Below are 57,671 nucleotides of genomic sequence, written 5' to 3' on the forward strand. Positions count from 1 at the left end.
TATGAAGCCTATCAAGAGGACCCTCAGTCAGTATCAGACGACTGGCGAGCGGTGTTTGATAACCTCCCATATGCCAACGGTGCAACAGCAGATGTGCCCGAAGCTGCCCACTCTAAAGTACGTGAATATTTCCGTAGTTTGGCGCTAGACGGTCGTCACAAGAGCGCTGCTCGTGTGACAGATCCCGAAGTCGATGCCAAACAGGTTAAAGTTCTTCAGTTGATCAACGCCTACCGTTTCCGCGGCCACCAGAATGCGAATCTGGATCCCCTCGGGCTATGGAAGCGCGATACCGTCTCTGAATTGGACCCGGCCTTCCACGGCCTAACCAGCGAAGATATGGAGCGTGAATTCAACACAGGTTCATTTGCTCACGGTGGTGACACCATGAAGCTAGGTGACCTGGTTAAAGCACTGAAAGCGACCTATGGTGGTGCTATCGGTGCTGAATACATGCACATCACAGATACCGATGAGAAGCGTTGGATCCAACAACGCTTGGAGCCATCATTAGGTAGAGCGAATTACGATAATAACACCAAGACTCGTATCCTCGAGGGCCTCAACGCCGCCGAAGGTATGGAGAAGTATCTCGGCGCCAAGTTCCCCGGCGCAAAACGTTTCTCACTGGAAGGTGGTGACGCGCTCGTCCCTATGATGCGTGAAATCATCTACCGTGGTGGTGAAGCCGGTACCAAAGAGATCGTCGTGGGCATGGCTCACCGTGGTCGTCTTAACCTGCTGGTTAACATCTTAGGTAAGAAGCCATCTGAGCTGTTTGACGAGTTCGCCGGTAAGCACAGCGATGAGCTCAACGGCTCGGGTGACGTTAAGTATCACCAAGGTTTCTCATCAGATTTCGAAACACCGGGCGGCAACGTGCACCTGGCACTGGCCTTTAACCCATCGCACCTTGAGATCGTTAACCCTGTGGTCATGGGCTCGGTAAGAGCACGTCTGGACCGCCGCGGTTGTAAGACGGGCCTTCAGGTCATGCCGATCACCATTCATGGTGACAGCGCCATCGCAGGTCAGGGCATAGTACAAGAGACATTCAACATGTCTCAGACCCGTGCCTTCAAGGTAGGCGGCAGTATCCGTATCGTGGTCAACAACCAAGTAGGCTTTACTACCAACCTGACCGAAGATACCCGTTCTACAGAATACTGTACCGATATTGCTAAGATGGTACAGGCACCTATCTTCCACGTGAATGCAGACGATCCTGAGTCGGTCGCCTTCGTTGCTCAGTTGGCGGTTGATTACCGTAACGAGTTTAAGCGTGACGTAGTGATCGATCTGGTATGTTATCGTCGTCACGGCCACAACGAGGCCGACGAGCCGAGTGCAACTCAGCCGCTGATGTATGCCAAGATCAAGAAGCATCCAACGCCACGTAAGATCTATGCCGACCGTCTGATCGAAGAGAAGGCGCTAGGTGCCGATGACGTGACAGCGATGATCAACGACTACCGTGACGCCTTGGATAAAGGCGATTGCGTGGTGAAAGAGTGGCGCCCAATGACGCTGCATACCGTTGACTGGACTCCTTATCTCAACCGAGAGTGGGACGAGGCTTATCCTGCCGAGCTACCGCTAGCGCGTGTGAAGGCGTTGGCTGAGAAGATCAGCTATGTGCCTGAGAGTCATAAGCTACAGTCGCGCGTTGCTAAGATCTACAAAGACCGTGTGGCCATGGCCGCCGGTGATAAGCTAGTGGACTGGGGCTTTGCCGAGACCTTGGCTTATGCCTCTATTTTGGATGACAACAAGCGCGTGCGTATCACGGGTCAAGACTCTGGCCGTGGTACCTTCTTCCACCGTCACGCCGTGTTGCACAACCAAAATGACGCCACCGCTTATCTGCCGCTGCGTCACCTGTCTGACATGCAAGGTCCTATCGATATCTCTGACTCGGTATTGTCTGAAGCCTCAGTATTGGCGTTCGAATACGGCTATGCGACGGCTGAGCCGGGTGGCCTGACCATTTGGGAAGCTCAGTTCGGTGACTTCGCTAACTGTGCCCAGGTGGTGATCGACCAGTTCCTCTCATCTGGCGAGCAGAAGTGGGGCCGTCTGTGTGGCTTGACTATGCTACTGCCACATGGCTATGAAGGTCAGGGCCCAGAGCACTCGAGTGCACGTCTGGAGCGTTTCCTGCAGCTATGTGCTAACCACAACATGCAGGTGTGTGTCCCATCGACGCCGGCGCAGGTTTACCACATGCTACGCCGTCAGGTGGTGCGTCCTATGCGTCGTCCTCTGGTGGTGATGTCACCTAAGTCATTGCTGCGTCATCCGCTGGCGGTGTCTAGCCTGGATGAGCTTGCCGAAGGCACCTTCCAAAACGTGATTGGTGAAATCGATGAACTCGATAGCAGCAAGGTAGATCGCGTAGTCTTCTGTAGTGGTAAGGTTTACTTCGAACTGCTCGAGAAGCGTCGTAAAGAGAAGCTGGATAATGTTGCTCTGATCCGTGTCGAACAACTGTACCCGTTCCCACACGAAGATATGGCAAAAATCCTCGCCCAGTATCAGCACGTTAAAGATTTCGTTTGGTGTCAGGAAGAGCCTCAGAACCAGGGCGCTTGGTATTGCAGCCAGCACCACTTCTGGGCAGCCATTCCTGCCGGTGCTCAATTAACCTATGCGGGTCGTGAAGCCTCGGCCGCGCCAGCATGTGGTTATCCGGCCCTGCACGCCCAGCAGCAAGAATCTTTAATCAATAGCGCATTAAAACTGTAGTAATAGACAATTTATAAAAAGGATAGCTTTCCATGAGTATCGAAATTAAGGTACCCGTACTGCCAGAATCCGTTGCTGATGCAACCATCGCCACATGGCATGTTAAAGCTGGCGAGCAAGTGTCTCGTGATCAAAACCTGGTCGATATCGAAACCGACAAGGTCGTTTTAGAAGTGGTTGCGCCAGAAGATGGTTCAATCGTTGAGTTCCTGGCGGAAGAAGGCGACACAGTGTTGGCCGAAGCCGTTATCGCGAAGTTTGTTGCTGGTGCGGTTGCCGGTCAGGAAGTCTCTAAGGAACAAGCCGAAGCGGCAGCGCCTCAGGCAGCTGAGAGCGAAGAGACTAACGATGCCCTAAGCCCATCTGTTCGTCGTCTGATTGCCGAGCACAACCTGGACGCCGCTAAGATCAAGGGCACAGGTGTTGGCGGTCGTATCACTAAAGAAGATGTGGAAGCCTTCATCAAGTCGGCACCTGCGGCTAAGCCTGCTGACGCGCCAGCCGTTGTTGCGCCGCTAGGTGAGCGTAGCCAGAAGCGTGTACCTATGACGCGTCTGCGTAAGACCATCGCTAACCGTCTGCTGGAAGCGAAGAACTCAACGGCTATGTTGACGACCTTCAACGAAGTGAACATGAAGCCTATCATGGACATTCGTAAGCAGTATCAAGAGCTGTTCGAGAAGAAGCACGGCATTCGCCTTGGTTTCATGTCTTTCTACGTGAAAGCCGTGACCGAAGCCCTGAAGCGTTTCCCTGAAGTGAACGCCTCTATCGACGGTGATGATATCGTTTACCACAACTACTTCGACGTAAGCATCGCGGTATCGACTCCTCGCGGCCTGGTAACCCCAGTACTGCGTGACACAGATACCATGAGCCTGGCCGACATCGAGCGTAACGTACGCGAGCTGGCTATCAAGGGCCGCGATGGTAAGCTGACCGTTGACGACATGACCGGTGGTAACTTCACCGTGACTAACGGCGGTGTATTTGGATCGCTGATGTCTACCCCTATCCTTAACCTGCCACAAAGCGCTATCTTGGGCATGCATGCCATCAAAGATCGCCCAATGGCGGTTAATGGTCAGGTAGAAATTCTACCTATGATGTACCTAGCACTCTCTTATGACCACCGTATCATCGATGGTCGTGAGTCTGTTGGCTTCCTGGTTGCCATTAAGGACTTCCTGGAAGACCCAACTCGTCTACTATTAGACCTGTAAGACGATGTTGTTTCGATGCCTGTCGGCAACGGTAGGCATCACCCCTCGCTACCGGCTCTATTGAGCCGGTTGGATTAGATTAGAAGTATACGGATAGATCATCATGAATTTGCATGAGTATCAGGCAAAAGCCCTATTTGCCGAATATGGTTTACCAGTGTCAGAAGGTTATGCTTGTGATACCCCTCAAGAGGCGGTAGAAGCGGCTGGCCATATTGGCGGAGATATGTGGGTTGTTAAGTGTCAAGTACACGCAGGCGGCCGTGGTAAAGCAGGTGGCGTTAAAGTTACCGGCGATAAAGAAGAGATCAGAGCATTTGCTGAGCATTGGTTAGGTAAGAACCTGGTAACTTATCAGACTGACGAAAAAGGTCAGCCAGTTGCTAAGATCCTAGTCGAAAGCTGCACTGATATCGCAAACGAACTGTACCTTGGTGCCGTTGTTGACCGCGCGACCCGTCGCGTTGTCTTCATGGCGTCTACCGAAGGTGGCGTTGAGATTGAAACTGTTGCCGAAGAGACACCTGAGCTGATCCACAAGGCGATTATCGATCCTTTGACTGGTCCTCAGCCATACCAGGCACGTGATCTTGGCTTCAAGTTGGGTCTAAATCCAACTCAGATGAAGCAGTTCACTAAAGTCTTCATGGGTCTGGCGACTATGTTCACCGACCATGATTTCGCACTGCTTGAGATCAACCCTCTGGTTATCACTACCGAAGGTAACATCCACTGTCTAGACGGTAAGATTGGTATCGATGGCAACGCACTGTTCCGTCAACCAAAGATCCGTGACATGCACGATCCTTCACAGGATGACGCTCGTGAAGCACACGCAGCGAAATTCGAGCTGAACTATGTTGCCCTAGACGGTAACGTAGGTTGCATGGTAAACGGTGCCGGCCTAGCAATGGGTACTATGGACATCGTTAACTTGCACGGTGGCAAGCCAGCTAACTTCCTAGACGTTGGTGGCGGCGCGACTAAAGAGCGTGTTGCTGAAGCATTCAAGATCATCTTGTCTGACGCTAACGTGAAAGCAGTGCTAGTAAACATCTTCGGTGGTATCGTACGTTGTGACATGATCGCAGAAGGTATCATTGGTGCCGTTAAAGAAGTCGGTGTTGAAGTGCCAGTTGTTGTTCGTCTAGAAGGTACTAACGCAGATCTCGGTCGCGAAGTATTGGCTAACTCTGGTCTTGACATTATTGCAGCCGAGTCGCTAACTGACGCTGCTGTTAAAGTTGTTGCTGCTGCGGAGGGCAAATAATGTCTGTATTAATTAACAAAGATACCAAGGTTATCTGTCAGGGTTTCACTGGCGGTCAAGGTACTTTCCACTCTGAGCAAGCTATCGCTTACGGTACGCAAATGGTTGGCGGTGTTTCGCCAGGCAAGGGCGGTCAGGTTCACTTGGGTCTGCCAGTATTCAACACAGTAAAAGATGCTGTGGCTGAAACCGGTGCAACTGCTACCGTTATTTATGTACCTGCGCCTTTCTGTAAAGACGCAATCCTAGAAGCTATCGACGGCGGCATCGAGCTAATCGTTTGTATTACTGAAGGTATTCCTACTCTGGATATGCTGGAAGTTAAGGTTAAGCTGGAAGAGACTGGCGTTCGCATGATCGGTCCAAACTGCCCTGGTGTTATCACTCCGGGCGAATGTAAGATCGGTATCATGCCAGGTCACATCCACAAGCCAGGTAAAGTGGGCATCGTGTCTCGCTCTGGTACTCTGACCTATGAAGCGGTTAAGCAAACTACTGACGAAGGTTTCGGCCAATCAACTTGTGTTGGTATCGGTGGTGACCCAATTCCAGGTACTAACTTCATCGACGTATTGGAAATGTTCCAAAACGATCCACAGACCGAAGCTATCGTGATGATCGGCGAGATCGGTGGTACTGCTGAAGAAGAAGCTGCTGCTTACATCAAGGCTAACGTGACTAAGCCTGTTGTTTCTTACATTGCCGGTGTTACTGCACCTGCTGGTAAGCGTATGGGCCACGCTGGCGCAATCATCGCTGGCGGTAAAGGTACGGCTGAAGACAAGTTTGCTGCACTAGAAGCGGCAGGCGTGACTACCGTACGTTCACTTGCCGACATCGGCAGTGCACTGCGTGCTAAGACCGGTTGGTAATCAAGCGAGTCGGTAAGCATTAAAAAAGGCGCCCTAGGGCGCCTTTTTTGATCTCTGTAAAATATCTCTCAAGCGCTATCTTTTTGGGCGTTGTCTCTGCGGCGAGAGAGGCCAAACTCGGCCGGGGTCAGGATATAGGTGTCCTCGCAGTAGAAGTCTTCGGCGGTGCACTGCTGCCACCATGACGCCCAGGCGGTGCCTTGCAGCTTTTCTTCTATGATGGCGTTGTGGGTGAGGGGAGCCACCAGGCTGCCGGTGGAGATGAGCAGTCCATAGGGAGAGCGGCGTTTGATCATCCTCGGCTTTAGCTTGTTGGGGTTATCCAGTCCCATGCTGCCCACCAATTCATAGAAGGCTTTTAGCGTGTTGTGGTGGAAGTTCTTTACCCGCTCACTCTTCACCTCGACATCCAGTGCCTTGGAGCGGGCCGGATCTTGGGTGGCTATGCCCGTGGGGCACATGTTGGTATTGCAATGTCTCGACTGAATACAACCCAGAGACAGCATCATGGTGCGGGCGGCGTTGACTAAGTCTGCGCCCATGGCAATCTTGGTCAGCAGATCGAAGCTTGAGGCCGTCTTGCCCGAGGCGATAAGGGCTATCTTGTGTCTCAGCCCTACGCCAACCAGGGCATTATTGGCAAAGTAGACCCCTTCGAGACACATCATGCCCAGACGGTTGCTGAACTCTACCGGCGCAGCCCCGGTGCCACCCTCGGCGCCATCTATGGTGATGAAATCTGGCGTGATGCCTGTCTTTAGCATCGCCTTACAGATGGCGAGAAACTCTGCCGGATTACCGATACAGAGCTTAAAGCCCACTGGCTTGCCGCCACTGAGCTCCCGCAGGCGTTTGACGAAGTTAAGCAGGGCGATGGGCGTGGTGCACTCAGGGTTAACCGCGGGGGAGACACAGTCTCTGTCCATGGGGATATGGCGGATCATGGCGATCTCTGGGGTGATCTTCGCCTTGGGTAGCACGCCGCCATGGCCGGGTTTAGCGCCCTGGCTGAGTTTTATCTCTATCATCTTGACCTGTGGACGCTTGGCCATCTTCTCGAAGCTGTCCGGATTAAAGTTACCCTCATCATCACGACAGCCAAACAGGCCAGAGCCTATCTGCCATACCAGATCGCCGCCATGTTTGAGGTGATAGGGGCTGGCCCCGCCTTCGCCCGTGTTGTGATAGCAACCCGCCTTCTTGGCGCCCAGGTTGAGGGCCTCGATGGCATTGGCGCTGAGGGAGCCGAAACTCATGGCCGAGATATTAAAATAGGAGGCGTCATAGGGCTGGGCGCAGTCAGGTCCGCCGATGCGCACCCGTTTGGCTTGCTCATCGATATGCTTCGGTGACAGCGAGTGCCACAGGCTCAGATAGTTCTCCTCTAACAGATCGCGCTGGGTACCGAAGGCGATGGTATCGCGGACATTCTTGGCCCTTTGATAAACGAGTGATCGCTGCTCGCGGTTAAAGGGGGCTTCCTCCGTATCGCTGGCGATAAAATACTGCTGTATCTCAACCCTGTAAGATTCTAGAAAGTAGCGCAGATAGGCAACCACAGGGTAGAGGCGGTTAAGCGTGTGCGAGCTAAATTGCAGATCATAGGCGCCGACTAAGGTGTAGAGCAGGGTAAAGCCCAGAAAAATGGCCGCGCTCATGCCGCCGTCATTGAGATAGAAATAGAGCCCGGCGCCATTGCCTAGGGTGGCGATAAGCCAAAAGACCTTTTGCATGATTGTCATAACGCATTCCTGTATTGCAGACACTTATCATTTATCCATCTATTGAACGTTATTGCGGCGGCTTTGGCAATCGGCCATGACGTCGGTGATTGATGAATTTTGCTTATTTTAAGCGGGCTTAGTGTAAAGCAGTGTCGACAAAAGCTTAGATTAATACTTTCTAATCTACCCTGTAGTGGGTATATTGGTGAGCTGGATGGGAGAAAAAAGGAGTAAGTTGTGTTCATCGCGGAAACAGAGAGGCTGATATTACGTCGATTCGAGGCCAAGGATGTGGAGAGCCTATTCCTGCTCAATAGCATTCCTGAGGTGCTGACCTATATTCCTGGCGCGCCCATGACCTGTCGCTCACAGGCAGAGGATATTCTTGAAAACGTGTTGCTCAAAAACTATCGCGAGCGTGGCTTTGGCCGCTGGGCGGTGGAGCATAAGGCCGATAACAAGGTAATAGGTTTCTGTGGCCCGACTTATATTAAAGAATTTGATGAGGTGGAGCTGGGTTATCGTTACTTGCCTGAATATTGGGGCAAGGGGATAGGTAGCGAGGCCGGGCAGGCGGCGCTGTCACGTTTTAAGGATCACGGCATCGATGAGGCGATAGCGCTTATTCTACTTGGCAACAAAGGCTCCGAAGGGGTGGCGCGAAAGTTGGGTATGACTGAGCGTGAACGCAGCAAGTTCATGGGCCACAAGGTGAACGTGTTTCATAAGGTGTTGTGATGAAGGCATTAACTCTCTTGAGGAATAAACCTTAGATATAAAAAAACCAGCATGATGCTGGTTTTTCTTTATCGGCTGTTTGCCTGCGGATTATTCGTCGCCGTGGTCGCACTCATCGTTGGTGCAGACACCGTAGAGGTACAGGCTGTGATTGGTCAGCTTGATGTTATGCTTCATGGCGATCTCGTCTTGGCGTCTCTCGATCACTTCATCAGAAAACTCAATTACTTTACCACAAGAGAGGCACACCAGATGATCATGATGATGGGTAGAGGAGAGTTCAAACACCGCCTTGCCGCTTTCGAAGTGGTGACGAGTAACGATACCCGCGTCGTCGAACTGGTTAAGTACACGGTAAACCGTTGCCAGTCCTATCTCTTCGCCAATATCGAGCAGTTTCTTATATAGTTCTTCTGCACTGATATGCTGGTTTTCGGGCTCCTGCATCAGCTCGAGGATCTTGACTCGTGGTAAGGTGACCTTTAATCCCGCTTTCTTTAGCGCTTGATTTCCATCTGTCATCATTAATCTCTGGATTGAAGAACCATTAGCAATGCCAATAGTGGTTCAGTAGTTGATGTTGAGAACCATTATAGGGGGTGAAATTGAAAACTTAAACCTTTGATCTTGCATATTGTTCGCATCGGCAGAAATTTGTTCTAAATTGGCCCTACCTGTGTGATTTAGGCTGAATTTAACGCGTACTTTTTGTAATGTTATTGAGACTAATGCCTAATAGCCCAACGGCGACTTATCAGGCAGGATGAAATCTGGTTAACCTGTATCCTGTGGGTGCCAGCCGCCCGCAAAAGCATAAAAATAAGGAAGAGGGATGTATCGGCAGATCGTAGTGTTAACTGGGGCAGGGATCTCAGCTGAATCTGGCTTGAGAACCTTTAGGGATCAAGATGGGCTCTGGGAAGAGCATAAAATTGAAGACGTGGCGACGCCTGAAGGCTATGCCCGCGATCCCGAAATGGTGGAGCGTTTCTATAACGAGCGCTGGCAGCAGCTCCATAACGGTGAAATTGAACCCAACGCCGCCCATAAGGCGCTGGCGAGGCTAGAGCAGGAGTTCGACGGTCAGCTGTTGGTGGTGACGCAAAATATCGACGATCTCCATGAGCGCGCCGGCTCGCGTCGCCTGCTGCACATGCATGGTGAGCTGACTAAGGGTCGTTGCCCACGTTCTCATCAAACCTTTCTGTTGACCGATCACTTCGGCGTCAACCATACCTGTACCTGTTGTATTCCCGCCCAGCGCCTGCGTCCCCACGTGGTCTGGTTTGGCGAGATGCCTATCGGCCTAGATCGCATACAGCATGCGCTGGATACCTGCGATCTCTTTATCGCCATCGGCACCTCGGGCACCGTCTATCCCGCCGCCGGCTTTGTCGATACCGCCAATCATCATGGCGCCCAGACGGTTGAGGTTAACCTGATGCCAGCCGACCGCCACAGCCAGTTTCAGTATCATCTGCAGGGTAAGGCCAGCGAGATAGTGCCACAACTGGTGGAGCAGATCCTCGCAGGTGAGGTGATAAGCGACCAGCCCTTACCGGGCGTCTCCAAGGCGTGAGTCATCGCGTGATCACTGAGGCGATCCCAGCAGGGGAGTTGTCGCAGATAGAAGCTGCGCAAACACCTGAAGAGAAGGCACCAGAAGCGCAAACACAAGAAGTGATAAGGGGCGAAGACAGTCCTAACTGTCCACTGGCCATCATCATGCGGGGGCTGCCGGGTAGCGGCAAGAGCAATTGGGTCAACGCCTTCCTTGCCAACCATAGCGATGGCGAGGCGATTCGCCGTCGCGGCTACTTCTCTACCGACGATCGTTTTATCTGCGAGGGTGAGTACCGTTTCGACGCCAGTAAGCTGTCTGAATATCATCAGCTTAATCTCACCGGATTCATTCAGGCATTGTCTCGCCATGAACCTGTGGTGATCTGCGATAACACCAACATGGCTCATTGGGAGTTTATGGCCTACGATGCCGCCGCCAAGGCGATGGGTTACCAGGTGCGCATCTTGTTGATTGGTGATCCTCTCGATAAGGCTCATCAAGCACTATGCGCCGAGCGTAATCAACATGGCCTGGGGCTCAGGCAGATCCAGGCCATGGCGAGTCAATTCCAGCAGCTGTAATGGCTGCAATCTTTTATTTTTAATCCATTGAGGGAGCAAGATGTTTGCCGTGATATTTCGGGCCAAGGTGGCCAAGTTAGATGCCAGATACTCAGAGATGGCTGCCAAGATGCGTCAGGTGGCGATGGATAAATATCATTGCGTCGATTTTGTCGCCGTGACCGAAGGGGAGCAGGAGATTGCCATCTCCTATTGGCAAAGTGAGGCCGACATTTTGGCCTGGAAACAAGACAGCGAACATCAAATCGCCCAACAACTCGGCCGCAGCACCTGGTATGAGCGTTATCAGGTCGAGGTGGTCGAGATAAAGCGTCAATATCAGGGTTAACCTAGAAGTCGTGCTGGGAAGGCAAACAACTTACAAGGAGAAGTCAGGTGACACTGGTATTGATCAGCGATCTTAGCGGCGCAGCAAGTCAAGCTGCGATAACAGAAGTGCTCGGTGAAGGCGCCAGCCTGGGCTATTTGGCCTCAGGCCATGAACCAGAGTTAAGTTACTACGGTGCGACTCAGAAACAATATGCCGAATGGGGGGTGAGCCTGTGTCACTATCTGGATCTCGAGCAGGGCTATACGCTGGCGGGGCTGAATACACTGTTGAGTTGCCAGGCTATCCACCTCGCCGGTGGCGATACCTTTCAATTTTTAGCTCAGCTGCAGGCGCGCGGCCTGATGGAGTCGTTTAAGGCCTATCTTAATCGCGGCGGGATCCTAATTGGTCTTAGCGCCGGGGCCATGCTGATGACGCCGACCATCGCCAGTGCGTCCCTGTGCGGTGATGTGAATCATCTGGGACAGAGCGACTTAGGGGCTTTAGCCTTGCTTCCTTATCAATTCCTGCCCCATAGCGATCTCAGCGATGGCGGGGTAGCGCTTAGCGTGCAGGCCGCCAGCCTACTGGAGGCATCGACGCTGGCCGAGTATCCCTTGATTCTGTGTAGCGATGAGGACGCCGTCATCGCCACCAAGACAGGGCTGCGCGGTTTCGGGCAGCCACTGCTGTTCGATGGTGTGGGCTTAATGGCACTGGCCTAGAACAAAGCTAGGTTATCGGCGGATAGGCACGCTACTGCAGCTCCCAAAGTTCCCAGGTGTTGAGGCGATACTCCTCGGCGAGTGCTAAGGCTTTGTCCTGATGGCGCTTGGCATTCGCCTCGTCCCCCATGCCTTGATAGTAGAGGCTCATCTCTCTGTGCCAGTAGGGCGAGGCCTCTCCCTGTTTGGCCACGCTATCGAGCATGGCCTTGGCCTTTTCGGCTTGCCCCTTGATGTTAAAGCCCTTGGCCACCTGAACCGTCACTATGGTGAGCGAGTCGGGAAACTCGGCTTTTACCGCCTGTAAAACCTCATCGAGTCTATCGAGCTGCTTGGACCAGAACAGATACTTGGCAAATTGGTAGGCTTGTAGCCATTCGATATGAAAGCCGGCCCAGTTAGCCTTGCGCTTGGCAAAATAATCCAGCACTGCGCGGTAGTCGCCAAGGGCCAGCATCTCGCCGCCATCCAGGCCATAGTCGGGGGATAAGAATAGCAGGCCGTCATTGAGTGCCGGCAGGGCGGTGGTGAAGTGGTTCTCGTCGGGGTAGTGCTTAAATTGCCAGTGGATCTTTTGCTCGTCATAGCCTTTGAGTGCGCTTACTAGTTCATTCACGCCCATCTCTTGCTCGTTGGCCAAGGTCAGAAAGAGTGGCGCTTTTATCGCACCTTGCTTGAGCCGCTCATCGAGTCGCTCGATATAACTCATCTTGTCATACCAAACGCTCGGGCTCATGGCCAGATAGGCATCGAAGGGGCTGTTTGCTTGTGTCATGGCATAGAGAGTAAATAGGCCGCCCATGGAGTAGCCCGCCAGCGCCTTATGGGGGTTGGTGCGAAACTGACGGTCTATAGTGGGTACTAGCTCCTTGGTCAGATAGCGATAGAAGGTGTCTGCGCCGCCAAAGGCCTCGCCCTCGTCGCTCTTCCAGGTGGTGGTGTAGAGATAATCGCTCTGGCCTTGATTGGCGATGCCCACCACTATCATGGGCGCTATCTTGCCCATGCGCGCCAGATGCAGTGCCAGGGCCGATACATGTTGAAATTGAAAGTCGGCATCCACCACATAGAGCACGGGGTAGTGCCGCGTGTTGCCATAGTAGCCTTCGGGCAGGGAGACCATGTAGCGCCTTGGCGCCTTAAACTCGCGCGAGTCATGGCTGAACTCATGTCCCGCGATGATGGCATTGCCACTTGCTGTGATGTCTACATTAGCTGGCGACTCGGCCCATGCCTGGGTGAGGGTCAGGGTCAATAGTAGGCAGACGCAGAGGGAAAGGCATTTTCCCAGGGCTGTAGGGGTATTTGTTCTTATTGGTTCTGGTGTTGTAGGTACTGATGTCTTAGGTACTGATGTCGTAGGTACTGATGTCGTAGGTACTGATGTCGTAGGTACTGATGCCGTAGGTATTGGTGTCATAATTCGTCCCGTCCATGTGAAACTAGTAGGCCGATAGCCTTATATTTTTAACCTTATTTTTACCAGTAAATAGTCGCATATGTCTTGCCAAAAAACGCTGCACCTTGCCTTTGCTATTCATTAGTCATTGTTTTTAACAGCTTTACTCTTGTTTTGCAGCAGCATGCTAGCCTATTCCCCTTGTTGCGCATACCACCAAAAACAGTATCTTGTCTCCACGCTGTAAATGCAGCCTGACAAGACATTAGACTAAAGTTAGTGAAATTCGACCAGTTAATGCTTGCTTTACGTTCGCGTAAACGTCAGAGTGATATTATTTGAACATGATCACGCTTCCCAGAGGGAGTCGTGTGATGTGAGCGCATAAGTACCTTGAATGGAGCGGAAGATGAGTACAGAGCAAACTACCCAAGAAATCGTGATTGTCGCGGCAAAACGCACCCCTATGGGCGGATTCCAAGGAGCCCTTTCCAGCGTGCCGTCACCGACACTCGCCGCCACGGCGATCAAGGGACTCATGGACGCCGCCGGCGTTCAGGGCGATGAGGTTAACGAAGTCTTGATGGGCTGCGTATTACCGGCAGGCCTGGGTCAGGCGCCGGCGCGTCAGGCAACCTTAGGTGCGGATCTTCCCCTGTCTGTGGGCGCGACAACGGTCAACAAGGTGTGCGGTTCAGGCATGAAGACCGTCATGATGGCCCATGATTTGATTAAGGCAGGCAGCGCCGATGTCGTGATCGCCGGTGGCATGGAGAGCATGAGCCAGGCACCTTACCTGCTGGATAAGGCTCGTGGTGGCATGCGTATGGGTCACGGCAAGGTGCTGGATCACATGTTCTTAGATGGCCTCGAAGATGCCTACACGGGCGGCGCCATGGGCACCTTCGCCCAGAAGACCGCCGATGATTTCGGTATTACCCGAGAGGCGATGGATAACTTCGCCCTGAGTTCGCTACAAAAAGCTAACGCTGCAATCGAGTCTGGCGCCTTTAAGGACGAGATAGTGCCTGTTACCGTGGCAAGCCGCAAAGGCGATCTCGTGGTCGATACCGACGAACAGCCTGGCAACGCCAGACCCGAGAAGATCCCAAGCCTGCGTCCTGCTTTCGCTAAAGAGGGGACTATCACGGCTGCAAACTCTAGCTCTATCTCAGATGGCGCAGCTGTGTTGATGCTGATGAGTGCCGATGAGGCGAGCAAGCGCGGCCTGGAGGTGCTGGCCACCATCAAGGGGCACACCACACATTCACAAGAACCTTCGATGTTCACCACAGCCCCGGTCGGCGCTATGAACAAGCTACTGGATAAGGTGAACTGGTCGAAAGACGAGGTGGACCTGTTTGAGATCAACGAAGCCTTCGCCATGGTCACCATGCTGGCTATCTCTGAGCTGGGCCTAGACGAGGCCAAGGTCAACGTCAACGGCGGCGCCTGCGCCCTGGGTCACCCCATCGGCTGCTCTGGTGCCCGCGTGCTGGTCACCCTCATCCATGCCCTGAAGGCCAGAGGCCTTAAACGCGGCGTGGGCTCGCTCTGTATCGGTGGCGGCGAAGCCACTGCCATGGCTATCGAAGTTTAATCCCATTATTTGGGCTCGCTACCGCGAGCCCATGCATTCACCCATGATTATGTGAGTTTTTTGCTGTCACTTACATAGCAGATCATCAGGCAGCGGCATTCGCCCAGGCCTGTTAGACGTATTTAGGAAAGCGATATGACAACTCAAGTAAAACATTACATCGACGGTCAGTTTATCTTAGGTAGCGGCCAGCAACAGATCTCTGTCACCAACCCGGCGAACAACGAGGTGATTGCCACCATCAACGCCGCCACGGTCGAAGAGGTTGAAACCGCCATCGCCAGCGCCAAGCAAGCCTTTGCTACCTGGAAAGAGGTGCCTGTGTCTGAGCGTGCGCGTGTGATGTTCCGCTACCAGCACCTGCTCAAGGCGCATCATGATGAGATCGCCACCATCCTGGCTCAGGAAACCGGTAAGACGTTCGAAGATGCCAAGGGCGATGTATGGCGCGGTATCGAGGTGGCCGAGCATGCCTGTAATATCGCCAGCCTGATCATGGGTGAAACCGTAGAAAACGTTGCCCGCAGCATAGATACCTATAGCTACACTCAACCCCTGGGTGTGTGCGCCGGTATAACTCCTTTTAACTTCCCTGCGATGATCCCGCTGTGGATGTTCCCGCTGGCTATCGCCTGTGGTAACACCTTCGTGCTTAAGCCGTCGGAGCAAGATCCTATGACGCCGCAGCGTCTGGTTGAGCTGTTCGAAGAGGCTGGCGCGCCTAAGGGCGTGTTGCAGCTGGTGCATGGTGACAAGACGGCCGTAGACGTGCTGCTGAGCCATCAGGATATCAAGGCGATCTCTTTCGTCGGCTCTGTGGGTGTGGGTCAGTACATCTATAAGACAGGTACCGATAACCTCAAGCGCGTACAAGCCTTCGCCGGTGCCAAGAACCACTGCGTTATCATGCCAGATGCCAACAAGCAGCAGGTGATCAACAACCTGGTAGGCGCCTCTGTGGGTGCGGCCGGTCAGCGCTGTATGGCGCTGTCGGTAGCGGTATTTGTCGGCGAAGCCAAGAAATGGATCCCAGAGCTGCGTGACGCCATCGCCAAGGTTAGACCCGGCGTGTGGGACGATAAAGATGCGGCCTATGGCCCGGTGATCAGCCCGGCGGCCAAGGAGCGCGTGCTTAAGCTGATCGCACAGGGTAAGGAAGAGGGCGCCGAGTGTTTGCTGGACGGTAGCGATTTTACCGTCGAAGGCTACGAAAACGGCAACTGGGTTGGCCCAACCATGTTTACCAATGTGACCACCGACATGAGCATCTACAGGGAAGAGATCTTCGGCCCCGTACTGTGCTGTATGGAAGCCGAGACGCTTGAGGAGGCTATCGAGGTCGTCAATGCCAGCCCATACGGTAACGGCACCTCAATCTTTACCGCTTGCGGCGCCGCGGCCCGTAAGTACCAACACAACATCGAAGTGGGTCAGGTGGGGATCAACGTGCCTATTCCTGTGCCACTGCCTTTCTTCTCGTTCACCGGTTGGAAGGGCAGCTTCTACGGCGATCAACACGCCTACGGTAAGCAGGCAGTGCGTTTCTATACAGAAACCAAGACGATCACCGCTCGTTGGTTCGAGACTGATATCGTCGAGGCTGAGCATCATGCGCCTAACATGACCATTGCCCTGAAATAAGGGATAGCAAGAGACCTTGCAAGGTAAAAGCGATAAGGCCGGAGGCCGAATCGCTTTTATCATTACTAGCCTACAACAAGTTAACGCGCCGCCATAAATAAGCCGACTAAGGCAAATACAAAGGCGCGAAAGGAGAGATCAGATGGATTTTAATCTGAATGACGACCAACGTCAGTTTGCCGAACTGGCTACCCAATTTGCCCAGGAAGAGCTGGCACCCTTTGCCGCCAAGTGGGACGAAGAACATCATTTTCCCAAAGACGTGATTCAAAAGGCCGGTGAGCTGGGCTTCTGCTCACTCTACTCGCCCGAGTCGGAAGGGGGCATGGGCCTGTCACGTCTGGATTCATCCATTATTTTCGAGCAGCTCGCCATGGGCTGTACCGCCACCACCGCCATGCTGACCATTCACAACATGGCCACCTGGATGGTGACCAGCTTTGGCTCTCAGACCCTGCGTGATGAGTGGTCTGAGGCGCTGACCACAGGTAACAAGCTGGCCTCATACTGCTTGACCGAGGCGGGGGCGGGCAGCGATGCGGCATCACTCAAGACCAAGGCGGTACGCGAAGGCGACGAGTATGTGATCTCAGGCGCCAAGATGTTTATTTCGGGTGCAGGCTCTACCGAGCTATTGGTCGTCATGTGCCGCACAGGCGACGCTGGCCCTAAGGGGATCTCGGCGATTGCTATTCCAGCCGATGCCGCGGGCATCAGCTACGGCAAGGCGGAAGACAAGATGGGCTGGAACGCCCAGCCGACCCGCGAGATCACCTTCGACAAGGTGCGCGTGCCAGTGACTAACCTACTGGGTGAAGAGGGCCAGGGCTTTACCTTCGCCATGAAGGGCCTGGACGGTGGTCGTATCAACATCGCCACCTGCTCGGTCGGTACCGCCCAAGCGGCGCTGGAGCGAGCCCAGCAATATATGAACGAGCGTCAGCAGTTTGGTAAACCGATCGCCGCCTTCCAGGCGCTGCAATTTAAGCTGGCCGACATGGCGACAGAATTGGTCGCTGCCCGTCAGATGGTGCGCCTAGCTGCCTTTAAACTCGATAGTGGCGATCCAGAGGCGACCGCCTACTGCGCCATGGCCAAACGCTTTGCCACCGACGTGGGCTTCAAGGTGTGTGACAGCGCGCTGCAGCTACACGGCGGCTATGGCTATATCCGCGAATACCCGCTTGAGCGTCACTTCCGCGACGTGCGCGTCCACCAGATCCTAGAGGGCACCAATGAGATCATGCGTCTCATCATCGCCCGCCGTCTACTCGACGAAAACGCCAGCCCAATCTTATAGTCAGGGAGAACAAAGATGACAGCGATAGTTGAACAGATCATCGGCCATACCGCCGTACTGACCATGAACAACCCACCGGCCAATACTTGGACGGCCGATAGCCTGGCGCTACTCAAGCAGAAGGTGACCGAGCTTAACGCCAACAAGGAGATCTATGCTCTGGTGTTGACAGGGGAAGGCGAGAAGTTTTTTAGCGCCGGCGCCGATCTCAAGCTGTTTGCCGACGGTGATAAGGGTAACGCGGCTACCATGGCAAAACATTTTGGTGAGGCCTTCGAGGCGCTGAGCGCATTTCGCGGCGTCTCTATCGCGGCTATCAATGGTTATGCCATGGGCGGCGGCCTGGAAGTTGCCCTGGCCTGTGATATCCGTATCGCCGAGGCCCAGGCCGTGATGGCACTGCCAGAAGCCACAGTTGGGCTGCTGCCATGTGCAGGCGGCACCCAGAACCTAACGGCTCTGGTGGGCGAAGGTTGGGCCAAGCGCATGATCCTCTGCGGCGAGCGTGTTAACGCCGACAAGGCGCTGAGTATTGGTCTTATCGAAGAGGTGATCGACAAGGGAGCAGCCCTTGATGCCGCCATGGCGTTGGCCGAAAAGGTGGCGAACCAGAGCCCAAGCAGCGTGACAGTATGTAAGCAGCTGATCCAATCTGGTCGCGCCATGCCGCGTACACAAGCATTGCCGCTAGAGCGTGAGCTGTTCGTTGGCCTATTCGATACCGAAGATCAGGCCGAAGGGGTTAATGCCTTCCTGGAGAAGCGCAAAGCAAACTGGAAGAATCGCTAATGACTGAACAGACAAATTGTGTGGTCTTTCAGACCTTAGGCACCCTCTCGGGCAAGCTGGTGGGCGTTGCTACTCTCAACATGGAGAAGGCGCTCAACGCCCTCAACATGGAGATGGTGCGTGCGCTGACTACTCAGCTGACCGCCTGGGCCGACGATGATGCCATCGCCATGGTGGTGCTGGACGGTGCGGGCGAGAAGGCATTCTGCGCCGGCGGTGACGTGCGCGCCCTCTATCAGGCGGCTCGTGAGTTGCCGGGCGAGATCCCTGAGGTGACCCAGGACTTCTTTACCCGAGAGTATTTCCTCGATCATCTGCTGCACACCTTCGACAAGCCAGTCTTGGTATGGGGCGACGGCATCGTCATGGGTGGCGGTCTGGGCCTGATGGCCGGCGCCAGCCACCGCGTGGTAACCGAGCGTTCTCGTATCGCCATGCCAGAGGTGACTATAGGCCTCTATCCCGACGTGGGCGGCAGCTATTTCCTCAACCGTATGCCGGGTCATATGGGGCGCTTCTTGGGCATGACCGCCTACAACATGGATGGCGCCGATGCCTTCTATGTTGGCCTGGGTAATCACTACCTGAATTCAAGTGACAAGCAGCCGCTGTTCGATGCGCTTTCAAGCATCGACTGGGAGAGCGATGTCTGTGCCAACCACGGCAAGCTAAACGCCCTGCTGGAGGCAATGTCGAGCCGCTGCGCCGAGCCCATGGGCGAGAGCATTCTCGAGCAGCATCAAGGCGAGATCGATGCCCTGATGGCGGGTGAGCTTAACGATATCATGACCAGAGTGAAGGCGGTAGAAGATGCCGAGCCTTGGCTGGCGCGCGCCCTAAGCACTATGCTGGCTGGCAGCCCGCTGAGTCTGCACCTGGTGTATCAGCAGTCGCTGCTGGGGACTGAACTGAGTCTGAGCCAGGTGTTCCAACTTGAGTTGGGGTTAAGCTGTAACTGCTGCGCTATCGGCGATTTCGCCGAAGGGGTTAGAGCGCTGCTTATCGACAAAGACCGTCAGCCAAACTGGTTATATGAGACCGTCGAGACGGTGCCTCAAGAGATGGTCAGGTCACTGATGACCTCGCCATGGGATCCGCAAAACGATCCACTGCGCACCTTAGGCCAATAATTTTTCAGGCAAAGCCTGAGGAAAAGGAGCAAAACATGAATACAGTTGCATTTATCGGATTAGGTAACATGGGTGGCCCGATGGCGGTCAACCTGGTGAAGGCTGGCTATACGGTCAAGGCTTTCGATCTCTCTCAGGCGGCCCTGAACCATGTGGTCGAGCAGGGTGCCATGCAGGCACCCAGCGCCTGCGCCGCGGCGGCTGCGGCCGATGTGGTGATCACCATGTTGCCTGCGGGCAAGCATGTGCGCAGTCTCTATCTGGGAGACGAGCAGAATAAGGGGATCATCGACGTAGTGGCCGATGGCACCCTGCTTATCGATTCCTCTACCATAGACGCCGAGAGTGCACGTTTCGTCGCCGAGCAGGCCAAGGTCAAGGGACTCGAATTTATCGATGCGCCGGTATCGGGCGGCACTGCAGGTGCAGCGGCCGGCACCCTGACCTTTATCTGTGGTGGTAGTGATACCGCCTTCGAGCAGGCCCAGGGCGTGCTTAACGTGATGGGCGCCAATATCTTCCATGCCGGCGGCCCGGGTGCCGGTCAGGTGGCCAAGATCTGTAACAACATGCTGCTGTCTGTGCTCATGGTTGGCACCAGCGAGTCAATCCAGATGGGGATAGACCATGGACTGGACCCTAAGGTGCTTTCTGAGATCATGAAGGTTAGTAGTGGTGGTAATTGGACGCTAGATAAATATAATCCTTGTCCAGATGTGATGGAAAACGTGCCATCATCAAATGGTTACCAGGGTGGATTCATGGTTGATCTCATGGTGAAAGACTTAGGTCTGTCCCAGGAGGCGGCCCTGCTATCTAACTCGAGCACCCCGATGGGCGCCTTGGCCCGTAGCCTGTACGTGAATCATGCCCGTCAGGGAAATGGTAAGCGTGATTTCTCCAGTATTTTTGAGCAGTTTAATAAAAAAGGGTAAGTTGATGGATTTAAAAGATAAGGTTGTAGTCATCACAGGTGGTGCCGGTGGTTTAGGTTTTGCGATGGCACAAGAACTTGCCGCTGCGGGTGCCAAGTTGGCGCTTATCGATGTGGATCAGGAGAAGTTAGAGCGCGCTTGTGCCGATATCGGCGATACCACCGAGGTGCAAGGCTACGCCTTCGATATCACAGATGAAGAAGATGTGGTAGCGGGTTTCGGTTACATCCTCGAAGATTTCGGCCAGGTCAACGTGCTGGTTAACAACGCGGGTATCCTGCTCGACGGCATGTTGGTGAAGGCCAAAGAGGGTGAGGTGACTGATCGCATGTCGCTGGCGCAGTTCCAGGCGGTGATCAATGTTAACCTGACGGGGTCATTCCTCTGCGGTCGTGAAGCGGCGGCGGCCATGATCACCTCGAAGCAGAAAGGTGTGATCGTTAACATCTCTAGCCTGGCGAAGGCGGGCAATATCGGCCAGACCAACTACGCGGCCTCTAAGGCGGGCGTTGCAGCCATGTCTGTGGGTTGGGCGAAGGAGCTGGCGCGCTACAACATTCGTAGTGCAGCGGTTGCGCCGGGTGTGATCGAGACAGAGATGACGGCGGCCATGAAGCCTGAGGCGCTAGAGCGTCTTGAGAAGATGGTACCGGTTGGACGTCTGGGCCAGGCAAGCGAAATCGCCTCTACCGTTAAGTTCATCATCGAAAACGACTATGTCAACGGTCGTGTGTTCGAGATCGACGGCGGTATCCGCATCTAATTGCTGGCTTATCCCAGTGTAAAACGGGCCCAGTGCCCGTTTTTTTATGGCGACGCTTATCCTTGGTAAAGGCGCTATGTGCTAAGGCGTGCCACTTGATGTAATCTAATACCAATCACGGTAAGTAAGTGATCAGAAATAGCGCGGGAAAAACGTTAGAGAACAAGGCAGGATTTTTCGATAAGTAGTTATTCTACAATCAAAAAGCGTAACGCCGTTATCGGAAGTTTTAACAAGCTAGCATGGTCAGTTATTTACCACGATTGGTATAACCTTATGAGTAAGAAAAGAAAGATGATATGGTTTGAACAAGCAACCAAGACGCTGATGTTGATTGTGGGTGTCCTTGGGGTGGTGGTGATCTACGCGGGCTTCTTCTTTCTGCTGGTTACTCAGTCTTCGGCCAGTTTCCTACCCTGGTATATTCTGATCTCCCCCTGGCTGTGCATCTACTTTGGCCTGAGCGCAGAGAAGCAGAGGCTCACGCTTCTGTGGTTGCGACGTAAGTTATTCTTTTGGCGTAAATTCAAGTGAACTAAGTTTATGACGCGGCGGTTCAAAAACCTGATTCTGGTGCTGGTAATGGTGGCCGTGGCCGTCATGCTTGTGATGCATCATTTTCGGGTGGAGACGCCCGAGCTGCCTCGTGATAAGCGTAGCGGCAGGCTTATCGCCGACTACGGCAGCTGGCATTCAGTGCTCTCCGCCAAACAGGTCTACGCCCCCTCAGACAGCTTTGGCGTGCTGAGACCCATAGATGGCGGCCTCTATTTCACCCAGACCGACGCCAGTCACGGCGGTAAGGTGGGGGTCAATAAGCTTACCCCTGAGGGTGATGTGACACGTATCATTAATCCCGAATTCGATGTGAAAAGCCGGGTGCATGAGTATGGTGGTGCGCCTATGCTGGCCATCGGCAGCACATTATTTGCGGTGAAGCGCGACGATCAGCGCCTATATCGTATTGCCCCCAGTCAGGCGCCTGTGGTCTTAACCCCTATTAATACTCGCCACGCCGATTGTGTATCTTACCCTAAGGGTTCGCGGATTATCTGCGTGCGCGAAGATCACCGCCAGACGGGCGAGTCCACCGCCAGCATAGTGGCGTTAAACCTCAATTTTGAAAACGAAGGCGAGACTTTGGTCAGCGGCAGCGACTTTTACGCCGCGCCGCGGGTCTCACCGGATAATCGTCAGCTGGCCTGGATCAGCTGGCAGCAGCCCAACATGCCCTGGGACAATACCGAGCTCTGGGTGGCCGATCTTGACCCCAAGGGCGGCATCATGCACCCGAGACGACTGCTTAACGATTTGCAAGGCGCGATCACTCAGCCAGTTTACAGCCCAAGTGGCGAGCTCTTTGTGGTGGCCGATTTCAATAACTGGTGGAACCTCTATCGGGTAACGCCCGAGGGCAAGGCCGAAGCTGTGCTCGAGCTGGCGGGGGAGTTTGCCAAGCCAGACTGGCAGTTGGGTAATCACAGCTATGCATTTGAGACAGAGGATCAACTGATCGTCAGCGTGCAGCATGAAGGTAAGACTGATTTGCTGCGCTTCTATATGAAACTTGGGGTCACAGAGTCGATCGCCGCCGAGTTTGCCGAGGTGAAACAGCTGGTCAAGGGGCCGGACGGCATCTATTTCATCGGCAGCAAGACAACGCCGGAGAAGGGGATCTATCGCATTCGCGGCCGGGGTGTCGAGCTGGTGTATGCGCCTAAGGTCACGGCGCTGGATCCTCGCTATATCTCCCGCGCCGAGCCGATTCAGTTTATCTCCGATATCAGTGGGCTGCCCGTCTATGGCTACTTTTATGGTCCCATGAATCCAGAGTATATTGCGCCAAACGACCAGCGTCCGCCCTTGATCGTCATGCTGCACGGCGGCCCTACCTGGCAGGCCAGTCTGAGTTTTCGCCGTGACATTCAATTTTGGACCAGTCGTGGTTTTGCCGTGCTGGATGTCAATTATCGCGGCAGCTCGGGTTTTGGCCGGGCCTATCGTCAGAGTCTCTATGGTTTGTGGGGCCGGGCAGAGGTGGAAGACGCCATCGAGGCGGCCGAATATCTGACCGACAGAGGCTGGGTCGATGCCGACAAGGTGGCCATTCGCGGCATGAGCGCCGGCGGTTTCAGCGTGCTGTCGGCGCTGGCCTTTTACCAGACCTTTAAGGCCGGCGTGGTCTATTCGGGGATCAGCGATCTCGAGGCGCTGGAGAGAGAAACCCATAAGTTTGAGCAGGGCTACCTGCATCATCTGGTGGGCGAGCTAACGCCTAATTCTCCTCTGTATCGCCAGCGCTCGCCTTTGTATCACTTAGACGATCTCAAGGCGCCGCTGCTGCTGGTGCAGGGCGCGAAAGATCCTATCGTGCCGGCGAGGCAGTCAGAGGCCATCTACACCTCCCTCAAGGGGCGCGGCGTGCCTGTGGCCTATCTGGAGTTTGACGATGAGGGTCATGGAGTGAAGAAACCCCTGAATCGTATCGCCGCGCTCAACGCAGAATTATCGTTCTACAGTCAGGTGTTTGGCTTTATGCCTGCCGATGAACAGACCCGATTAGCCATAGATAATGCATCAGCTCTGGCGCAATAAGAGCATCGCCGTTTTCATCCATGCCAGCGGCGGAAAATCGCCCGCTTAAGTTGATAAAATGCCCCAAAGTGGCTATAGTAGCGCGCTTTAAAATATCCCTTTAGCGCAGTTTTTCATCAGCTTGTCATCGGCAGCCGATAGGGTGTTTGTTGAGGCTGGCTACTAGACTCAAACAGGCGTCACTTCGCTTAACTACTATTTCGGAATTTCACATTGATCACGACAGCTAACATCACCATGCAGTTTGGCTCTAAGCCGCTGTTTGAAAACATCTCAGTAAAATTTGGTGGCGGTAACCGCTACGGCCTTATCGGTGCCAACGGTTGTGGTAAATCAACCTTCATGAAGATCCTTGGCGGCGAACTCGAGCCAACATCGGGCAACGTCTCTCTGGATGTGAACGAGCGCCTGGGTAAGCTGAGTCAGAACCAGTTTGGTTACGAAGAGTTTAACGTGGTCGATACCGTGATCATGGGTCATACCGAGCTGTGGAAGGTGAAGCAAGAGCGTGACCGCATCTATTCGCTACCTGAGATGAGCGAAGAAGATGGTATCAAGGTGGCCGAACTTGAGATGGAGTTCGCCGAGATGGACGGTTACACCGCCGAAAGCCGCGCCGGTGAACTGCTGTTGGGTGTGGGTATTCCATTGGAGCAACACTTCGGCCTGATGAGCGAAATCGCCCCTGGTTTCAAGCTGCGTGTGCTGCTGGCTCAGGCGCTGTTTAGCGATCCCGATGTGCTGCTGCTCGACGAACCGACCAACAACCTGGATATTGACACCATCCGCTGGCTGCAAGAGATGCTTAACCAGCGTAACAGCACAATGATCATCATCTCGCACGACAGATACTTCCTCAACTCTGTGTGTACCCATATGGCGGATCTTGACTATGGTGAGCTGCGCATCTATCCGGGTAACTATGATGAATATATGACGGCGGCGACCCAGGCTCGCGAGCGTCTGTTGTCTGACAACGCCAAGAAAAAGGCGCAGATCGCCGAGCTACAGGGCTTCGTGGCGCGCTTCTCAGCCAACGCCTCTAAGGCGAAACAGGCGACCTCTCGTGCCAAGCAGATCGAGAAGATCAAGCTTGATGAGGTTAAGGCCTCTAGCCGTGTTAACCCCTTCATTCGTTTCGAGCAAGAGAAGAAACTCTTCCGTAACGCCTTGGTGGTTGAGGATCTCTCTAAGGGATATGACGAAGGCCCGCTGTTTAAAGATTTTAACCTGATCGCCGAAGTGGGTGAGCGTATCGCCGTGCTGGGTGAGAACGGTGTGGGTAAGACCACCATGCTGCGTACCCTGATCCACGACATCCCTCAGGACACAGGTACCATTCAATGGTCTGAAAACTCATCCATTGGTTACTATGCTCAGGATCACGAAGCCGATTTCGAAAACGACATGACACTGTTTGAGTGGATGAGTCAGTGGCGTAAACCTGAAGATGACGACCAGAGTGTGCGTGGCTACCTCGGTCGTATGCTGTTTAGCGCCGACGACATCAAGAAGTCGGTACGCGTGCTCTCGGGTGGTGAGAAGGGCCGTATGCTGTTTGGTAAGCTTATCATGCAAAAGCCGAACATTCTGGTGATGGATGAGCCGACCAACCACTTGGATATGGAGTCGATCGAGTCGCTCAACAACGCACTCGAGATGTACCAGGGCACGCTGATCTTTGTCAGCCATGACCGCGCCTTCGTGTCATCACTGGCGACTCGTATCATAGAGATCACCCCGCAGGGCGTGAACGACTTCAAGGGAAGCTATGATGAGTTCCTGCGCAGCAAGGGCGTCGAAGAGTAATACCAATCACAGTAAATATGTGATCAGAAATAGCGCAGGAAAAACGCTTGAGAACAAAGCAGGATTTTTAGATAAGTAGTTATTCTACAATTAAAAATACTAATACAGTTGTCGAGCGTTTTAACAAGCTAGAATGATTAATTATTTATTACGATTGGTATAATAACGCCGGTTAGAGGTTTCTAAATAAAAAGCCCGAGTCATAGCTCGGGCTTTTTTGATCTCACTCTAGTCACTGAGAGTGCGACTAGAGTGGACGTTACTTGCCGAAGCGCTCTGCCAGGTAGTCGAACACGGCGCGGATGCCGAATGCCTCACCGCCGATGGGGCGACCCGGTAGCTTGCGGGTGTTCCAGGCCATGACGTCGAAATGGGTCCAGCTGATCTCCTCATCGACGAAGGCTTCCAGATAAAGCGCCGCCGTGATCGCACCGCCAAAAGGCACCTTGCCGCAGTTGGCCAGATCGGCGATATCGCTGCCGGTCAACTCGAAGTAAGGCTTGTGCAGCGGCATGCGCCATACAGGATCTTCAACCGTCAGGCCAGAGGCCGTGATGCCGGCGGCGACTTCGTCGTCGTTGCTGAAGAAGCCAGGCAGCTCTGTGCCCAGGGCGATACGCATGGCACCTGTCAGGGTGGCAAAATCGATCAGCAGCTCAGGCTTGTCGCTGTTGGCCTCGGCCAGGGCATCACACAGCACCAGACGGCCTTCGGCGTCCGTGTTGTCTATCTCAACCGTGAGGCCCTTGCGGGTGGTGATCACATCGCCAGGACGGAAGGCGTTCGCCGAGACGGCATTTTCTACCGCAGGCACCAATACGCGCAGGCGCACCGGCAGCTTGGCGGCCATGATCTGATGGGCCAGACCGATAACATGTGCGGCGCCGCCCATATCTTTCTTCATCAGGCGCATGCCGGCACCTGGTTTAAGGTCCAGGCCGCCGGAGTCGAAACAGACGCCTTTACCGACCAGAGTCACCTTAGGGGCATCTTCATCACCCCAAGTGAGGTCTATGAGGCGCGGCGCGTTATGGCTGGCGCGGCCAACCATGTGGATAGTGGGGTAGTTGTGGGTCAGCAGGTCGTCGCCGACGATTTGGGTGACCTTGGCGCCAAACTCGGCCGCTAGTGACTCCATGGTTTCGCCCAGGTGCTGGGGCATCATGTCGGCGGCTGGGGTGTTGACCAGATCGCGCACGATAGCGACCGAGCGCACCATCTTAAGTGTCTGCTCAACCAGTTCGGCATCGCGCAGCACCAGTTGAGGGTAAACCTTTTCGTTAGCCTTGTAGCGATCGAACTTGTAGGCGCCCATGGCCCAGCTAAAGGCCGCCAGCTTACAGGTCTGGCCGTCGCTGTCGAGCAGGTACTGGCCCGCTGGTAGCTCGTTGACCAGATCGCCGCACATCCAGTGGGAGTCTTTGTTCTCGGTGACAAATAGCACCTGACTGAGGGCGCCGTCATTGCCTGGGATCAGGCTCAGGCCTTTGCCTTGATATTGGGTGCTTGAAAGCCAGTTTTGTACCGGTTTTTCCTGGCTGTTTAGCCAGTCGTTGTAGTCACTTGCCGCCAGCAGCGTCAGTGGGATCCCTTCGGAACCAGAGAGGAGTAATTGAGTCATTGGGCATCATCTTGTTGAGGTCAAAATTCAACTTAGACTAGCATGTTAGCCCCTGTCGGTGAAAGCGGCGCCTTATTCGTTGCTGACTTTTTCGACAGCCTCCAGGGCACGCTTGTTGGCCTGGGCTTCGCGGCTCAGCTGGGCCTTGCGCTCGGAGAGATTGTTAAAGGAGCTGGGGAGTACCTCGACGCCGACCAGTTTACCCAGTTTGACGACCACGGGGATGGTGATGGGGGCAAAGGGCAGCACGGCAAACACGCCAAGGCCCAGGCCCTTGATGAGGTCTGCCAGTTGCTGGTTGGCCAGTCGCAGCTCTTCCTTGCTGGCCTGCTTGCGGGTGTAGCGACCATAGGCGACCAGCATATCCTTGGTCTCCTGTTTCTCCTGGGCCAGGGCATCTTTAAGCACCAACATGTCACGTTTTAAACGCAGACTGAAGCGGCGGCGACTGATGCGCAGCACCCTGAAGGGGGCCTTGTGTAATTTACGATAAATTTTCATGGCGCGATTGTCTCACAAGCCCAGCTTAAGACCTATCTTTTCCTGACGCACTTTTATGCCTAAATAAGGGAGGGGGCCAGTCGTTTCAAGAGGGCCTGGCTGCGAAGGGCGGCGGCCTTGTCCTGGCTCACCATGGCAGAGACGATGGCGCCTTCTTTCATCAGGCAGATCAGATCCACCAGGGACTCATTTGGCTGGCTAAGACGCTGCTCAATCAACTCTCTGACGGCCTGTTTGTGAAACTTGGCGAAGCGTGATACCTGGCAGCGACAGTCGCCACATTCGATGGCAGAGTTGATAAACAGGCAGCCGTGAAACTGGCTCAGTTGCGGCACGCGGTCGTTGAACCAGTCATCCAGTGCGCTAAACAGCGCGTCGATCAGGCTAAGATCGTCCTGCGCCTGCGCCAATCGCTCCTCCAGCCAGTGGATGAAGATCTGGTGGCGTGTCTCCAGTACCGCCACGATCAAGGCTTCTTTACTGCTGAAGTGATGGTACAGGGTCTTCTTGGCGACCCCGGATACCTTAAGCACCTCGTTGATCCCCACCAGATTGATGCCCCGCTCGGTAAAGAGGCTGAGGGCGGTGTCGATTAGCAGTTGTCTCTTATCTGTCATTTTTTCCTCGCTTTTTTATATCTTGACATTGGTAGACCAAGTTGTCTACTCTTGCGGGTAGACAGACTTGTCTACATAAGGGAGTAAAGAGATCAAGATGAATAAACTGGCATTTGCGTTAATCTCCGGCCTGGGCGCCGCCTTAGCCATAGGGCTATTATCCTTCGCGGAAACCTTGCAGTCGGAGGTTGTGTTGCTCATGGTGCCCTTTGGCGCCACCGCGGTATTGGTGTTTGGGGTGCCGGACAGCCCCCTGGCTCAGCCGAAGAATGTGATTTTCGGTCACCTGTTGACCTGCGCCATCGGCCTCTACTTTGTCCATTTCGTCGGCGTGACCCCGCTGACCCTGGCGCTGGCGGCAGGGCTCGCGGTCAGTGGCATGCTGCTGACCAAGACGACTCATCCACCGGCAGGTGCCACGCCGCTGCTAGTGATGTTAACGGGTCAGGACTGGGATTTTCTGATCTCGCCCGTATTATCCGGCGCCTTGATTATCGTGGCAGTGGGTAAGCTTATCGCCCTGATGCACAAGCGTCTCGAGCGGCAACAGCGTGCGGCAATGGACTAGTTTTTTCCTACGAATCCTACTTGTTACAACTTTTGTGCTTAATTTCAGTAGGCTAGATTGGTATAGACTATACTTTTCATTCGTGAGCAGTGAGTGGTTCGGGCCTGACGTCGAGCTTGGGTGGGGCTGAGTGTACCCAGGCTCGTTAGGGATGAGCGTGTCAGCGCGGGTTGCTTGGCAAAAGGATGAAGAGTGAATGCGTCACCCATTTAAGCCGTTCAAAATCTTTAGTCTGGCCATCTTGTATGTCGTCTTTCTTGTGGCGGCCTTCTATATTCTGATGGCCAGCATCAATCAGTCTCAGCAGGATTGGAAACGCCATACCTATGAGGCCCTGGAAAAGACCGCCTATTTCAATGACGCCATGGTGGTCTTGGGTTATGGCGGCTTTATTCATGACTTTAAGAATGCGGTGATTCGCCGGGACTTAAGTTACCTGAGAAGGGCCGAAACCGAGATTGAAGTTGGGTTAGACTCGCTGCAAAAGTACCTGCAACACTCGCCTGAGCATGAGGCCGAGGTAAGAGCCATACAGTCTGTGGTGAGCCAGTACCGTAACAACCTGCCGCGTCTGAGGCATATGCTGGAGGAAAAGCAGTCTGCGGAGGCGATCGACGCCGTGGTCAGGGTCGACGATGCCCCGGCAATAGCGGCGATAGAGACCATACTTGCCAGCCATGCCCAGCGCCCGAATCAGCTTTTTGCCCATGCCGACAGCGCCCACCAGAGGGTGAATCAGATGCTGCTGGTGATCCTCTGCGCCTTAGTGTTGGTGAGCATCCTGGTGTTTAGTTTTATTCGTTATGTCAACAAACGACTGGCGATCAAGCTTAAGGATCTCGAGGTGATCTTTAGCTGCGCGCCTAACGCCATCTTTTCGGTCGATGAGCACGGCACCATCATCTCCGCCAATCGCGAGACCATGCGCCTATTTGGCTTCTCTAAGCGGGCGCTGAACAGAATTAATGTGGACGATCTGGTGCCCAGCGGCACTAAGGAGAAGCATAAGAAGCTGCGCCTGGAGTTTCAAAAGTCCGACAGGGTACAGCCCATGTCTCAGCGCAACACCATCTTCTACGGCAAGAAGCTCAATGGCGACGTGTTTCCCGCCAGCATCTCCATCGCCACCTATGGGGTGGGGGATGAGAAGCACAGCATTGTAGTGATCAAAGATCTCAGCGACGAGATGCAATATAAGTCCCAGGCCAATACCGACCCCCTCACTAAGGTCGCCAATCGGCGTGCCATCAACCGCCAGCTGTCGGCGGCCGTCAGTCGCAGCAATCGTCAGCAGACCCCGCTCGCCGTGTGTATCTTCGATATCGATCACTTCAAATCGGTCAATGATAAACATGGTCACCTGGTGGGTGACGATGTGTTGCAGCGAGTGGCCAAGATCTTCAGCGATGCCGTGCGTAAGACGGACTTTGTCGGCCGCTGGGGGGGCGAGGAGTTTGTGATCATCCTGGAAGACACAGACAGAGACGGCGCCTTGCACTTTGCCGATAAGCTCAGAGAAGAGGTGAAGCGCCGCAGCCTAGAGAGCGACTTCCCCGTCGCCATTACCTTAAGCGCCGGAGTGTCTGTCTATTGCCGCGACGATAACAAGGAGTGCCTGTTCAATCACGCCGATCAGGCACTCTACCGCGCCAAGGAGAGCGGCCGCGATTGTGTGGTCGTGATTTAAAACGACCACTAAGAGCAAGGTGTCTACCCGGCGCGCAGTGCTAGCAGCGCCGGGATATCCAGCGGCTCCTGGTAGCGACAGAATTGGGCTTGCTTGGTTTCCAGGGTGTAGATAGACATGCGATCGGCCAGCTCATTCCCCTCGATCCCCACATGGGCCGCCACATGACTGAGTTTCAGCTTCGCCTTTAAGCTATCGTAAAGTGCGTGGGCCTCCTGGATCACGCTTAAGTTGGCGATCTCCCCCGTCTTACGACGCCAGCCATTGGCCTTCCAGCCATAGGCCCACACTGAGATACACTTGATGGCATATTGGGAGTCGCTGTGAATATGAACGCTCTGTCCCTGCTGCAGATAATGCTTGGCCATCAACAGCGCCTGATGCAGGGCGTTGAGTTCGGCGGTGTTGTTGGTGCCCATGGGGTGATAGAGTCCATACCAGAGTTCGGCCAACTCGCCTTGGCGATAGAGTGCCAGACCAGAACCGGCCTCACCGGGATTGGGCTCACAGCCGCCGTCGGTATAGATATCGATATCGCTGTCGGGATGCTCGCTCGTGCTTTGCTGACTGCTCGCGCCCGATTTTGGCTTACTTGCTGTTGTATTGGCTGTTGTATTGGCTGTTGAATTGGCTGTTGAGCTGGCCTTGTAGGAGGCAGATCTTGCACTGCCGGCCTTACTCTGTCCGCCCTTAAAGGCGGCCTCGGCCTCGGCCTGTGTCTTAAAGGATTTGTAGCGCGCGCCCGCAAAGCCGTCGACCAAGGCCTTGGTCTGGGGCCAACTGGTGAATATGCCTGTCTCGCGTCCCGCCCACACCACATAATATTTGCTTGCCATCGGATGCTCTTCCCTTGAATTAATCGGCCTGTTTACAGCTTTGCAGCAGCTTGACGAAGAAGGCCTCGCCCTTACGTTCGGCGAAGGCGATGTTGCGCTCGGGGATCGACTCGGGGTCGTCATAGTCGGCTAGCGCACGCTCCATACTGGCCTCACGTATGATATGCAAGGTGGGATAGGGCGCGCGGTTGGTGTAGTTGGCGGCGCTGGATGACTCTTCGCCCTCGAAGCAGTAGTCGGGGTGGAAGCTGGCCAGCTGGAATACCCCCTCGAATCCCTGATCGATCAGCAGGGCATCGGCGATATCTACGAGATCCAGATACTGATAAAACCCCTCGAAGCCACGCGGCAGAATAAACAGTGTGGTTTCGGTTTGCGGATGCTCCTCGAGGTAGTGGCATTCGTCGACCAGCTCGTTTAACACGGCCTCCAGCTGATGCTGCTCGGCCACCTTGTAGCGTATGCTGTTGCGCTCCACTTCTCGGCGGGCGAAGGGGCAAATATTGTATTTCATGATCACCTTCTCGACCCAATTCTGGGTGGCTAAGGCGACGCCTCTATCTTCGGCGTTGTGATTGCACTCTGTCGCTGCCACGGCTGCTCCGTATGATCTGGTTTTTCTGTGTGTTATTGAGGAGCGATCATAGGGATGATAGAGGCCACAAGCAAGAGCGCCATGGTGATGTTAAAGGCTTTTTGCTGGCGTTGATGCTTAAGTAGTCGCTTGAGCGCTACCCCAAACCCTAGCCATACCAAGGCGCAGGGTAGGGCGACACTCAGGAAGACGCTGGCGATGGTGATCACCTGGGGGGTGAGCGGCTTGTCCATCACCGTATAGGTGGCGATGGCGCCGACGGCCATGATCCAGCCCTTAGGGTTGACCCATTGAAAGGCTGCGGCCTGCAGAAAAGAGAGCGGTTTTGCCGTCTGTTTCCCCTCCATACGACTGCTGCTGTTGGCGATCAGCCACGCCAGATAAAGCAGATAAGCGATGCCGACATACTTGATGACCAGGTGCAGCAGGGGATAGGTCTGAAACACGGCGCTCAGCCCCAGGCCGATGGCCAGCACCATACAGGGAAAGCCGATGCAGATCCCCGCCAGGTGGGGTAGGCTCAGGCGGATGCCAAAGTTTACCCCAGAGGTCATCAACATGATGTTGTTGGGGCCTGGGGTGATGCCAGAGGAGAAGGCAAATAGGGCGATGGCGAAAACCAGTTCCATTAACGGCGTGTCTCTCGGGTGATGAGTCGAATCGCTATGATCTCAGGCGGCGTCTCTGCTGACCAGCAAATTTTTTTTATTATCTAAATTTCGTTATAACTTACTGTAAAAATTGATTTTGTTAGATTATCTCCTATGTATTTTGCACTTTGCTAAAGTAAATCTCCTGTCGAGCACTTGCAATAATATATTGTATAAAATATAACAGTCTTGCCATAAATTGTTAACTCTAGGTTAACAAGGATGTGCTAATCGCTCGGCAGGACGCCTCGAAGAAGGTGAGTCGAGTCTCATCAACCTGAGTAATGTCAGGCCTTAATGGGCCTGTCGGTCTGGAGACCACCTACTATGACAACCACTATGACAATCAACAGATTAGCCCGCGGTGCGCATGCACGCCGCTTCACGCCCACGGCGCTCGCCCTGGCCTGTTCGCTGCTGGCCACACCCTGGGCGCTTCAAGCCCAAGACTCGCACACGGCAAAGGTCGCGCCGCCGACTCAAGCAGCTCCGCTTAAGGCGCAGCAGTCGCCAAGCAACCAAGGTAAGAATAGGACTCGCTCCATTCATGCCGCTGACAAGGCGGCGCCTCAGCCCGCTGGGGCACGGGATATTGTCGTCGGCGAGCAAGCGCCCTCGGTACTTAAGAAAGCCAACTCTCAAAACGCCGATAAGATCAGCGAGCACGGAGTGGAGGGGAGTTTGGGGCTAATGGGTATGCAGGGCAGCCTGGGGCTAATGGGTATGCAGGGCAACTTGGGAGCCAAGGGGCCAGCGGCCGAGGCCGATCCCTGTAACGGTTACAGTCAGTTCGATAACCTAAGCGGCCAGGCGCTGTATGATTTTGTGCGTCAGGCGGAGTTTTCCTGCATCTCCGAACTCTATTCCCGCAACGATGCCACCGCGGTCAAGGTCTATCAGGCGGACAATGTGGTGGCCGTGGCGAACTTGGCCAAGGCAGACGCGGCAAGCTACGACAGCAGTACGGGCGGTGAATTTCTTAACCTGTTCTATTTTTTGCGCGGCGCCTTCTACATAGAGTATTACAACGACAACCTTAACTATGGCGACAGTCGTGCCAGCAATGCCATGCGCGAACTGTTGCTGGAATATGCCAAGAACCCGGCCTTTAACAGCCTGAGCGACATGCAGGGCAACACGCTGCAGGAGTATTTTATCGCCTGGGACAGCTCCTATAACTATTATGATTCGGCGGCGGTGATCACCGACTACCTCAATCGGTTCAGCGAGCAGCACCTGGCCTCCTGGTATCACAGGACGGCACTGACCAAGGCGCTGACCACCCTCTATCGTGGCAGCTGGAACGAGACCTATACCAAGGCCGCCATGGAGTTTGACGACTTGCGTCAGGCGCTGCTTAAGGTGGCGACCTCAGACTATATCATCAACTCAAGCTATGCCTTCGAGTCGACCGATGCCTTCCACGAGTTTGGCCGATTCTATGAGTATCAGTCATACTGGCAGCTTCCCGAAAGCCTTAAAACCAGCCTTAACACGGGTGTGCAGCAATATATGGCTAAGTTCACCCGTCTGTCGAAGCAGTGGGCCGATGGCGCCGGCTATCTGGATGACTACAACCCGGGTCAGTGTGACAGCTTCGGGATCTGTGGCTGGCAGGATGAGCTAGAGAGCAGTGTACTGGCTATTCACTACAGTTGCTCGGATACCATCAAGATCCGCGCCCAGCAGCTGACCGACCCTGAGCTGCAAGCCTCTTGCGATCTCATGGGTGAGGAAGAGGGCTTGTTTCATCAGATCCTAGCGACCGGTGGGGTGCCGGTGGCCGATGACTATAACGAAGACCTTCAGGTCAACATCTTCGACAGCTATGACGACTATGATGCCTATGCGGGGATCATCTTCGGCATCAATACCGATAACGGCGGCATGTATCTGGAGGGGACACCGTCGGATCCCAACAATCAGGCCCGTTTCATCGCCCATGAGGCGACCTGGACAGACGACATTTTGGTATGGAACCTGAGACACGAATATGTGCACTATTTAGATGGTCGCTTCAACCTCTATGGCGCGTTTAACTACTTCGATATCGATACCGGCAAGTCAGTTTGGTGGGCCGAGGGGCTGGCCGAATATATCTCTCATCAGAATCGCTACGATGAGGCGATTGACATAGGCCGTAGCCAGGCCTTTAGCCTGAGTGAGATCCTGGCCAACACCTATGACAGCGGCACCGACAGAGTCTATCGTTGGGGTTACCTGGCCGTGCGCTTCCTGTTTGAGCAGCACAGAAGCGATGTCGATGCGCTGCTGGTGCATGCCCGCGCCGGTGATACCGCCGGCTGGCTCAGCTATATCGATAACACCATAGGCACAAACTATGACGCCCAGTGGAACAGCTGGCTGCTGACGGTGACCAGCAACGATACGCCGCTCGAAGGGGGCGTGGTGCCGCCGGTCGACAGCGATGGCGATGGCGTCATAGACAGTGAAGATGCCTTCCCGAACGATCCGACCGAGTGGGCCGATGAAAATGGCAATGGTGTAGGCGACAATGCCGATGCGGCCAATGGCGGCGGAGAGGTGAGCCATTGCGGCGCGGCGACCATCAGCGACGGTAACCTCACTCAGGAGCAGGCCGAGTGTGTGGCGGGCACTGGGGTGAATTACTACTACACCTATGTTGAGCAGGACAATACCCAGCTCTACATCAGCACCACGGGTGGCGAGGGGGATCTGGATATCTACTTTAACCGGCAGACCTGGGCGAGCCCGAGCGACTATGAGGTGAAGTCACAAAACAGCGGCAACGAGGAGCTGATCAGTGTGGTGGCCAATCGTGGCTGGGTGTATCTCTCCACAGTAGCAGTCACCCCGTTCGACGGCGTTAGCCTCAAGATAAGCAAGAGTGCAGGCGGTGCGCCGGACAACGGTTCGACCCAGGTAGCCGATGCCTGCCTAAGTCAAAGCCCATACAGCTATGGTGGGGTAGAGTTTGGCGAGGCGGTGTGTGTGGCCGACGGGCATTCGAGTTATTACTTCTATGTGCCGGCCAATACCTCGGCTATCGAGATCGACACGGCCCATGGTAGCGGCGATCTGAATCTCTATGCTAATGCCACCACATGGGCAAGCCCGACGGCCTATCAGGTTAAGTCGGAAAATGTCGGCAACGATGAGCATATTCGTGTCGAATTACCCGCCGAAGGTTGGTTCTATGTCAGTGCCGATGGCGCGCCTTCTAGCAGCGGAGCCAGCCTAGTGGTGACCATAGAGGCCAACTAATCCTCTGGGGAGATTTAAAGCCAAAACGTCGGCCGAGTGCCGGCGTTTTTTTATCTGTTGCTTTTCGCCATTTTCAGTCTGTTTATTGCCCGCCGACTATTTTCTAGGGAGCGTTTAGGGAGTGTCCAGTGAGCGCCCAAGGAGCGTTAGAGAGATGATTGTTAACACTTTGTCAGCTTAGGTTCATGATCTTTGGCCTATACTTTGCCATGCCGATTAACGCTGCCGCTAATCGAACATTCACCAAGGACTGCCCACTAAGGACGAGGAGCCGAAATGAAATCTATCTTGCTGAATCTGAGCCTGAGTCTGATGCTGATAACGGGGATGACCGCCTGCAGCGTGAGTCAGGAGGAGCCACTGCAACTGCTCATGGCACCCGAGGATCGTCTGACCATGGTGGCCAGTGGCGACTTGAGTTTTATCGCGAGTCATCATCAGGCCTTTGCCCTGCATCCCGATGTCGAGCTGCTCAATGTGGGGGGAGAGGTGGAGCCAGATCAGCTTAAATCGCGCATGCGCAGCGCCATCAATGCCGTGATGCAGGCCAAGGGGTATCGGCAGGTGGCCGACGACGAGTCGCCTAATCTCTTGATCGGCTATGGTGTGGCTCTCGGCGAGACCATGAGCGACGGTGAGATCTTACAAAAAGCAGGTCTGGTGCCGGGGGTCTCGGAGCAAGGCGTGGATATGGGCCGCTTCGAGAAGGGCTCTGTACTGCTGCTGGTGTTCGACCCCAGGCAGGCATCGCCAAGCTGGCGGGTATTAGCCCAAGGTTTTACGCCATTAAATTCAGACAATACCTTGGCTAGCGAAGAGGCCGATGAAAGGCTTGCCCGGGTGATCAATAAGATGCTGGGTGCGCTGCCTCGGCAGCCTTGATCTCGCCTGAAGTGAAAGCTTGATAAGGCTGTAGGGTTAGCTAGTTAGAAAAAAGCGCCGCTCAAACACTGGGCGGCGCTTTTGTATCGGTTAGAAACGTGTCTTCACGCCAAGGTTGATGGTGGTGCCAAGGCCCTTGGTGTTGTAGCCCGAATAGGTAAAGGCCTGAGAGCGCGCCGAATAGTAATCTTCATTTAACAGGTTCTCGACCCCTAGGCTGAACTGCCAGTTGTTGATCTGATAGCTGCTGCTGAGGTTGACCAGATGGTAGTTGCTTATCGGTCCCTGAGCGCCAACGTACTGGCCGTCGACCGGGTCGAATCGCTTGCGATCGCCCACATACAGGTAGTTGATGGCGATGCTGGCATCGTCAATCGGCTGCCAGTTGATAGAGGCGGTAAACTTAGGCGCCGAGATCACCTGGCCGTCCAAGTAGGTATCTTTCTCTGTGTCCTTACCTTCGACCCAGCTGTAGCTCATATCTGTGCTCAGGTTATCCAGCCACTGGTAGGCCAGCTGCGCCTCATAGCCCCAGATCTTCTGTGGTGCGCGCACCGGCATGTAAACCCCGGTCGCGGCGTCATAGGCGTTGCTGGTGCCAAGCTCTGAGGTGCTGCGATAAGCCGCCAGTTCATAGCTGAGCTTGTCGTAATGGCCCGAGAAGCCCACCTCATAGTTATCGACGATAGAGGCCTCGGTCTGGATAAGCGAGATATCGTTTACCGTGGCGGTACGCAGCAGGCGGCCAAGATCTGAGATATCCGCGCCCTGAGAGAAGCTGACAAACGGGCTGAAGGCATCGTCTAGCTGGTAGCGCAGGCCCAGGTTATAGGTGGTCGAGGTAAAGTCTAACTCGCCGCCCTTAACATCGAAGGGCACGGAACAGGTTTCTGCGGTGCGGCACACCTTGAGGGTCTTGTAGTCATCGACATTGATGTCGACCCTGTCGTGACGCACGCCCGCCTTGAGGATCCAGTCATCAAACAGGGTCAACTTGGTTTGCAGGTAGCCCGCCAGGTTGCTCATGTCCATCTCGGGTACCCAGATGCGGCCATCGTGAAGTGGCTGTGAGCTGACGTCGTTCAGGGCATCGATACCATAGATGAAGCTGGCAGAGACATTGTCCCAGTCGGCGTAGCTGTTGAGATTGATTCGCAGGCCGCGCTTCTCAGAGCGAATTAGCGATTGGCCGCCATCGTAGCCTTCGCTGGGGTTGGCCAGCGCGGCAGAGTAGAAGAACATGTTTTCTATCTTCTGATAGTAGGCGTCGAGGGTGAGTTGCGTCTGGTTAAAGATCTCCTGATCTGTGTATTTCAGCATCAGGTTATGGTTGCCTCGCGGTCCCTGTGGCACGCCGGGTTTAGGCTGGTTGGTCTTGATGGCGTAAGTTTTCACGCCGCTGTTGACGCTGCCGGTGACGTCCATGAGTTCGGCGTTTTGCTGCGCCTCATAGTAGTTGTAGGTCAGCTGAACCTGTTTCTCGCTGTCAAACTCATAGGCCAGCTTGGTAAACAGGTTTTGCGACTTGGTTTCCGACAGGCCGTAGATCAGGCCTATGATGTCGCCCTCGGCGTCATATTCGAGCCCGGTTTCCTCCTCGGAGGCGCTAACCACGTAGCTGAACTTATCTAGGGTACCATCCACGCTTGCGTGGTAGCGATAACCTGCGCTGTCTTCAAACTTCACCGCGCTGAATTTACTGGAGGCGCCCAGCTCAACGCTGGCCTTGGCATCGCTGCTGGGGGTCTTGGTGATGTAGTTGATGATCCCGCCCGAGGCGCCGTTGCCATAGATGGAGGTTGCACCCTTGATCACCTCGATACGCTCAATCGCGCTGGGATCGATGGAGCGAATGCCCAGGCTGCCGTTTCTCAGCGGGGTAGACTGAGGTACGCCGTCGATCATCACCAGGGCCTTACGGCCACGGAGTGTCTGGCCTGCATTACTTGAGGTGCCTGTGCTGGGCGCCATGCCTGGTACGCGAAACGCCAGCATGTTTTGTAGCTCGGAGGTGATCAACATATCCTTGGCCAGGGTCTTGTTGTCGATCAGGGTCACCGAAGAGGGCACCTCTTCGATGCTCTCGGCACTGCGGCTCCCCGTGACTATGATACGTTCTATGCTGTCATCGGCGGCGACCGCCTGCTGGCTCATCAGCCCGAGGCAGAAGAGGCTGGTATAGAGGGCCAAAGGTGATTTTTTTAAAGCAAGGTGAGCGGGCATCAAATTATCCTTGGTTTATGTAGGAAAAAAGGTTGAACAATAATTTGATGCGAATGATATAGATTATCATTTGTGTTTGCTCAAGATTTACATATGTTACATTTTTGTGGCGAACTGATTAGGCCTTTAGCCTTGGCACCGCTTGTAAAAGTAAGCGTGATTGGCGATGGGGGGAATCATTACTCGAAGTAACACAGCCGCGCTGTTTTCCTCTGATTTGGCACACAATGCTGTCTAAGAATGCGCCTAAGCATTTGTAGAAGAGGGGGGAGTAGCATTTACATCAGCACTTGTATAAGCCTTTACACTCTAACTTGTATTAAAAAAACGCCTGCACACTTTCGTATGCAGGCGCTTGCTGCTTTTTATTTGAGAGAGGCTCATTCTAGCCGAGATTTATTCTAGTCGAGCTTTATCTAGTAAAACTGTCACCCGACTCACTCGGCTTCGAAGCTGACCTCGTAGGCGGTGAACTTACGCAGGTTAATCACGCCGGTATCGAAGATCAGGTACTGACCCTTGATCCCCATAAGCTTGCCGCTCACCACAGGCTCCTTGTCGAAGTTGTGGGAGGCTATCTTGGTGGGGAACTCGCTCACAGGATAGTCGATGGCGACTATCTCTTCATTCAGGCGTTCGATGGCATACTCGCCGTGGGTCATCATCAGGCTATGCAGATGTTGCTCGATCTGCGGCAGCAGCTCCTCGGCGTGCTCCTTGAGCGGTAAGGGGGCGGCATTGCCCTTTAACATGGCGCGCCAGTTAGTCTTGTCGGCAATCATCTTGGCCAGCTCGACTTCGATCAGGCCAGAGAGTTGACGGCTGGAGACCTTGAGGATGGGCAGGCCCTGGGTGGCGCCCTGATCTATCCAGCGGGTCGGCAGCTGGGTATGGCGGGTGATCCCCACCTTGAGTCCCGAGGTATTTGACAGATAGACATAGTGGGGCACGAAACAGTTGGCCTCGCCCCACTCGGGCTCGCGGCAGGTCCCCTCGGCAAAATGGCAGGTTTCGGGCTTCATGATGCACATATCGCAGCTCGCCAGCTTCTTCATACAGACGAAGCAGTGACCCTGGGAGTAACTCTTCTTGGTCTTCTTGCCGCAATTACAGCAGAAAATATTACCGGTATGGACCAGTTTGATATTGCTACCGATAAAGGGGTTGAGTTCGACTTCATTGTCGCCCACAAGCAGCTGATAATTGGCCAGGCCCTGCTCATCGAGCCCGGTGCGCATTTTCTTCAAAGTTCCTTGCATTGCACTCTCAATTGCGTTGGAGTCATTCGCCGAGGCGCCGACTCTTCGTTAATTTGTGATGAGTGTAACAGTTAACGGGGGGAAGATAAAAAGGGAGGGGCTTAACTGAATGCCGGTTAATCAAGGTTGTTGTCAGATGGAGTTTCATTGTAAGGGCCTGGCCGGCCGTCGCCCTGTATGGAAATATCAATGGCGTGATTACTTGGTCTGTGATGCTGCCTACATCACACTGACATTTTTGATGTTCTTATGGGTCAGATGTGATGGAGCGACCGTATGTGCACTCGGTATCTAACGTCTCTTCGATTTGGCGGTATTGGTATGTTTAAGGTGTGAAAGCTAACTGATTTTTGCCCCAAAGTGTGCAGCCCTTAGAATGAAGGTTTGGCATTTCTACAGTTTGCTTGGTTGGCACTTGGCGACATGCTCATCTATTAAGCGAGTTGAAGGTCGTACCTTCATCGCCATCTAACGCCTGCCTGGCGGGGGTTGTGCAGATATGCCTGTGAGACGCCGTGAATAAGTCCTTTTAGGCTCTGCCGAAACATCCCTGTTTCGGAAGCTCACCGGCGTATCTACACTCGGTATTTAACGTCTCTTCGATTTGGCGGTATTGGATGTTTAAGGTGTGTAAGGAATTGTTCAACGGCTGCTTCGCGCAGTTGGGCTGGATGTCTTTTCTGGTGAAAATAGATAAACTTCCTGACCCAATACAGGTAAGCCTTTTCGGTTTTTAAGCTATATCGGCTAGTTCTCAACACATTACGGATGGATTCAATGAAAGGTGACTTACTCATCTGAGACACTCAAAATTAATAGCTGTGTATTTATACAGTTATAATAGGAGATCGTGAAAAAGGCAAAATTCTGCTTCCTACTATGTAAATTGAACACTCTCGTTTTTTTCTGATGCAAAAGTATAATTGTTTGATTTTTAGGCTTTTATTGCATTGGCGAATCAGTTTAATAGGAAGCACTGTCAGGGGCGCTAAATCAGGTCTCGCATTATTCAACGTTGATCAGATAAACCTTGCCAAAAGGAGTGAATTATTGGTATAAAATTCAGTCAATTAAGGTTGGCTGATGGGGAGGCATATTAGATGTTTTTGATTTACATATCCGGCACTCCCCCTAATAAGCGTTAGAAGAGCCCAAGAATAAAGTTATTCGCACAATTAAAGGATCAGTATGTCATCTGAGTTGAAGAAGCTCGCGAAGAGGAATAAAGCTTTAAAGCATCTAGAAGAAATTTCTAGCAAGGAAGAGCACGTTTTAATCATTCACTACTCATGCGAGAGCTTTTACGATCGCCCAGAAGGCCAAACGCCTCGGGTTACTTCTATTGCCGTAAGAAATTATGCTAGTGGACAAACTTCTTCATTCTCTATCCATAAAGTCGCAGAGCTTAAAGGCGTGGCATTTGGTGATATTGATGCTGAGTATGATCGACTTGAAAAAGAAATGCTTAAAGAGTTCTATCAATTCATGTCCCAGCACAAGACATATGATTGGGTTCACTGGAATATGCGTGATATAAATTATGGTTTTCCGGCCTTAGAGCATAGGTTTAAGGTGCTTAAAGGAAAGCCTGAGGAACTCGACGAAAGCCGAAAATTTGACTTAGCAAGGGCATTGGTCGCTATATTTGGTAACAAATATATTGGGCATCCTCGCTTAGTTAAGTTAATGGAAAAGAATCACATAACCGCCCGAGATCTACTTGATGGGCCTGGCGAAGCAGAAGCATTTGAAACTAAAGAATTTGTAAAGCTCCATCAGTCAACGCTCAGAAAGGTAGATGTTCTAGCCAACATACTTGGCAGGCTTATAGATGGAAGCATAAAAACCAATGCTTCGTGGCGAGACCGGCATGGTGTTCATCCGAAAATAGTCCTTGAATTCATAGCAAAGCATTGGGTGTTTGCATTAGTTACAGGTCTTGTCGGGGTTTCATCGGCGGTTTATGGTTTCTTCTTCTAACAAGGCGCTGTTGTCGGACTGGTTTTCCGCTGCGCTCCAAACCAGCCGCAAAGCGCGGCGTTATGTGTAGCGCCTTTACATATAATTTCGTCAGTCAAAAGGATTGAAATGCTTTACTTAATATTCACGATTCTTCTTTGTTTTCTTGGTCTCTTTACGTTTGTACCTAAATTTAAAAGTGTTATTGAGCGTCATAGTGTAGGTATTAATTTTTTTCTCACTCTTGTTGCGACATTAGTTGGTGTTCTATTAGCCATATCTATTACAAATTACGAAGCGAAACAAAAAGAAAAACAAGATGTAATTAAACTCTTAATGTCATCGATATCTTCAGTAGAGACGTGTTATGAATATAGTGAAGAATTAATAGAGTATTTTAACAAGTTGCCAAAAGAAGATGAGTTGAGGACTGGGTTTTATTCAAAGAATCCACCACCGTACCCAGAATATTTAGACACTTTCTTAATGCAAAATATAGTTAGCAAAAATTTATCGGGGGCGACGTTAAGTGATCTAAACGAATACTTAATCAACCTTAAAAGAAGTCGTACATTTAATGCGCCTTTATATCTCAAGATTTTAGAGCAAACAGTAAAACTCTTAGAGTTAGAGGTAGCGTATCAAAAAGGTCACATAAATGAAGCTCAATTGGATTTAGAGTTAAGTGCAATAGATAACACTTTGCCGACCACAGGCACATAACAAGGCCATTATGGTAGGGACGCAAAACGCTTGGCTTGCGCTCCTTCGTCGCCAATTTTAGCCAAGCATTTGTACGCCCATTAGTAAGGCGTTTGACGCTTTAAGGGATTAAATGGGATTTTGTCTTCTTGCGGATGATCCACCCGCTGCCGATACGGTTGCTCAGTGGTATTACGACCAGTGGTGTCGTGCGTCTGGCCGTCACTCCTTCCAGTTTGTTCGTGAGAATGTCTCATCTGCTACCTGTCGTCTTGGTGCGCCTATGATAGTGCTCGCCAAGCAAAAAGGTGAACTGGTGGGGGCGGCAGAGTTGAAAATCCGCGAAATGGAGATGTTTCCTGAGTATGAGTTCTGGCTCGGTGGTGTCTACGTCCGCGAGCAGTCTCGTGGTCAGGGAGTAGCATCGGCGCTCGTGAAAGAAGTACTTAGGCAAGCGCGCAGGGTGGGTATCGCTATGCTGTACCTGCAAACCGAAGACTTGTCTGGCGGCTTATATGCCCAATTCGGCTTTAGGCATCTGGAGCAGGTTGACTCAAAAGGTGTACTTGTCACTGTCATGGTGGCAGAGACAGGTGTATAACAGTGGGGGTACTAGTCCGTTGCGGCGTTAGTTAGTCGCAGTGCTTGTTGAAAAGGCCTGACACCTGCATTTTGTTAGTATGGATTTTCGGCCATCGAACAAAATACACAGTCATAAGTTCGCCTATGTTGCTGGCCTAATGGTGGGGGTAATGATGAAAATAAAGTTTACATTTTTGTGTGTTTTTCTGTTTCCTTTGTCTGCTATTGGCGCTGCTGACTCAGAAATCGAGCAGTTAGAAAATCGGGTCCATGAGCTAAAAATAAAAGCAGAGCGTGCCCAGGCTGAGTATTTAAATGCTAAATCTGAACTTGAGAGGCTGCAAAAATCAAAGGCAACGAACAAGAAGACTGATTATGAAAAGTCAGATACGCCGCCCACCTCTGTTTTCAACAACAAGCGTATGTGGAATCCGGAAAAAATATTGTGGGGTAATAAATTTTTCATATGCGGCAATTATTTAGCCGATGGGCGTTGTGAATACGTCGTTGAAATGAAAAATGTGAGAATAACCCTAGATAAAGACTGATGAGAAAAGTGATGGGCACAGCCAACTCGTCAAGGCGTCAATTGTACTAGTGCCTTGCGTTCAAGAGTAACACTTAGATAGTGTCATTTCTCCTGTGAAAATGCCAGATAATATTTTATATCAATAGGTTAGGTTGGTTTGGTGCTGTAAAAATGGTGCGAAGGAATGCTGATTTTCCCTGAAGGTAACAAGCATTTTTCCGTTAATTGCCGCTATTTTGGTGTGCAGACTCTGCATCGCTTCCCGCTTCCCGCTTCCCGCTTCCCGCTGAGACTTTTTGCTTTTCTTTAAACAAAAAAAGGCCGCGGTGGGGACCGCGGCAAAAGACCTTATCCTTGTCTATGACCTAAAGGGTTTACATCGTTGTGTGTTGTTTTGGAGCCTACCTTGACGTGTAGGGTAGGCTCAGTTGTTGTATGAGCTTAGAAGCTGTAACGTGCGCCAATGGCGTAACGGGCAGCGTTTTGCTGAGCCAGCAGCATCTGCTCCTCGTAGCGGCCGTAGACACGTTTTTCCTGCTCAAGCACGTTGATGCCTTCGGCGAAGATGGACAGATTGTCGGTGAGCTGGTAGCTCACGCTGATGTCCAGCTGACCATAGGCCTCGGTGAACTGAGGGGCTGGTCCACCGGCTTCTGCCTGACCCATGCCCGACAGGAAGGTGTCGCGCCAGTTGTAGGCCATACGAGCCTGCAGGCCGTAGTTCTCATAAAAAACTGAGAAGTTGGCTGAATCTGACAGGCCGGGCAGGGCAAACTGCTCGTCGACACGCTCAACATCGTACTCGGTATCGCCATCCACCAGGGTGTAGTTGGCGGCAAAACCAAAGCCGGTATCCCAGAACCAGTGCTGCCACGCAAACTCGAAGCCGTTGATATTGAGATCTTCGACGTTGTTAGGCTTGCTGATGTTCCACTCGGCCACAGGGTCACCACCCGCCTGAGGAACACGGCCCTCGGCATTGCCATAACCGTTGTCGATAAGCCACTGGAACACGGCTTCATCGCTTGGGGTCTCATTGTTGGCAATCAGCTCGGCGCGGGCTTGCTCGGCGGCGGCACCTAGGTATGGGTCGCGTAGGTGGTCATACTCCACCGTGTCTATGGTGTTCATCAGGAAGTTTTCTACTTCCTTGTTGAAGTAACCCACCGACACATAGCTGGCACTGTCGTAGTAGTATTCCACTGACAGATCAATGTTTTGCGAGCTAAATGGCTTCAGGGCAGGGTTACCGGCAAAACCTGTGCGTGAGCCTACCTTAGGAATCGGCGTCAGTGCCGTCGTGGCGCGCATCGACCCTAGGGTTGGACGGCTGATGGTGCGGCTATAACTAAAGCGTGCAATCACGTCCTCGACCACTTCCAGGTTGATATCCAGGTTTGGCAGGAACTCCTTGTAGTCATGGGTTTCATGGCTGTAGCTGAAGTCATCGGCATAGACGGTTTGCCACTCGGTAGGGTTGAGCCACACCAGCTGCTGGGCTTCCTGCTGCATAGAGCTTGCGGTCACATCGGTTTGCTCGTAGCGCAGGCCGGCCACGATACTCAGCGGCATGCTGTTGAACTCACTCTCGATGTTGACCTGAATATAGGCGGCAGTGGTGTCTTCTTTGATCAGGTGATCATCTTGCCAAGGCGCCGATACATACTCGACGTCGTAAAGTGCCTCGGCCTTTTCCATGGCGGCCTGCTGATCATAGGTGTAGTAGTAAGGGATCAGCATGTCGCTGCCACCACCCGAGAAGTCAGACAGGAAGTCAGACCCAAGGCCAACGTAGCTAACGTCGTCTTTCCACAGCCCCATGTTGCCGTACCAGCCTGCGCTGATAGGGCCGGTGTAAGAGCCTTGTGCACGGGTTTCCATCGAGGTGAACGAGAGTCCGAAATCGATAGAGGAGAGGGCGTCGTTGTTCTCGTTTATCCAGCGGCCGTCAAACTGATACTGGTTAATGTCGGTTTCGTTGCGACCGGCGCGTACCCCGGCAAATAGCGAGGCGTAGTGCTCGGGGAGCAGGTGTGGCTCGCCGTTTGGATTGAGCGTGCCATAGTTAGCATCAAGCAGCGGGATCTCAGTGCCGGTTGCATCATAGGTCTTGTCGGCGATGTTAAGCGCACCCAGGATGAAGAACTTGTTATCGGCGCTATTGCCCAGGGTACCCTCGGCGGTGGCGCTTGAATCGTGGGCATCGAATCTCAGTTCAAGGTTATCGCTCGCCTGCCACTTGAGGTTAAAGCCCAGCGACTTATTGATGTTGTCCGAGGCATTTTGTTGCATGGTGCTCGAGTAGTCGCCGCCCACTTCGGTCACATAGTCGAAGGTGCCATGCTCGTTGATATGGGCGTTAGTGGCGTTACCCGGGCCTGAGAACCACAAGCCCCAGGTATCGGCATTAGAGACATCCGACAGCTTGGAGTAGGTGTAGTCCAGGGTCATCTCCAGGTCGTCGTTAGGCGCATATTGAAACACCGCCTGGGCGTTGGTGCGTTCGCGCTCTGTGTCCTGGCTGGCAAAGCCTATGTTACGGGCGTAGAAGGTGTTGCCATATGGGTTTTGGTTTTCGTTAACTACCACGGCATTAGGGTTGAGCTCGCCATCGATATTCTGGCGCCAGCCGTCTATGGTGGCGCGCTTGGTGTTGCTGTCACGCTTCTGGTATGAGGCGGATACACCAAAACCCAGTGAATCGTCCATGAAGGTGTTGCTGAAGATCCCTGAGATCTCTGGGGTGACCGAGCTGCCATCTTCTACGCTGCTGTCGTTGTGGGCTTTAACCCCCACAGTGGCGACCAGGTCGCGGGTGTCGAAGGGGCGGGCAGTACGGATGTTGATGGTAGAGCCTATGCCACCCGAGCTGATATCGGCCTTGCCTGTCTTGTATACCTCGACGCCGCTGATCGCGTCGGAGGCCAGGTTGGCAAACTCAAATGAGCGGGTAGACTCGCCGGCCACCTGGGCGGTCGGCATGGTGCGGTTGTTGAGCAGCACCAGGTTAAAATCGGGGCCAAAGCCACGTACCGTCACCTTGCTGCCTTCGCCGTTGACACGGTCGATAGACACGCCAGAGATACGTTGCAGCGATTCGGCTAGGTTAGTATCGGGGAATTTACCGATATCTTCGGCAGAGATCGCATCGACCACCCCGGCAGACTGACGTTTGAGGTCCATGGCCTTAGCCTGTGAACCGCGCACGCCGGTGACTTGGATAACTTCGATATCGCCATCGACCACAGGGGCCTCTTCGGCAACGGCGGGTAGGGCAGACAGCAGACCCAGCACCAGTGAGATCTTGGTGGCTAGCTTTGTTCTTTTAAATTCTAATTGTCGCATCAGGTTCCTCTCCCAGAGACCCTTGGCTGCCAAGGGACGCTATTGATGTAAAGCTTACCGCTTTGCATACAACTTTTCCTGCAATCGCAAAATGTAAGCGCTTACATAAATTAAGACCTGGATACTTTTATGTCAACCGCTGGTCGTAAAAATGTTGTCAAAATGTTGAATCGTGATAACGAGCGTTATGCCAGGAGTCTTGTGTAACCAATTGAATGTTAATTGGATAATTGAATTTCCTTCTGCCGGGTTAATGCTAAATATTTTTTTGAAAGCGCTTACATTTATGGTGGCGACTTTTGCCAAAAACGGGTCAGCGGGGAAGTGGAGCTAGGCCAAATTGGTTATCGAGAGGCTTAGTCGTGGCGGATTCGGCTGGGGATAGGCTCAGCTGGGGACTGGCTCGGCTGCGGACAGACTCCGCTGTGTATAGGCCCAGCTGCCTACAGACACTGGCGCAGACAGGTTTGGCTTTAAACGTGAGCGGCTTAGCTTTAATCGAGGGCGGCTTAGACGGACTGAGGTGCGGTCAGCTGTACAGGACAGGCTAGCTGCGGGGCAGCTAGCACTATTGAGAATAGATCTTTCTGGGCGAGCGCCGTGCAGGCTAGCCCTGTGCCTGCTAGTCCAGTACCTGTTAGCTCAGTATCAGTTAGCCCAGTATCAGTTAACTCAGTACCTGTTAGCCCAGTGCCAGTTAGCTCTGGGGCCGCTGCACCGACTCACGCACCACCAGTTGGGGTTCGAATTTGTGGTTGAATTCGATATCGCTCTGGCCGTACACCTCTTTGAGTACCCAGTTAGCGGCCATGTGCCCCATATCCTGGATAGGGTTAGACACAGTGGTTAGCTTAGGCGAAATGTAGCGCGGGAAGGGGATATCATCGAAGCCGACGAAGGAGATCTCCTCTGGCACCCGTAGGCCCCGCTCGAGACATAGGGCGATGGCGCCTGAGGCCATCTGATCGTTGGCGCACACCACGGCACTAAACGGCTCACCGCTATCGAGCAGCGTCGCCATGCCTTCGTAGCCACCCTCTTCACGAAAGTCGCCCTCGAAGAATAGTGCCTCATCGAAGGCCAGGCCGTGCTCGGCCAGCGCCTGCTTGTGGCCCTGCAGACGTTCTCTGGCATCGAGCTTAAACAGGGGACCCGAGATATAGGCAATGCGGCTGTGACCAAACTCCAGCACATGCCTGCTGGCGAGTAGGCCGCCCTTGAGGTTATCCAAGTGCACGCAGCGATCCGCTATCCCCTCAACGTGACGGTTGATCAGTACCACCGGAGTCTTGCCCTGGCACAGCTCTCTCAGGTAGTCGTTGGTAACAATTTCGGCATCCACAATCAGCGCATCGCAGCCGCGGGAGAGTAGAAACTCCACCGCCTCTTTCTCCTGGGCGGCATCGCTGTGACCGGCGGCGATGATCACGTGCTTATTGGCCGAGCGCAGTACAGATTCGATCTCCCGCATCAGGGGGCCGTAGAAGGGACCATCGAGCTGGGAGACCAGGACGCCTACGCTGTTGGAGCGATTAGAGGCCAGCGACTGCGCTATGGTGTTGGGCCGATAGTCCAGTTGCGTCATGGCATCGTGGACCTTTTGGCGGGTCTTGTCGCTGACTTTGCCGGTATTATTCACCACCCGGGAGACGGTCGCTAGGGACACGCCTGCCAGTAGTGATACGTCATAAATTGTGGCCATAAATGCTTGGCTTTCCTTGCTATGTGCCTGAATGTTTTTGTTTCAGCGCGGTATTGATTTGGGTAACCATTTGAGTGTCCAGTGTATAGCGTCGCATGACAAAGGCAACCGCAATCGAAGCCAGCGCCGGGTAAAGGGTAAAGCAGAGCAAGATCCCATCCAGGGTCTTCTGGCTTTGCACCGTATCGGCCTCATAACCGTAGGCGGCCAGCAACCAGCCGGCGAGGGCGCCGCCGATGGCCAGTCCCAGCTTGATGAAGAAGATCACCGAGGAGTACACCAAGCCTGTGGTGCGAACGCCTGTCTTGAATTGGCCATAATCGACCGTGTCGGCCATCTTGGCCCACAACAGCGGAGTGCCCATGTTGATGGTGAAGTTCCAGGCGATATAGAGCACCAAGGCTAGCAGGTATTGTTCACCCGGGACAAACCAGGCCAGCAGGCACAGGACGGCGGCGATCAGCTGCAGGCCGATATAGGCCTTTACCTTGCAGATCTTGTCGGCGAGTTTCTTTGCCAGTGCCACACCGACTATGTTGCCTATGACACCGCTGGTGACAAACAGGCTGATCATATCCTCGCGGCCGAGGAAGTATTTGACGTAATAGATGGCCAGGGTGGACTTAAGCACCAGGCCGGTTAACAGGAAGATGGCCGCCAGCGACAGCACGCGCCACTGATCGTTGGCCCAAAGCGCCTTGGCGGCGGCTTTCATGTTGTCGCTGCCTTCGTCCTTGCTAAAATCCCGCTCCTTGGTGCCGGCAAAGCAGAGTAAGAACATGATGGTGCCCAGTATGCTCATGGCCAGTATGGTGAGTTGGTAACCCTTGGCCTTGTCGCCATTGCCGAAAAAATCCACCAGGGGCAGGGTGAGGGAACTCACCATCAGGCCGCCTAACATGGCAAACACGAAGCGGTAGGACTGCACAGATACCCGCTCGGCCGGATTGGTGGTGAGCGCCGCGCCTAAGGCGCAGTAGGGGATGTTGATTGCCGTGTAGGCCAGCATCAGCAGGGCATAGGTGACCAGGGCGTAGATCTCCTTGCCGCTCTCGTTGAAATCAGGTGTGGTAAAGGCCAGTACGCTGATGGCGGCGAAGGGTAGGGCGCACCACAAGAGGTAGGGGCGATATCGCCCCCAACGGGTATGGGTGCGATCGGCCAGATAACCCATCAGCGGGTCGGTCACCGCATCCATGATACGCACCGCCAGAAACATGGTGCCGACGAAGGCGGCGGAGATACCGAAGATGTCGGTATAAAAAAAAGTCAGAAACAGCATGACGGTTTGAAATACGATATTGCTGGCGGTATCGCCAAGCCCGTAGGCGACTTTCTCTCTAATGCTTAACATGGCGACCTCCTATTATTATTCTTGTTGGCCCAGCGTTTGCCTTTGTGCAAGCAGGCCTTGGTAGGCTTTGGCGCTTGATTTAAGGGTACGCTGCTGGGTGAGGTAGTCTACATATACCAGACCGAAGCGTTTACGGTAACCCTCCGCCCATTCGAAATTATCCATCAGGCTCCAGGCAAAATAGCCCTGAACATCCACACCGGCCTCGATAGCCTGGTGCACGGCCAGCAGGTGAGATTGCAGATAGGCCAGCCGCATGGGGTCGTGGACCTCGCCGTCTTGCATCACATCATCTTCGGCGGCGCCGTTTTCCGTGATGTAGATGGGCGGTAAGGCGAATTCGCTCGACAGATCTTTGAGTAGCTCGGTAAAGGCGCCCGGGCAGATCTCCCAGTCCATGGCGGTGCGGGGCACGTTGTCGATGCGTACATCCTCAAAGCCTAGCTCACCACCGGCGCGATAGACGTTGCGGGTGTAGTAGTTGATGCCCAGATAATCCATCTCGGCGGTGATGATATCCATGTCGCCCGGTTGGATCTCGGGTCTCTCCTGTGGGGCGAGCCGATCGATGATCTCTGGGTAACGGCCCTGCATCAGGGGCATCAGATACCAGAGGTTATGGTATTCGTGCGCCTGACGGGCAGCGTAGGCATCCTCTGCTGAATCGCTATGGGGATAGGCCGGGCTGAAGTTGAGCACTATGCCCGCCTTGGCATGGGGCGCGAAGCGTCTAAGCTCGGCCATGGCCAGGCCGTGGGCCAGCAGCAGGTGATGGGCCGCCGTGCGACCTTGGCTGCGGCTCTGGTGACCAGGTGCATGCACGCCGACCTCATATCCCAGGTAGGCGCTGCAGAATGGCTCGTTGAGGGTCGAGTAGGCGTAGACCCGGTTGCCCAGCTCCTGTGCCACCACGCGGCTGTAGTGGGCGAAGGCATGTGCCGTATCTCGGTTGAGCCAGCCGCCGTTATCTTCCAGATGTTGGGGCAGATCCCAGTGATACAGGGTGACGAACACCTTGATGTTGCGCACCCGCAATGCGTCCAGCAGGGCGATGTAGAAGTCCATGCCTTGGCGGTTGATGCTGCTATCCTGATTGAGTACCCGTCCCCATGAGATCGACAGACGATAGACGTCGACCCCCAGTGAGGCGATCAGCTGTACATCCTCACGCCAGCGATTGATATGGTCGCAGGCGACCTTGCCATCGGAGCCATCGGCGATTTTGCCTGGCGTGGCACAGAAGGTGTCCCAGATGTTGGGTAAACGATGCTGATAATCGCCCTCGATCTGAAATGAAGCGGTGGCGACACCAAACAGAAAGTCCTTGTTCATCAGGCGCGAATCTCTCGGCAGGGTAAAAGGTGTTACGTGTGTCATGGTGATCCCGTTCCCAAAATCGTTCCCAGTTGTCGGCCCGTTTTGCCGCGCTGTCGAGGTGCTGTTGCGGCCTCTTGCGGTCAAAACAGGTTGACAAAGGTTAACTCAGTGTTAAAAATGAAAGCGCTTACATTAATCTAGTGGCAGAAGTCACAAAGGTCAATCACCAATGCGAATTACCTTGTCGCAAGCTTAAAAATTAAAGGAGACAAGATGGCTACTGCACCCAGTCCGAGTGTCGTCACATCACAAGCCGGTAACAAAGACCACTTTGGCTTTGCCCTGGCATCGTTAACGACGCTGTTCTTCATGTGGGGCTTTATTACCTGCCTCAACGATATTCTGATCCCGCATCTCAAGGCGGTGTTTAACCTCAACTATGCCCAGGCGATGTTGATTCAGTTCTGTTTCTTCGGCGCCTACTTCCTAGTGTCGGTTCCTGCGGGGGGGCTGGTGAAGCGCCTGGGTTATCAAAAGGGCATAGTGGTGGGGCTGCTGACCGCCGCCCTGGGCTGTGGTCTCTTTTATCCCGCAGCCGTGTCGGCCACCTACGGCCTGTTCTTGGCGGCGCTGTTTGTGTTGGCGAGCGGTATTACCGTGTTGCAGGTGGCCGCCAACCCCTATGTGACGGCGCTAGGACCGGTGGAGACGGCGTCGAGTCGACTCACCCTGACTCAGGCTTTTAACTCCCTGGGCACCACCATAGCGCCGGCCTTCGGCTCCTTGCTCATACTTTCTGTGGCCGCCGGCGCCTCTGCCGAGGCAGAAGCCGAAGCGGTGAAGCTTCCTTACTTGCTGCTGTGCGCCATGTTGGTGGTCCTGGCCCTGGTATTTGCCCTGCTGAAGCTCCCCCATATCGACAGCCAGGAGGAGTCGCAACCGGGTGAAGAGGTCGTGAGTGCCCTAAGCCATCGTCATCTGGTGCTGGGGGCGGTGGGCATCTTTGTCTATGTGGGTGGTGAGGTTGCTATCGGCAGTTTTCTGGTTAACTTCCTTGGTCAGGCGAGTGTGGCGGCCATGGAGGAAGCCGAGGCGGCCCATTACATCGCCTTCTACTGGGGCGGCGCCATGGTCGGACGTTTCATCGGTGCGGCCGTGATGCAGAGAGTGCCTGCGGGTAAGGTCTTGGGCTTCAATGCGGCCATGGCGGCATTGCTGGTGGTGATCGCCATGATGAGCCAGGGCATGCTGGCCATGTGGGCGATTCTGGCCGTCGGCCTGTTTAACTCCATCATGTTCCCGACCATCTTCAGCCTGGCGCTGAAAAATTTAGGCCCGGCCACGGCTCAGGGCAGTGGCATCTTGTGTCTTGCCATCGTAGGTGGCGCCGTGGTGCCTCTGGCCCAGGGACTGATCGCCGACGCCGCCGGACTGTCGATCTCCTTCCTGCTGCCTGTGCTCTGTTATGCCTATATCCTCTTCTATGGCCTTAAGGGATCTGAGCCTGTGGAGGTGAAACAATGAAGCTGCCCGTTTTAGCCCAGCCGGTTTTAGGCCTGCCGGTAAGGGCCTTGTCCTATGCGGCGCTGGCGTTGACCTGGTTATCGGCGGGCGCCCAGGCGAGCGAACGAGAACTTGCTCGAGAAGTGACTCGCTGGCCTGCTAGTGTCTATAAGGTTAGCGCCGATCCTGAGCTGGAGGCCAGGGTCGACAGTTTGCTTGCCGGGATGACGCTGGAGCAGAAGGTGGCGCAGATCATTCAGCCCGAGATCCGAGACTTTAGCGTGGAAGATATGCGCCGTATCGGGTTTGGCTCCTACCTCAACGGTGGAGGCTCGTTTCCCGACAATAACAGCCGGGCGAACGCCAACGACTGGGTGGCCCTGGCCGATGCCATGTATCAAGCGGCGATGGATACCAGCCAAGACGGCGTGGCCATTCCACCCCTGTGGGGCACAGATGCCGTGCATGGTCACGGCAATGTCTTTGGCGCGACCCTGTTTCCCCACAACATGAGCCTGGGGGCGACTCGCAACCCAGAGCTGATTAAGGCCATAGCCGCCGCAACCGCCAAGGAGGTTCGCGCGACGGGCATAGATTGGGTGTTTGCACCGACTGTGGCCAATGTCGAGAACCTGCGTTGGGGGCGCAGCTATGAAGGCTATGCCAGAGATCCTGCCCTTATCGAGTCCTATGCCGAGGCTTTCGTTGTGGGGATGCAGGGACAGGGCGAGACCTGGCTCAAGGGCGCCCACACGATTGCCACCGCCAAGCATTTCATCGCCGATGGCGGTACCCAAGGGGGAGATGATCGCGGCGATGCCCAGCTCGATGAACAGGCCCTGATCGCCCGCCACGGACAGGGGTATGTTGGCGCGCTGGCCCAAGGGGTTCAGACTGTGATGGCTTCTTTTAACAGCTGGAACGGTGAAAAGCTGCACGGCAGCGAATACCTGCTCACCCAAGTACTAAAGAACCGCATGGGGTTTGACGGCGTGGTGGTCGGCGACTGGCTGGGGCACGCCTTCGTGCCAGGTTGCAGCGGCGAGCGCTGCGCCGGTGCCATCAATGCCGGGGTAGACATATTGATGGCACCGGGGGATAGCTGGCGTAGCCTGTATCCCAACACCATCGCCGATGTGCGCGAAGGCGCGCTGCCCATGGCACGTCTGGACGATGCTGTCAGGCGTATCTTGCGGGTGAAGCTGAGAGCCGATCTGTTTGATGGCAAGGCGCCATCGGCAAGACCCTTTGCGGCGCAGCAGGCCCTGATCGGTCATCCAGAACACAGGGCGCTGGCGCGCCGGGCCGTTGCCGAGTCTTTGGTGCTGCTGAAAAACAACAAGGTTGGTGATTCGCCCATCTTGCCCATCTCATCCCAGGCTAAGGTGCTGGTGATAGGTCAGGGCGCCGACAACATTGGCCAGCAGGCCGGTGGCTGGAGCATGACCTGGCAGGGCACGGAAGTGACCAATGCCGACTTCCCCGGTGCGACCAGCATCTTTGCCGGCATCGCCGCGGCCATGCAGGCCGGGGGCGGTGAGGCGCGCCTCAGTGTCGATGGCAGCATTCCAGATGGCTTCAAGCCGGATCTGGTGGTGGCCGTGTATGGCGAGACGCCTTACGCCGAGGGCAATGGCGATCTGGATAATCTCGAATTTCAGCGCGGCGATAAGCAGGCGCTGGCCATGTTGGCCAGCATCAAGGCGCAAGGCTTGCCTCTGGTGTCTGTGTTGCTGTCTGGCAGACCTTTATGGGTCAATCCCGAGCTTAATCTTTCAGACGCCTTCGTGGCCGCCTGGTTACCGGGTAGCGAGGGGGCTGGGGTGAGCGATGTGCTGATTGGCGATGCCCAGGGCAAGCCAAGACAGGACTTTGTCGGTCGTCTGCCATTTCCTTGGCCGGCCAAGCCTGATGGTGATGGTTTGCCTGATCAAGCGCGCGACGCAACACTGTTCGCCCTGTGGCAGGGGTTCGATTATCGGCAGGATGCTCGCCTTGCGCAACTGGATGAGTCCAGCGGCGATAGCGGCTTAGCCACACGCCTGAGCATATTCGACAAGGCGGTGAAGGCCCCCTGGCATCTGGCCGTGGGTGATGATGGTGCCATGCACAGGGTAGGCGCAGGCATATGGCAGCATGAGGGCTGGGCGGTGAGAAGCATCAACCGGGAGGTGCAGGAAGATGCGCGCCAGTTCAGTTTCGGCGCCGCCGGTTATCTGGCCTTCAGAGACGATTTCCCCATGGATCTGAGGCGCTTCGCCAACCAAGACGCAGTACTGAGTTTCGACATGGCGCTGGAGCACAAGCCAAGCGTTGCCAAGCTTTCTATGGTCTGTGAGGGGCATTGTGGCCGCAGTCTGGATCTTAGCAAGGCGCTGCTGGCCGACGGAAAATGGCATAGCTACCGGGTGCCGCTGGCCTGCTTCGGCTTAGGCGTCAAGGAGCTTTCCAGGGTGTTTAGCCCCATGACGCTGGCGCTGGGCGCCGGAGACAGCATCAAGCTGGCGAATGTGGCGATTGACGAGCAGCAAGGTCTGATACAGCAAGAGGGCCAGCAGGAAAGCCGTGTTATCTCATGCCAGCGCGACTAGGCCTTAACGACAACAAATTAGAGATATTGGAGAGCAGTATGTTTCGCATCGGGATAGATTTGGGCGGCACCAAGATCGAGCTAGTCACCCTTAACAGTGCTGGTGAAGAGGTGTTTCGCCGCCGGGTACCCACCCCTAGAGGCTACAAGGCAACCCTGGATGCCATCGCCGAGTTAGTGCGCGAGTCAGAGCGCCATACGGGTCAGGTCGCCAGCATAGGCATAGGTATTCCAGGCGTGGTGTCATCTGTGAGTAGCCGGGTTAAAAATTCAAATGCCATCTGGCTCAACGGCCAGCCTATGGACAAGGATCTCTCGGCCATGCTGGATCGCGAGGTGCGTATCGCCAACGATGCTAACTGTTTTGCGCTCTCCGAGGCAGTAGATGGCGGCGGCGCCGGTAAGGCGGTGGTGTTTGGGGTCATTCTCGGCACCGGCTGCGGTGGCGGCATAGCCATCCACCACAAGGTACACGGCGGCGGTAATGGCATAGGCGGTGAGTGGGGCCACAACCCCTTACCCTGGATGACGCCAGAGGAGTTCAACTCCACTCAATGCTTCTGCGGCAACGCCGACTGTATCGAGACCTTCGTCTCCGGCACCGGCTTTGTGCGGGATTTTCGCGCCCACGGCGGCGAGGCGGCCAGCGGCATAGAGATAGTCCAGCTGATGGAGCAGGGGGATAATCTAGCCGAGGCGGCGTTCGGTCGTTTCATCGATCGCTTGGCCCGGGCGCTGGCCCATGTGATCAATCTACTGGATCCAGATGTGATTGTGCTGGGCGGCGGCGTATCGAATATCGATCTGATTTACGAGTTTCTGCCGGCGCTTCTGCCTAAATATGTGCTTGGCGGCGAGTGTGCCACGGCCGTAGTCAAGAATCACCATGGCGCCTCATCGGGTGTGCGCGGCGCGGCCTGGCTATGGGCGCCCGGCGAGCATGCTGCTCTGCCTGCGCTGTCGGAGGTGTGATAGGTCCTATTTTTCTGTCTGTATTGCCTCATGGATGAGGCCCTTTTGTACTTGTGTTTTTGGCGCCCGATCGGTTCGATTGAGGCGTCTTTTTTTATTTTGCATGGCTTAAATTTGAATCAGACGTTGTAAGTTTTTCGGCCGCTGGGCAGAATGACGCTTTGGCTTTGGCTTTGGCTTTGGCTTTGGCTTTGGCGCATGATGATTTGGGGGAGTGAGTGGCCAATTTAATGTTACTGCTGGCGGCGGCCATCTGGGGTTTTGGTTTTGTGGCGCAGCGCCTGGGAATGGAGAGCCTGGAGCCCTTTGCCTTTAACGGCCTGCGCTTCGTGATTGGCGCCCTGAGCCTGTTGCCGCTCATCTGGTTCCTGCAGCGTCGGGGCAGGCTAAAGGGGGTGAAGGATAGCGGTTTTCTACCAAGGGCGCTGCTCGGTTCATCGATATGTGGCGGCATCCTCTTCATCGCCGCCTCCTTTCAACAGGTGGGTCTGCTTTACACCACGGCGGCGAATGCCGGGTTTATCACCGGGCTCTACATAGTGCTGGTGCCCGTGCTGGGTTTGCTGCTGAAACACAGCACCGGCAGCAATACCTGGATTGGCTGCGCCGTGGCCGCGGTGGGCCTCTACTTCTTAAGCGTGGGCGAGAACTTTTCAGTCACCTATGGCGACAGTCTGCAACTCATCGGCGCGCTCTTCTGGGCCATGCATATTCTGGC

Annotated in this window: 46 protein-coding genes (2 of these 46 running past the window's edge); 31 read left to right on the plus strand and 15 right to left on the minus strand. The window is 54.2% G+C overall.

Annotation, left to right across the window (positions count from 1 at the left end; translation table 11 throughout):
* The 4 genes from sucA to sucD all read left to right on the plus strand — a co-directional run.
* On the plus strand, positions 1-2,745 hold the 3' portion of the coding sequence (gene sucA / locus L1D43_RS05880) for a 2-oxoglutarate dehydrogenase E1 component (RefSeq protein WP_239850296.1). The gene continues 78 nt to the left of window position 1, outside the view; only the last 2,745 of its 2,823 coding nucleotides appear in the window; its start codon lies off the left edge, out of view; its stop codon occupies positions 2,743-2,745.
* A 32-nt stretch (positions 2,746-2,777) separates the two neighbouring features.
* Positions 2,778-3,968 (plus strand): 2-oxoglutarate dehydrogenase complex dihydrolipoyllysine-residue succinyltransferase, encoded by a 1,191-nt coding sequence (gene odhB / locus L1D43_RS05885; RefSeq protein ID WP_041511545.1) that lies wholly within the window; start codon positions 2,778-2,780, stop codon positions 3,966-3,968.
* Positions 3,969-4,071: 103 nt separating this feature from the next.
* Complete coding sequence (sucC, locus tag L1D43_RS05890) at positions 4,072-5,238, plus strand: ADP-forming succinate--CoA ligase subunit beta (protein WP_011865456.1); 1,167 nt, start codon at positions 4,072-4,074, stop codon at positions 5,236-5,238.
* Positions 5,238-6,110: a succinate--CoA ligase subunit alpha gene (gene sucD / locus L1D43_RS05895; RefSeq protein ID WP_011865457.1), complete on the plus strand. Its 873-nt coding sequence runs from the start codon at positions 5,238-5,240 to the stop codon at positions 6,108-6,110. Before sucC ends, sucD begins: the two co-directional genes overlap by 1 nt.
* Positions 6,111-6,178: 68 nt before the next feature.
* Here sucD and L1D43_RS05900 read toward each other — a convergent pair whose 3' ends face one another.
* Entirely contained in the window at positions 6,179-7,852 is a 1,674-nt protein-coding gene (locus L1D43_RS05900) for an FMN-binding glutamate synthase family protein (RefSeq protein ID WP_239850297.1), read from the minus strand.
* 219 nt (positions 7,853-8,071) lie between these two features.
* On the opposite strand from L1D43_RS05900, the gene L1D43_RS05905 reads away from it, so the two are divergent.
* A complete protein-coding gene (locus tag L1D43_RS05905; RefSeq protein ID WP_239850298.1) occupies positions 8,072-8,572 on the plus strand; it encodes a GNAT family N-acetyltransferase in 501 nt (166 codons plus the stop codon).
* A 90-nt stretch (positions 8,573-8,662) separates the two neighbouring features.
* On the opposite strand, the gene fur is transcribed toward L1D43_RS05905, so the two are convergent.
* The gene (gene fur / locus L1D43_RS05910; RefSeq protein WP_041511619.1) at positions 8,663-9,094 is read right to left on the minus strand and encodes a ferric iron uptake transcriptional regulator; all 432 of its coding nucleotides are present in this window, start codon (positions 9,092-9,094) and stop codon (positions 8,663-8,665) included.
* A 310-nt stretch (positions 9,095-9,404) separates the two neighbouring features.
* On the opposite strand from fur, the gene cobB reads away from it, so the two are divergent.
* From cobB to L1D43_RS05930, 4 genes are all read left to right on the plus strand, one after another.
* Positions 9,405-10,151, plus strand: a complete 747-nt coding sequence (cobB, locus tag L1D43_RS05915) for a Sir2 family NAD+-dependent deacetylase (protein ID WP_239850299.1) — start codon at positions 9,405-9,407, stop codon at positions 10,149-10,151.
* Between the two features lie 146 nt (positions 10,152-10,297).
* Positions 10,298-10,717 (plus strand): ATP-binding protein, encoded by a 420-nt coding sequence (locus L1D43_RS05920; RefSeq protein WP_239851051.1) that lies wholly within the window; start codon positions 10,298-10,300, stop codon positions 10,715-10,717.
* A 40-nt stretch (positions 10,718-10,757) separates the two neighbouring features.
* Complete coding sequence (locus tag L1D43_RS05925; protein ID WP_239850300.1) at positions 10,758-11,045, plus strand: antibiotic biosynthesis monooxygenase; 288 nt, start codon at positions 10,758-10,760, stop codon at positions 11,043-11,045.
* A 47-nt stretch (positions 11,046-11,092) separates the two neighbouring features.
* On the plus strand, positions 11,093-11,752 hold the full coding sequence (locus L1D43_RS05930; protein WP_239850301.1) for a Type 1 glutamine amidotransferase-like domain-containing protein: 660 nt from the start codon (positions 11,093-11,095) through the stop codon (positions 11,750-11,752).
* Positions 11,753-11,783: 31 nt separating this feature from the next.
* Here the strand turns inward: L1D43_RS05930 and L1D43_RS05935 are convergent, their stop codons facing one another.
* A complete protein-coding gene (locus L1D43_RS05935) occupies positions 11,784-13,007 on the minus strand; it encodes an alpha/beta hydrolase-fold protein (RefSeq protein WP_239850302.1) in 1,224 nt (407 codons plus the stop codon).
* A gap of 553 nt (positions 13,008-13,560) precedes the next feature.
* Here L1D43_RS05935 and L1D43_RS05940 point away from each other — a divergent pair.
* The 10 genes from L1D43_RS05940 to L1D43_RS05985 all read left to right on the plus strand — a co-directional run bounded on the left by L1D43_RS05940 (position 13,561) and on the right by L1D43_RS05985 (position 25,713).
* The gene (locus L1D43_RS05940) at positions 13,561-14,751 is read left to right on the plus strand and encodes an acetyl-CoA C-acyltransferase (RefSeq protein ID WP_239850303.1); all 1,191 of its coding nucleotides are present in this window, start codon (positions 13,561-13,563) and stop codon (positions 14,749-14,751) included.
* A gap of 135 nt (positions 14,752-14,886) precedes the next feature.
* The gene (locus tag L1D43_RS05945; protein ID WP_239850304.1) at positions 14,887-16,392 is read left to right on the plus strand and encodes a CoA-acylating methylmalonate-semialdehyde dehydrogenase; all 1,506 of its coding nucleotides are present in this window, start codon (positions 14,887-14,889) and stop codon (positions 16,390-16,392) included.
* A 142-nt stretch (positions 16,393-16,534) separates the two neighbouring features.
* Entirely contained in the window at positions 16,535-17,692 is a 1,158-nt protein-coding gene (locus tag L1D43_RS05950) for an acyl-CoA dehydrogenase family protein (RefSeq protein ID WP_239850305.1), read from the plus strand.
* Between the two features lie 15 nt (positions 17,693-17,707).
* Positions 17,708-18,481, plus strand: a complete 774-nt coding sequence (locus L1D43_RS05955; protein ID WP_239850306.1) for an enoyl-CoA hydratase — start codon at positions 17,708-17,710, stop codon at positions 18,479-18,481.
* Positions 18,481-19,611 carry an enoyl-CoA hydratase/isomerase family protein gene (locus L1D43_RS05960; protein ID WP_239850307.1) on the plus strand — a complete coding sequence of 377 codons (1,131 nt, stop codon included), beginning with the start codon at positions 18,481-18,483 and terminating at the stop codon, positions 19,609-19,611. The genes L1D43_RS05955 and L1D43_RS05960 overlap by 1 nt, the downstream gene beginning before the upstream one ends.
* Positions 19,612-19,646: 35 nt before the next feature.
* A complete protein-coding gene (gene mmsB / locus L1D43_RS05965; protein ID WP_239850308.1) occupies positions 19,647-20,546 on the plus strand; it encodes a 3-hydroxyisobutyrate dehydrogenase in 900 nt (299 codons plus the stop codon).
* A 4-nt stretch (positions 20,547-20,550) separates the two neighbouring features.
* Positions 20,551-21,309, plus strand: coding sequence for an SDR family oxidoreductase (locus L1D43_RS05970; protein WP_239850309.1), 759 nt, complete (start codon positions 20,551-20,553; stop codon positions 21,307-21,309).
* 276 nt (positions 21,310-21,585) lie between these two features.
* Entirely contained in the window at positions 21,586-21,843 is a 258-nt protein-coding gene (locus L1D43_RS05975; protein ID WP_239850310.1) for a hypothetical protein, read from the plus strand.
* A gap of 9 nt (positions 21,844-21,852) precedes the next feature.
* Entirely contained in the window at positions 21,853-23,904 is a 2,052-nt protein-coding gene (locus L1D43_RS05980; RefSeq protein ID WP_239850311.1) for a S9 family peptidase, read from the plus strand.
* A gap of 213 nt (positions 23,905-24,117) precedes the next feature.
* Positions 24,118-25,713 carry an ABC-F family ATPase gene (locus L1D43_RS05985; protein ID WP_041511532.1) on the plus strand — a complete coding sequence of 532 codons (1,596 nt, stop codon included), beginning with the start codon at positions 24,118-24,120 and terminating at the stop codon, positions 25,711-25,713.
* Positions 25,714-25,972: 259 nt separating this feature from the next.
* Here L1D43_RS05985 and L1D43_RS05990 read toward each other — a convergent pair whose 3' ends face one another.
* The 3 genes from L1D43_RS05990 to L1D43_RS06000 all read right to left on the minus strand — a co-directional run bounded on the left by L1D43_RS05990 (position 25,973) and on the right by L1D43_RS06000 (position 28,452).
* Positions 25,973-27,334 (minus strand): leucyl aminopeptidase family protein, encoded by a 1,362-nt coding sequence (locus L1D43_RS05990; RefSeq protein ID WP_239850312.1) that lies wholly within the window; start codon positions 27,332-27,334, stop codon positions 25,973-25,975.
* Between the two features lie 72 nt (positions 27,335-27,406).
* Positions 27,407-27,835, minus strand: coding sequence for an LETM1 domain-containing protein (locus tag L1D43_RS05995; RefSeq protein ID WP_239850313.1), 429 nt, complete (start codon positions 27,833-27,835; stop codon positions 27,407-27,409).
* A gap of 59 nt (positions 27,836-27,894) precedes the next feature.
* Positions 27,895-28,452 (minus strand): TetR/AcrR family transcriptional regulator, encoded by a 558-nt coding sequence (locus L1D43_RS06000; protein ID WP_239850314.1) that lies wholly within the window; start codon positions 28,450-28,452, stop codon positions 27,895-27,897.
* A gap of 97 nt (positions 28,453-28,549) precedes the next feature.
* Between L1D43_RS06000 and L1D43_RS06005 the strand changes: the two genes are divergently transcribed.
* Both L1D43_RS06005 and L1D43_RS06010 read left to right on the plus strand, forming a co-directional pair.
* Entirely contained in the window at positions 28,550-29,020 is a 471-nt protein-coding gene (locus L1D43_RS06005; RefSeq protein WP_239850315.1) for an HPP family protein, read from the plus strand.
* 196 nt (positions 29,021-29,216) lie between these two features.
* A complete protein-coding gene (locus L1D43_RS06010; RefSeq protein WP_239850316.1) occupies positions 29,217-30,707 on the plus strand; it encodes a sensor domain-containing diguanylate cyclase in 1,491 nt (496 codons plus the stop codon).
* A 23-nt stretch (positions 30,708-30,730) separates the two neighbouring features.
* Here the strand turns inward: L1D43_RS06010 and L1D43_RS06015 are convergent, their stop codons facing one another.
* From L1D43_RS06015 to L1D43_RS06025, 3 genes are read right to left on the minus strand one after another with little or no spacing between them, the layout of a single operon-like run.
* The gene (locus tag L1D43_RS06015; RefSeq protein ID WP_239850317.1) at positions 30,731-31,543 is read right to left on the minus strand and encodes a ribonuclease H family protein; all 813 of its coding nucleotides are present in this window, start codon (positions 31,541-31,543) and stop codon (positions 30,731-30,733) included.
* A gap of 19 nt (positions 31,544-31,562) precedes the next feature.
* A complete protein-coding gene (locus L1D43_RS06020) occupies positions 31,563-32,138 on the minus strand; it encodes a DUF1415 domain-containing protein (RefSeq protein ID WP_345773696.1) in 576 nt (191 codons plus the stop codon).
* Between the two features lie 32 nt (positions 32,139-32,170).
* Positions 32,171-32,767, minus strand: a complete 597-nt coding sequence (locus tag L1D43_RS06025) for a LysE family translocator (RefSeq protein ID WP_239850318.1) — start codon at positions 32,765-32,767, stop codon at positions 32,171-32,173.
* A 360-nt stretch (positions 32,768-33,127) separates the two neighbouring features.
* Between L1D43_RS06025 and L1D43_RS06030 the strand changes: the two genes are divergently transcribed.
* Positions 33,128-36,034: a M9 family metallopeptidase gene (locus L1D43_RS06030; RefSeq protein ID WP_239850319.1), complete on the plus strand. Its 2,907-nt coding sequence runs from the start codon at positions 33,128-33,130 to the stop codon at positions 36,032-36,034.
* A 276-nt stretch (positions 36,035-36,310) separates the two neighbouring features.
* Positions 36,311-36,916: a DUF4136 domain-containing protein gene (locus L1D43_RS06035; protein WP_239850320.1), complete on the plus strand. Its 606-nt coding sequence runs from the start codon at positions 36,311-36,313 to the stop codon at positions 36,914-36,916.
* 90 nt (positions 36,917-37,006) lie between these two features.
* Here L1D43_RS06035 and L1D43_RS06040 read toward each other — a convergent pair whose 3' ends face one another.
* Positions 37,007-39,139, minus strand: coding sequence for a TonB-dependent receptor (locus L1D43_RS06040; RefSeq protein ID WP_239850321.1), 2,133 nt, complete (start codon positions 39,137-39,139; stop codon positions 37,007-37,009).
* A gap of 437 nt (positions 39,140-39,576) precedes the next feature.
* Positions 39,577-40,398 (minus strand): DUF2797 domain-containing protein, encoded by an 822-nt coding sequence (locus L1D43_RS06045; RefSeq protein WP_239850322.1) that lies wholly within the window; start codon positions 40,396-40,398, stop codon positions 39,577-39,579.
* A gap of 1,188 nt (positions 40,399-41,586) precedes the next feature.
* On the opposite strand from L1D43_RS06045, the gene L1D43_RS06055 reads away from it, so the two are divergent.
* The 4 genes from L1D43_RS06055 to L1D43_RS06070 all read left to right on the plus strand — a co-directional run bounded on the left by L1D43_RS06055 (position 41,587) and on the right by L1D43_RS06070 (position 44,189).
* Complete coding sequence (locus L1D43_RS06055; RefSeq protein WP_239850323.1) at positions 41,587-42,378, plus strand: hypothetical protein; 792 nt, start codon at positions 41,587-41,589, stop codon at positions 42,376-42,378.
* Between the two features lie 108 nt (positions 42,379-42,486).
* Complete coding sequence (locus L1D43_RS06060) at positions 42,487-43,080, plus strand: hypothetical protein (protein WP_239850324.1); 594 nt, start codon at positions 42,487-42,489, stop codon at positions 43,078-43,080.
* 112 nt (positions 43,081-43,192) lie between these two features.
* Entirely contained in the window at positions 43,193-43,660 is a 468-nt protein-coding gene (locus tag L1D43_RS06065) for a GNAT family N-acetyltransferase (protein WP_239850325.1), read from the plus strand.
* A 151-nt stretch (positions 43,661-43,811) separates the two neighbouring features.
* Positions 43,812-44,189 carry a hypothetical protein gene (locus L1D43_RS06070; protein WP_239850326.1) on the plus strand — a complete coding sequence of 126 codons (378 nt, stop codon included), beginning with the start codon at positions 43,812-43,814 and terminating at the stop codon, positions 44,187-44,189.
* 422 nt (positions 44,190-44,611) lie between these two features.
* Here the strand turns inward: L1D43_RS06070 and L1D43_RS06075 are convergent, their stop codons facing one another.
* The 4 genes from L1D43_RS06075 to L1D43_RS06090 form a co-directional block, all read right to left on the minus strand.
* On the minus strand, positions 44,612-47,515 hold the full coding sequence (locus L1D43_RS06075; RefSeq protein ID WP_239850327.1) for a TonB-dependent receptor: 2,904 nt from the start codon (positions 47,513-47,515) through the stop codon (positions 44,612-44,614).
* Positions 47,516-48,212: 697 nt separating this feature from the next.
* Positions 48,213-49,217 (minus strand): LacI family DNA-binding transcriptional regulator, encoded by a 1,005-nt coding sequence (locus tag L1D43_RS06080; protein ID WP_239850328.1) that lies wholly within the window; start codon positions 49,215-49,217, stop codon positions 48,213-48,215.
* A 19-nt stretch (positions 49,218-49,236) separates the two neighbouring features.
* Positions 49,237-50,571: an MFS transporter gene (locus L1D43_RS06085; RefSeq protein WP_239850329.1), complete on the minus strand. Its 1,335-nt coding sequence runs from the start codon at positions 50,569-50,571 to the stop codon at positions 49,237-49,239.
* 15 nt (positions 50,572-50,586) lie between these two features.
* Positions 50,587-51,948 carry a GH1 family beta-glucosidase gene (locus L1D43_RS06090; RefSeq protein ID WP_239850330.1) on the minus strand — a complete coding sequence of 454 codons (1,362 nt, stop codon included), beginning with the start codon at positions 51,946-51,948 and terminating at the stop codon, positions 50,587-50,589.
* Between the two features lie 213 nt (positions 51,949-52,161).
* On the opposite strand from L1D43_RS06090, the gene L1D43_RS06095 reads away from it, so the two are divergent.
* From L1D43_RS06095 to L1D43_RS06110, 4 genes are all read left to right on the plus strand, one after another.
* Positions 52,162-53,412: a sugar MFS transporter gene (locus L1D43_RS06095; protein WP_239850331.1), complete on the plus strand. Its 1,251-nt coding sequence runs from the start codon at positions 52,162-52,164 to the stop codon at positions 53,410-53,412.
* Entirely contained in the window at positions 53,409-55,982 is a 2,574-nt protein-coding gene (locus tag L1D43_RS06100; RefSeq protein WP_239850332.1) for a glycoside hydrolase family 3 N-terminal domain-containing protein, read from the plus strand. Before L1D43_RS06095 ends, L1D43_RS06100 begins: the two co-directional genes overlap by 4 nt.
* A 38-nt stretch (positions 55,983-56,020) precedes the next feature.
* On the plus strand, positions 56,021-56,953 hold the full coding sequence (gene mak, locus L1D43_RS06105) for a fructokinase (RefSeq protein ID WP_239850333.1): 933 nt from the start codon (positions 56,021-56,023) through the stop codon (positions 56,951-56,953).
* A gap of 230 nt (positions 56,954-57,183) precedes the next feature.
* Positions 57,184-57,671, plus strand: partial view of a DMT family transporter gene (locus L1D43_RS06110; RefSeq protein WP_239851054.1) — the 5' portion only. 397 nt of this gene lie beyond the right edge of the window; the window shows 488 of its 885 coding nt (coding positions 1-488); its start codon is at positions 57,184-57,186; its stop codon lies beyond the right edge, outside the window.

Origin of the sequence: Shewanella sp. Isolate8, assembly GCF_022398495.1 — a bacterium.
Classification (GTDB): Bacteria; Pseudomonadota; Gammaproteobacteria; order Enterobacterales; family Shewanellaceae; genus Shewanella; species Shewanella aquimarina.

Excerpts from the sequence above, each read along its gene's own strand:
- L1D43_RS06005 (WP_239850315.1), top strand. The coding sequence starts at position 28,550 with ATGAATAAACTGGCATTTGCGTTAATCTCCGGCCTGGGCGCCGCCTTA.
- L1D43_RS05925 (WP_239850300.1), top strand. The coding sequence starts at position 10,758 with ATGTTTGCCGTGATATTTCGGGCCAAGGTGGCCAAGTTAGATGCCAGA.
- L1D43_RS05955 (WP_239850306.1), top strand. The coding sequence starts at position 17,708 with ATGACAGCGATAGTTGAACAGATCATCGGCCATACCGCCGTACTGACC.
- L1D43_RS06000 (WP_239850314.1), bottom strand. The coding sequence starts at position 28,452 with ATGACAGATAAGAGACAACTGCTAATCGACACCGCCCTCAGCCTCTTT.
- L1D43_RS06035 (WP_239850320.1), top strand. The coding sequence starts at position 36,311 with ATGAAATCTATCTTGCTGAATCTGAGCCTGAGTCTGATGCTGATAACG.
- odhB (WP_041511545.1), top strand. The coding sequence starts at position 2,778 with ATGAGTATCGAAATTAAGGTACCCGTACTGCCAGAATCCGTTGCTGAT.
- L1D43_RS06075 (WP_239850327.1), bottom strand. The coding sequence starts at position 47,515 with ATGCGACAATTAGAATTTAAAAGAACAAAGCTAGCCACCAAGATCTCA.
- L1D43_RS05960 (WP_239850307.1), top strand. The coding sequence starts at position 18,481 with ATGACTGAACAGACAAATTGTGTGGTCTTTCAGACCTTAGGCACCCTC.
- L1D43_RS06045 (WP_239850322.1), bottom strand. The coding sequence starts at position 40,398 with ATGCAAGGAACTTTGAAGAAAATGCGCACCGGGCTCGATGAGCAGGGC.
- sucC (WP_011865456.1), top strand. The coding sequence starts at position 4,072 with ATGAATTTGCATGAGTATCAGGCAAAAGCCCTATTTGCCGAATATGGT.
- L1D43_RS05945 (WP_239850304.1), top strand. The coding sequence starts at position 14,887 with ATGACAACTCAAGTAAAACATTACATCGACGGTCAGTTTATCTTAGGT.
- L1D43_RS06095 (WP_239850331.1), top strand. The coding sequence starts at position 52,162 with ATGGCTACTGCACCCAGTCCGAGTGTCGTCACATCACAAGCCGGTAAC.
- L1D43_RS06015 (WP_239850317.1), bottom strand. The coding sequence starts at position 31,543 with ATGGCAAGCAAATATTATGTGGTGTGGGCGGGACGCGAGACAGGCATA.
- L1D43_RS06070 (WP_239850326.1), top strand. The coding sequence starts at position 43,812 with ATGATGAAAATAAAGTTTACATTTTTGTGTGTTTTTCTGTTTCCTTTG.
- cobB (WP_239850299.1), top strand. The coding sequence starts at position 9,405 with ATGTATCGGCAGATCGTAGTGTTAACTGGGGCAGGGATCTCAGCTGAA.
- L1D43_RS06065 (WP_239850325.1), top strand. The coding sequence starts at position 43,193 with ATGGGATTTTGTCTTCTTGCGGATGATCCACCCGCTGCCGATACGGTT.
- L1D43_RS06060 (WP_239850324.1), top strand. The coding sequence starts at position 42,487 with ATGCTTTACTTAATATTCACGATTCTTCTTTGTTTTCTTGGTCTCTTT.
- L1D43_RS05990 (WP_239850312.1), bottom strand. The coding sequence starts at position 27,334 with ATGACTCAATTACTCCTCTCTGGTTCCGAAGGGATCCCACTGACGCTG.
- mak (WP_239850333.1), top strand. The coding sequence starts at position 56,021 with ATGTTTCGCATCGGGATAGATTTGGGCGGCACCAAGATCGAGCTAGTC.
- L1D43_RS06025 (WP_239850318.1), bottom strand. The coding sequence starts at position 32,767 with ATGGAACTGGTTTTCGCCATCGCCCTATTTGCCTTCTCCTCTGGCATC.
- mmsB (WP_239850308.1), top strand. The coding sequence starts at position 19,647 with ATGAATACAGTTGCATTTATCGGATTAGGTAACATGGGTGGCCCGATG.
- sucD (WP_011865457.1), top strand. The coding sequence starts at position 5,238 with ATGTCTGTATTAATTAACAAAGATACCAAGGTTATCTGTCAGGGTTTC.
- L1D43_RS05995 (WP_239850313.1), bottom strand. The coding sequence starts at position 27,835 with ATGAAAATTTATCGTAAATTACACAAGGCCCCCTTCAGGGTGCTGCGC.
- L1D43_RS06085 (WP_239850329.1), bottom strand. The coding sequence starts at position 50,571 with ATGTTAAGCATTAGAGAGAAAGTCGCCTACGGGCTTGGCGATACCGCC.
- fur (WP_041511619.1), bottom strand. The coding sequence starts at position 9,094 with ATGACAGATGGAAATCAAGCGCTAAAGAAAGCGGGATTAAAGGTCACC.
- L1D43_RS05950 (WP_239850305.1), top strand. The coding sequence starts at position 16,535 with ATGGATTTTAATCTGAATGACGACCAACGTCAGTTTGCCGAACTGGCT.
- L1D43_RS06010 (WP_239850316.1), top strand. The coding sequence starts at position 29,217 with ATGCGTCACCCATTTAAGCCGTTCAAAATCTTTAGTCTGGCCATCTTG.
- L1D43_RS05920 (WP_239851051.1), top strand. The coding sequence starts at position 10,298 with ATGCGGGGGCTGCCGGGTAGCGGCAAGAGCAATTGGGTCAACGCCTTC.
- L1D43_RS06090 (WP_239850330.1), bottom strand. The coding sequence starts at position 51,948 with ATGACACACGTAACACCTTTTACCCTGCCGAGAGATTCGCGCCTGATG.
- L1D43_RS05975 (WP_239850310.1), top strand. The coding sequence starts at position 21,586 with ATGAGTAAGAAAAGAAAGATGATATGGTTTGAACAAGCAACCAAGACG.
- L1D43_RS05980 (WP_239850311.1), top strand. The coding sequence starts at position 21,853 with ATGACGCGGCGGTTCAAAAACCTGATTCTGGTGCTGGTAATGGTGGCC.
- L1D43_RS05940 (WP_239850303.1), top strand. The coding sequence starts at position 13,561 with ATGAGTACAGAGCAAACTACCCAAGAAATCGTGATTGTCGCGGCAAAA.
- L1D43_RS06040 (WP_239850321.1), bottom strand. The coding sequence starts at position 39,139 with ATGCCCGCTCACCTTGCTTTAAAAAAATCACCTTTGGCCCTCTATACC.
- L1D43_RS05970 (WP_239850309.1), top strand. The coding sequence starts at position 20,551 with ATGGATTTAAAAGATAAGGTTGTAGTCATCACAGGTGGTGCCGGTGGT.
- L1D43_RS06055 (WP_239850323.1), top strand. The coding sequence starts at position 41,587 with ATGTCATCTGAGTTGAAGAAGCTCGCGAAGAGGAATAAAGCTTTAAAG.
- L1D43_RS06030 (WP_239850319.1), top strand. The coding sequence starts at position 33,128 with ATGACAATCAACAGATTAGCCCGCGGTGCGCATGCACGCCGCTTCACG.
- L1D43_RS06100 (WP_239850332.1), top strand. The coding sequence starts at position 53,409 with ATGAAGCTGCCCGTTTTAGCCCAGCCGGTTTTAGGCCTGCCGGTAAGG.
- L1D43_RS06080 (WP_239850328.1), bottom strand. The coding sequence starts at position 49,217 with ATGGCCACAATTTATGACGTATCACTACTGGCAGGCGTGTCCCTAGCG.
- L1D43_RS05900 (WP_239850297.1), bottom strand. The coding sequence starts at position 7,852 with ATGACAATCATGCAAAAGGTCTTTTGGCTTATCGCCACCCTAGGCAAT.